The organism is Alkalibacterium sp. s-m-28, assembly GCF_054658175.1.
On the sequence record NZ_BAAGIQ010000005.1, the window covers coordinates 1 to 53,578 of the forward strand.

At 42.8% G+C, this 53,578-nt stretch carries 47 protein-coding genes and 1 pseudogene; 42 read left to right on the forward strand and 6 right to left on the reverse strand.

Features of this window, described 5'->3' with window-relative positions; translation table 11 throughout:
- Both ACYQ4S_RS01655 and ACYQ4S_RS01660 read left to right on the forward strand, forming a co-directional pair.
- Positions 1–101, forward strand: a pseudogene (locus tag ACYQ4S_RS01655) (IS200/IS605 family transposase); the annotation flags it as partial.
- 336 nt (positions 102–437) lie between these two features.
- Positions 438–2,591 (forward strand): peptidoglycan D,D-transpeptidase FtsI family protein, encoded by a 2,154-nt coding sequence (locus ACYQ4S_RS01660; protein ID WP_459768921.1) that lies wholly within the window; start codon positions 438–440, stop codon positions 2,589–2,591.
- A gap of 562 nt (positions 2,592–3,153) precedes the next feature.
- Here the strand turns inward: ACYQ4S_RS01660 and rpmG are convergent.
- Complete coding sequence (gene rpmG / locus ACYQ4S_RS01665; RefSeq protein WP_091263938.1) at positions 3,154–3,303, reverse strand: 50S ribosomal protein L33; 150 nt, start codon at positions 3,301–3,303, stop codon at positions 3,154–3,156.
- Positions 3,304–4,072: 769 nt separating this feature from the next.
- Between rpmG and ACYQ4S_RS01670 the strand changes: the two genes are divergently transcribed.
- The 8 genes from ACYQ4S_RS01670 (at position 4,073) to ACYQ4S_RS01705 (ending at position 10,506) form a co-directional block, all read left to right on the forward strand.
- Entirely contained in the window at positions 4,073–4,432 is a 360-nt protein-coding gene (locus tag ACYQ4S_RS01670; RefSeq protein WP_346024444.1) for a helix-turn-helix domain-containing protein, read from the forward strand.
- 18 nt (positions 4,433–4,450) lie between these two features.
- Entirely contained in the window at positions 4,451–5,017 is a 567-nt protein-coding gene (locus tag ACYQ4S_RS01675; protein ID WP_346024443.1) for a hypothetical protein, read from the forward strand.
- A gap of 61 nt (positions 5,018–5,078) precedes the next feature.
- On the forward strand, positions 5,079–5,390 hold the full coding sequence (locus tag ACYQ4S_RS01680) for a hypothetical protein (protein ID WP_459768923.1): 312 nt from the start codon (positions 5,079–5,081) through the stop codon (positions 5,388–5,390).
- A gap of 132 nt (positions 5,391–5,522) precedes the next feature.
- Positions 5,523–6,233 carry a rhomboid family intramembrane serine protease gene (locus ACYQ4S_RS01685; RefSeq protein WP_459768925.1) on the forward strand — a complete coding sequence of 237 codons (711 nt, stop codon included), beginning with the start codon at positions 5,523–5,525 and terminating at the stop codon, positions 6,231–6,233.
- A gap of 18 nt (positions 6,234–6,251) precedes the next feature.
- Positions 6,252–7,238: an ROK family glucokinase gene (locus ACYQ4S_RS01690; RefSeq protein WP_459768927.1), complete on the forward strand. Its 987-nt coding sequence runs from the start codon at positions 6,252–6,254 to the stop codon at positions 7,236–7,238.
- Between the two features lie 57 nt (positions 7,239–7,295).
- The gene (locus tag ACYQ4S_RS01695) at positions 7,296–8,402 is read left to right on the forward strand and encodes a YqgU-like beta propeller domain-containing protein (protein WP_459768928.1); all 1,107 of its coding nucleotides are present in this window, start codon (positions 7,296–7,298) and stop codon (positions 8,400–8,402) included.
- A 73-nt stretch (positions 8,403–8,475) separates the two neighbouring features.
- Complete coding sequence (locus tag ACYQ4S_RS01700) at positions 8,476–8,880, forward strand: rhodanese-like domain-containing protein (RefSeq protein ID WP_346024438.1); 405 nt, start codon at positions 8,476–8,478, stop codon at positions 8,878–8,880.
- 141 nt (positions 8,881–9,021) lie between these two features.
- Entirely contained in the window at positions 9,022–10,506 is a 1,485-nt protein-coding gene (locus ACYQ4S_RS01705; RefSeq protein WP_459768930.1) for an MDR family MFS transporter, read from the forward strand.
- 64 nt (positions 10,507–10,570) lie between these two features.
- On the opposite strand, the gene ACYQ4S_RS01710 is transcribed toward ACYQ4S_RS01705, so the two are convergent.
- Positions 10,571–11,380, reverse strand: coding sequence for a pyruvate, water dikinase regulatory protein (locus ACYQ4S_RS01710; protein WP_459768932.1), 810 nt, complete (start codon positions 11,378–11,380; stop codon positions 10,571–10,573).
- A gap of 136 nt (positions 11,381–11,516) precedes the next feature.
- On the opposite strand from ACYQ4S_RS01710, the gene ACYQ4S_RS01715 reads away from it, so the two are divergent.
- From ACYQ4S_RS01715 to addA, 23 genes are all read left to right on the forward strand, one after another.
- The gene (locus ACYQ4S_RS01715; RefSeq protein WP_346024436.1) at positions 11,517–11,939 is read left to right on the forward strand and encodes a Fur family transcriptional regulator; all 423 of its coding nucleotides are present in this window, start codon (positions 11,517–11,519) and stop codon (positions 11,937–11,939) included.
- 227 nt (positions 11,940–12,166) lie between these two features.
- Positions 12,167–12,340 (forward strand): 30S ribosomal protein S21, encoded by a 174-nt coding sequence (gene rpsU / locus ACYQ4S_RS01720; RefSeq protein ID WP_091263960.1) that lies wholly within the window; start codon positions 12,167–12,169, stop codon positions 12,338–12,340.
- Positions 12,341–12,389: 49 nt separating this feature from the next.
- The gene (locus tag ACYQ4S_RS01725; protein WP_346024435.1) at positions 12,390–12,836 is read left to right on the forward strand and encodes a GatB/YqeY domain-containing protein; all 447 of its coding nucleotides are present in this window, start codon (positions 12,390–12,392) and stop codon (positions 12,834–12,836) included.
- Positions 12,837–13,502: 666 nt separating this feature from the next.
- Positions 13,503–14,495: a PhoH family protein gene (locus ACYQ4S_RS01730; RefSeq protein ID WP_346024434.1), complete on the forward strand. Its 993-nt coding sequence runs from the start codon at positions 13,503–13,505 to the stop codon at positions 14,493–14,495.
- Positions 14,473–14,946, forward strand: coding sequence for an rRNA maturation RNase YbeY (gene ybeY, locus ACYQ4S_RS01735; protein ID WP_346024433.1), 474 nt, complete (start codon positions 14,473–14,475; stop codon positions 14,944–14,946). The genes ACYQ4S_RS01730 and ybeY overlap by 23 nt, the downstream gene beginning before the upstream one ends.
- Complete coding sequence (locus ACYQ4S_RS01740) at positions 14,930–15,328, forward strand: diacylglycerol kinase family protein (RefSeq protein ID WP_346024432.1); 399 nt, start codon at positions 14,930–14,932, stop codon at positions 15,326–15,328. Before ybeY ends, ACYQ4S_RS01740 begins: the two co-directional genes overlap by 17 nt.
- A gap of 13 nt (positions 15,329–15,341) precedes the next feature.
- Complete coding sequence (locus ACYQ4S_RS01745) at positions 15,342–15,746, forward strand: cytidine deaminase (RefSeq protein WP_459768936.1); 405 nt, start codon at positions 15,342–15,344, stop codon at positions 15,744–15,746.
- A complete protein-coding gene (gene era / locus ACYQ4S_RS01750; protein ID WP_459768938.1) occupies positions 15,743–16,657 on the forward strand; it encodes a GTPase Era in 915 nt (304 codons plus the stop codon). The genes ACYQ4S_RS01745 and era overlap by 4 nt, the downstream gene beginning before the upstream one ends.
- 25 nt (positions 16,658–16,682) lie before the next feature.
- A complete protein-coding gene (gene recO, locus ACYQ4S_RS01755) occupies positions 16,683–17,459 on the forward strand; it encodes a DNA repair protein RecO (protein ID WP_346024429.1) in 777 nt (258 codons plus the stop codon).
- On the forward strand, positions 17,460–17,615 hold the full coding sequence (locus ACYQ4S_RS01760; RefSeq protein ID WP_459768940.1) for a hypothetical protein: 156 nt from the start codon (positions 17,460–17,462) through the stop codon (positions 17,613–17,615). It begins immediately after the preceding gene.
- A 649-nt stretch (positions 17,616–18,264) separates the two neighbouring features.
- Positions 18,265–19,194, forward strand: coding sequence for a glycine--tRNA ligase subunit alpha (gene glyQ, locus ACYQ4S_RS01765; RefSeq protein WP_459768942.1), 930 nt, complete (start codon positions 18,265–18,267; stop codon positions 19,192–19,194).
- Entirely contained in the window at positions 19,195–21,279 is a 2,085-nt protein-coding gene (gene glyS / locus ACYQ4S_RS01770) for a glycine--tRNA ligase subunit beta (protein ID WP_459768944.1), read from the forward strand.
- Between the two features lie 81 nt (positions 21,280–21,360).
- Entirely contained in the window at positions 21,361–23,073 is a 1,713-nt protein-coding gene (locus tag ACYQ4S_RS01775; protein WP_459768946.1) for an ABC transporter ATP-binding protein, read from the forward strand.
- Positions 23,074–23,099: 26 nt separating this feature from the next.
- On the forward strand, positions 23,100–23,612 hold the full coding sequence (locus tag ACYQ4S_RS01780) for a 3H domain-containing protein (RefSeq protein WP_459768948.1): 513 nt from the start codon (positions 23,100–23,102) through the stop codon (positions 23,610–23,612).
- A gap of 75 nt (positions 23,613–23,687) precedes the next feature.
- Entirely contained in the window at positions 23,688–24,257 is a 570-nt protein-coding gene (locus tag ACYQ4S_RS01785; RefSeq protein WP_459768950.1) for a hypothetical protein, read from the forward strand.
- 527 nt (positions 24,258–24,784) lie between these two features.
- Entirely contained in the window at positions 24,785–26,650 is a 1,866-nt protein-coding gene (gene dnaG, locus ACYQ4S_RS01790) for a DNA primase (protein WP_459768952.1), read from the forward strand.
- 26 nt (positions 26,651–26,676) lie between these two features.
- Positions 26,677–27,810 carry an RNA polymerase sigma factor RpoD gene (gene rpoD, locus ACYQ4S_RS01795; RefSeq protein WP_346024421.1) on the forward strand — a complete coding sequence of 378 codons (1,134 nt, stop codon included), beginning with the start codon at positions 26,677–26,679 and terminating at the stop codon, positions 27,808–27,810.
- A gap of 170 nt (positions 27,811–27,980) precedes the next feature.
- Positions 27,981–28,601 carry a 50S ribosomal protein L25 gene (locus tag ACYQ4S_RS01800; protein WP_459768954.1) on the forward strand — a complete coding sequence of 207 codons (621 nt, stop codon included), beginning with the start codon at positions 27,981–27,983 and terminating at the stop codon, positions 28,599–28,601.
- A 566-nt stretch (positions 28,602–29,167) separates the two neighbouring features.
- Positions 29,168–29,869 (forward strand): tRNA (adenine(22)-N(1))-methyltransferase, encoded by a 702-nt coding sequence (locus ACYQ4S_RS01805; RefSeq protein WP_459768956.1) that lies wholly within the window; start codon positions 29,168–29,170, stop codon positions 29,867–29,869.
- The gene (locus ACYQ4S_RS01810; RefSeq protein WP_459768958.1) at positions 29,866–30,996 is read left to right on the forward strand and encodes a Nif3-like dinuclear metal center hexameric protein; all 1,131 of its coding nucleotides are present in this window, start codon (positions 29,866–29,868) and stop codon (positions 30,994–30,996) included. The genes ACYQ4S_RS01805 and ACYQ4S_RS01810 overlap by 4 nt, the downstream gene beginning before the upstream one ends.
- Positions 30,997–31,011: 15 nt before the next feature.
- Positions 31,012–32,241, forward strand: a complete 1,230-nt coding sequence (gene pepT, locus ACYQ4S_RS01815) for a peptidase T (protein WP_459768960.1) — start codon at positions 31,012–31,014, stop codon at positions 32,239–32,241.
- Positions 32,242–32,326: 85 nt separating this feature from the next.
- A complete protein-coding gene (locus ACYQ4S_RS01820) occupies positions 32,327–35,959 on the forward strand; it encodes a PD-(D/E)XK nuclease family protein (protein ID WP_459768962.1) in 3,633 nt (1,210 codons plus the stop codon).
- Entirely contained in the window at positions 35,959–39,741 is a 3,783-nt protein-coding gene (gene addA / locus ACYQ4S_RS01825; RefSeq protein WP_459768964.1) for a helicase-exonuclease AddAB subunit AddA, read from the forward strand. The genes ACYQ4S_RS01820 and addA overlap by 1 nt, the downstream gene beginning before the upstream one ends.
- A gap of 378 nt (positions 39,742–40,119) precedes the next feature.
- Here addA and ACYQ4S_RS01830 read toward each other — a convergent pair whose 3' ends face one another.
- Genes ACYQ4S_RS01830 through ACYQ4S_RS01840 form a run of 3 tightly spaced genes read right to left on the reverse strand, consistent with a single transcriptional unit; the run spans position 40,120 to position 42,915 of the window.
- The gene (locus tag ACYQ4S_RS01830; protein WP_459768966.1) at positions 40,120–41,361 is read right to left on the reverse strand and encodes a putative glycoside hydrolase; all 1,242 of its coding nucleotides are present in this window, start codon (positions 41,359–41,361) and stop codon (positions 40,120–40,122) included.
- The gene (locus ACYQ4S_RS01835) at positions 41,361–42,254 is read right to left on the reverse strand and encodes a polysaccharide deacetylase family protein (protein ID WP_459768968.1); all 894 of its coding nucleotides are present in this window, start codon (positions 42,252–42,254) and stop codon (positions 41,361–41,363) included. Before ACYQ4S_RS01835 ends, ACYQ4S_RS01830 begins: the two co-directional genes overlap by 1 nt.
- A 13-nt stretch (positions 42,255–42,267) precedes the next feature.
- A complete protein-coding gene (locus ACYQ4S_RS01840; protein ID WP_459768970.1) occupies positions 42,268–42,915 on the reverse strand; it encodes a YkyA family protein in 648 nt (215 codons plus the stop codon).
- Between the two features lie 207 nt (positions 42,916–43,122).
- On the opposite strand from ACYQ4S_RS01840, the gene lspA reads away from it, so the two are divergent.
- From lspA to pyrR, 3 genes are read left to right on the forward strand one after another with little or no spacing between them, the layout of a single operon-like run.
- Positions 43,123–43,590, forward strand: a complete 468-nt coding sequence (lspA, locus tag ACYQ4S_RS01845; protein ID WP_459768972.1) for a signal peptidase II — start codon at positions 43,123–43,125, stop codon at positions 43,588–43,590.
- 1 nt (position 43,591) lies between these two features.
- Positions 43,592–44,497 (forward strand): RluA family pseudouridine synthase, encoded by a 906-nt coding sequence (locus ACYQ4S_RS01850; protein ID WP_459768974.1) that lies wholly within the window; start codon positions 43,592–43,594, stop codon positions 44,495–44,497.
- 16 nt (positions 44,498–44,513) lie between these two features.
- Positions 44,514–45,059, forward strand: coding sequence for a bifunctional pyr operon transcriptional regulator/uracil phosphoribosyltransferase PyrR (pyrR, locus tag ACYQ4S_RS01855; RefSeq protein ID WP_346025056.1), 546 nt, complete (start codon positions 44,514–44,516; stop codon positions 45,057–45,059).
- A gap of 66 nt (positions 45,060–45,125) precedes the next feature.
- Here the strand turns inward: pyrR and ACYQ4S_RS01860 are convergent, their stop codons facing one another.
- The gene (locus ACYQ4S_RS01860) at positions 45,126–46,817 is read right to left on the reverse strand and encodes an NFACT RNA binding domain-containing protein (RefSeq protein ID WP_459768976.1); all 1,692 of its coding nucleotides are present in this window, start codon (positions 46,815–46,817) and stop codon (positions 45,126–45,128) included.
- A 158-nt stretch (positions 46,818–46,975) separates the two neighbouring features.
- Here ACYQ4S_RS01860 and ACYQ4S_RS01865 point away from each other — a divergent pair, with 158 nt between their 5' ends.
- The 6 genes from ACYQ4S_RS01865 (at position 46,976) to ACYQ4S_RS01890 (ending at position 53,241) form a co-directional block, all read left to right on the forward strand.
- Positions 46,976–47,407 (forward strand): MarR family winged helix-turn-helix transcriptional regulator, encoded by a 432-nt coding sequence (locus tag ACYQ4S_RS01865; RefSeq protein ID WP_346025058.1) that lies wholly within the window; start codon positions 46,976–46,978, stop codon positions 47,405–47,407.
- A gap of 28 nt (positions 47,408–47,435) precedes the next feature.
- The gene (locus ACYQ4S_RS01870) at positions 47,436–48,038 is read left to right on the forward strand and encodes an ECF transporter S component (RefSeq protein WP_459768978.1); all 603 of its coding nucleotides are present in this window, start codon (positions 47,436–47,438) and stop codon (positions 48,036–48,038) included.
- 153 nt (positions 48,039–48,191) lie between these two features.
- Positions 48,192–49,331 (forward strand): zinc-dependent alcohol dehydrogenase, encoded by a 1,140-nt coding sequence (locus tag ACYQ4S_RS01875; RefSeq protein ID WP_459768980.1) that lies wholly within the window; start codon positions 48,192–48,194, stop codon positions 49,329–49,331.
- 336 nt (positions 49,332–49,667) lie between these two features.
- Positions 49,668–50,810 carry an IS200/IS605 family element RNA-guided endonuclease TnpB gene (gene tnpB, locus ACYQ4S_RS01880; RefSeq protein WP_459768982.1) on the forward strand — a complete coding sequence of 381 codons (1,143 nt, stop codon included), beginning with the start codon at positions 49,668–49,670 and terminating at the stop codon, positions 50,808–50,810.
- Positions 50,811–51,088: 278 nt separating this feature from the next.
- Positions 51,089–51,814, forward strand: a complete 726-nt coding sequence (locus ACYQ4S_RS01885; RefSeq protein ID WP_459768984.1) for a YrrS family protein — start codon at positions 51,089–51,091, stop codon at positions 51,812–51,814.
- 143 nt (positions 51,815–51,957) lie between these two features.
- Positions 51,958–53,241: a YcjF family protein gene (locus ACYQ4S_RS01890; RefSeq protein ID WP_346025062.1), complete on the forward strand. Its 1,284-nt coding sequence runs from the start codon at positions 51,958–51,960 to the stop codon at positions 53,239–53,241.
- Positions 53,242–53,578: the final 337 nt, after the last annotated feature.

Sequence of the window (53,578 nt, forward strand, 5' to 3'; positions counted from 1 at the left end):
AGTATATTAGGAATCAGCTTCGAGAAGACTATATGAGCGATCAACTGACATTATTCGAAGAATATGATCCGTTCACCGGACATAAGAACAAGAAAAAATAAACGATTCTTTTAGAATCAGTGAGTAATTGTGGTGCATAAGGGAAACCACTCAGTGGGCCTTTCAGGCCGAGGCCGGTAAGAGAGGCTTTCAGCGGCAGAGCAAACCACCAGTTCACACTGGTGGTTTTGATTTAGAGAACAAAGTTTGAATGTAAAATGAAAATTTACATTTTCTTCCTTAAATTTCTTCGTGGTATGTGGCTTTTAAATGGCTGTTTTGGTAAACTAGTAAGAGGTTAATAGTCTCTACTACGTGATTTTAAACGTTTATAGAAACAGGTCTATTAAACCAATCCTAAATTCAACAATATAATACACATCACAGGAGGGAATTGAGTGAAGACACCAGCTCAAAAAAGAAGAGATAAGAAAAAGTCCCATATCCCTTTCCGATTGAATTTACTCTTTTTTATTGTATTTTTACTTTTCTCTAGTTTGATACTTAGATTAGGTTACTTGCAGATTATTAGAGCAGATGAATTTCAGGCAGAAGTTGATCGGACAGAGAGAACCACGATCACTGGCAGTGTGCCACGTGGTGAAATATTTGATGCAAACTTGAGACGTCTGGTGGGGAATGAAGCAAGACACACCATTACCTACACGAGAGGGCGTAATGTTCCGGCTAGCCAGATGGCAGAAGTCGCTTATGATCTGGCTGACTATATTTCGATGCCTTCCGTTCCATTTTTTGCTGTCGATTCCGGCGCGGACTTAAGCAGACGTGATCTCCAGGATTACTTTATCGCAAGTAATCAGGACGTTATTCGTGAAAGAATGTCAGATGAAGAAATGACGATGGGTGGATCGGATGCCTATCAGGTTATGCTGAATTATGTAGATGACGCTGAACTGGAAGAACTGACGGAACGTGAGCTTGAAGCGGCTGCGATATTCAAGAAAATGAATGCCGCCTATGCATTGAGTACCGTCAATGTAAAAAACGAAGATGTCACGCATGAAGAAATTGCTCGTATCAGTGAAAATCTAGATAACTTGCCGGGTGTGGGAACCGGAACTGACTGGGTCAGAATGTATCCTGAAGGAGATATGCTGAGCAGTATATTAGGTACAGTATCGAGTGAAGATCAAGGAGTACCTGAGGATCGTTTGAGAACATATCTGGCTCAAGGGTACTCTAGAAATGATCGTGTCGGTTTAAGTCAAATCGAACGGCAATACGAATCCGTTCTTAGAGGATCAAAATCCCGTCTGGATACGGAAACGAACAGCCGTGGTGAGATTATAAATCAGATCGAACAGTATTCAGGTGAGAAGGGCGACAATCTGATTCTGACCATCGACATCGGTTTCCAGGAACAGGTCGAACAGATTGCGATCGACTCTTTAGCTCAACGACAAGGTCTTAACAACAGCATTTATATCGTGGCGATGGATCCAAGAAATGGTGATGTTCTGGCTCTAACAGGTAAAGAAATTCGTGACGGTGAAGTAAGAGACAATGCATTGGGAACCATCAACCAAAACTTTACTATGGGATCTTCAGTTAAAGGAGCAACCATACTAGCTAGCTATATGGAAGGCGTTCTTAACAGCAGCAACAATACGATCGTTGATACACCAATTCGTATAAGAGGCAGTAACCCTATCCGATCAGTCTTCAACCGGGGTAGCGGACGGATTCCAATGAATGACATTACTGCACTCGAGCGTTCTTCCAACGTCTATATGGCGAGACTGGCCATGCGTATGGGTGGAGTTTATGACTATACACCAGGTGGAGGGCTGCCGATTAACGGTGGAGAAGTCCTTGCCACCCAGCGTAAGTACTTTAACCAGTTCGGACTAGGCGTGCCAACAGGAATTGACCTACCATCGGAGTCAACAGGCTATCAAGGTCCGGGAACAGACGCAGCGGAAGCATTATTCTTTTCATTTGGTCAGTATGACACATACACTACAATGCAGTTGGCTCAGTACGTTTCAACCATTGCCAATGGCGGAACGCGTCTTGCTCCTCGACTAGTTTCAGAAATAAGAGAAACTGATTCCTCAAATGGACAAGTAGGTGCGTTGAAGACTGAAATAGAACCGAAAATATTAAACCATGTTGATGCAAGTGAAGAAGCAATGAGCAGGGTCCAGCAGGGGTTCTATCAGGCCGTAAACGGCAGCCAGGGAACAGCCCGAACGATCTTCTCGGGTACACCTTATGTGGTTGCTGGTAAAACGGGTACAGCCGAGACTTTCTACTGGGACGATGACCTAGGAAGAAACACTGTCTCTGTGACAAATCTGACTTTTGTCGGCTATGCACCGTACGACAATCCGGAAATAGCTGTAGCAGTCGTTGTACCGAATTTACCGAACGAGAATCGGACGAATCAGGAAAACCAGCGTGCGGCAAGAAGAGTATTTGATGCTTACTTCGGTGTAGGTGAATTTGAAGGCTCAGCTTCATATAATGAGGCAGAAGATATCAGCGATCTGGAAGAGAGTGCAGAAGAGATACAAGGTGAAGAGGAGTAAATTCTTTGCAGATGATCTTCCACCGAGATTATACAAATAAATTGAATACGCCAGCTTCTTTTCTTAAGAATTCGTAAAGGAAAGCAGCTGGCGTATATTTTATTATATCATTTCAAGGGGTTCAGTTACCTCTTGGAAGCAGACTAGAAATATGTGAAGCGTGATGGTGCAAAAAAAAGAAAGCCTGATTAATCAGACTTCCTTGTGAACTACCCACCACTTAAATCCTCCGGATTTTGAAGTGGGGGCTTCCTACGAACTCCATTCTTGTCTGCACAGGTTTCATGCAGACAGAGGAATCGGATATGGGTAGGCTCAAAAGGCAGTCCCTGCCTCATAGGTTTTCTTTTACTTGGCTAACGCCAAGGAATACTCAGTAGGCTTGGTTGTCGCCTATATAGACTTGGTTATCGTCTATATATAAAGTATACCAAATGAGAATGACATTAACCACTTCAAGCTATCGCTTGACCGAAATTCATCTCCCACTTTCACTGGTGCTTCGCACCCATACGCTTAGAAGTGGGAGACTTCTTTCGGAATTACGTTAAAAAGTTAAAACTTATTTAGTTTCGCGGTGCAAAGTAACTTTGCGTTCGCGTGGGCAATATTTTTTAACTTCCAAACGTTCTGTGTTATTACGTTTATTTTTAGATGTTAGGTAGTTGCGTTCTTTGCAGTCTGTACATTCTAATGTAACGTTTACTCGCATGATTGTCCCTCCCAATATTACTGTTTTGAAGGCTATCAAACATGATAGGTGTCTAGCCATTCGCCTTGACTAGAATACCATGATTCAGAAAAAAATGCCACTCTTTTTTGTTATATTCCCTTTTCAGACCCTAAAATACGTCAATTCTTTAAAGAAACAGCAGAGTGACTCAATGTGCTGATTTAAAGTTCAGTTTGTCTAGGAAGGCTTACATGGTTAATCAATTAGAATCATTTGAGATAAGATGAAAGATTTTCTTTGACATGGTAGTATAAATGACATAATGAAATCATTCATAGTAGAAAATAATATTGGCTTTTGAAACAGAGGTGAACTAATAAGAGGTGGGTCACAGGTATCTGGTGATAAAAAACAAAGTGGCAATTGACAATATAGACGAGTGTTCCTGATCGAACGTGCGGTTAATCAGAAGCTGCAGAAAGTGACAGATGACAATATCATTACTGAAGTCATTCAGTCTAGGGTTCATGATGAGGCACTAGTTGACGCGGTCACTGAAAAACTGGTTGACGAAAGAAACAGAAGAGATGACTAGCCAAAAATCATAGAGGAACTATCTGAAGAAGCTGATAATGAAATAGATCAATAAATCAGGAATAATAAAAGGCAGGTGTCAGTTTAACTGATATCTGTCTTTTTCGCTCCTCTCATTTCTTTGTTAAGAAAATGAAAATTTTATTGTCTTTCTTATAATGCATAAATATGATACTATTTTATAGGTCAACACAAATACAAGGGAGGGAAAACCATGGAAATGTGGATGATAGCCGGCTTGCTCCTGATTCTTTCTATCGCATTATTCATCTATTCACTTATAAAAAAAGAAGAGAAAGATGCAGCGTATAGAGAGCTTGAGAGTTTCTCACTGGCAGTCACTAAAACCGTTTACGACTTGAATCAAAGGATACATACTTTAGAAGCTCAGTTGAATGTGGATATAGAAGATGAGGAAAAGTCTGCACAAATGACTCGTCTAATGAAAGACAATACCATTACATTATTTACTAAAGGGGTAGCGACTCGAGAAATAGCCAGACAGCTTGATCTGTCTCAAAGTTCAGTTCAGGAAGTCATCAACGATTACATTACGGAAGGCATAAATGCCTGATGTAACAGGAGGGACACCATGTCAAAGAAGAATATTAGAATGCTCGCGACAGGTTTTCTCTTTTCTGCTGTATTGCTGCTCGTGCTTCAGTTTGCCGGACAAGGACAATCGGTCAGCAGCAGCAGTGAAGATGTCGAAGAACTTCAGGATGAAATACGGTATCTTGAAGAAGTAGCGACCGCGCTGGAACTTGAAAATGAACAGCTTGCAGCTGAGCTTGAAGAGATGAACAGCTCAATGGATGATCAAAATGAAGAATCAACGGATCTTGAAAATGAAGAAGCAGATACTGAAGAATCAGAGGAAGCCGAATCAGATGAGTCTGATCAGGAAAATGAAGCGGACGAAGTGGAAGAAAACGATGAAGAGCCACAAGATGTCACAGAATACACAGTCGTGATTCGCGAAGGAGAACCGAGTAGCGTCATTGCTTCACAGCTTCAAGCCCACGGATTAATCGAAGACGTTCATGCATTCAATAAACATCTGGAGGACAACAACCTGTTCAGACGTATCCGCCCAGGTCAGTACACAGTCCGATCTGATATGAATAGAGACCAGCTGGTGGAAGCAGTCATTCGTTAGATTTTGTATCTTATTATCTTTGAGGTAAAATTAACCTATCAAAGATAAAGGAGAGAATTACATGTCTGACACAGCAGTTATTTATATGTCCAACGGAAAAACGTATACAATAAGCAATTCTCCAGGGACTATAGCCAGTCAACTGGACAATAATGCCTCCGAATCTGATCTGCTCAGAAGTTTTGAACTGGTAAATGGAAAAAAAGTCTTTATCAATCCTGACCACGTGGTCGCTGTGGAAACAAGCGAACTGAGTAATATGGACACCTCCAGTCAGGATGAATTAACTGATGAACAGGATCAGGACCGTAAGGATGCGAACTTGAAAGCAGTTAAAGAGTTCAAAGATGATATCGACGGAAATATGGAATAAATTCATAAGTTAAGAGGAACAGCTGGTGCAGATGTTGCCGGGTGTGACTCTTAACTTTTTTTGTATGATTCAAATTGGTACACACAATGGAATATGCTATACTAAACTTAAAGATTTAAGGGAGCTAAAAATGTGAATTACCAGACTAAAATGAAACTTATGAGATGGAACAGAAAACCATTCATTACTTACGCTCTATTAGGTATAACCGGCTTTATGTATATTGTTCAGGAAGTCATGGGTGGGAGTACCAACCCTAGAGTTCTTGTGTTACTCGGTGCTAAAGTAAATGAACTGATCATACTGGGTGACTGGTACCGTCTCATAACACCAATGTTTCTTCATATTGGGATTACTCATCTCTTGTTTAATGTCCTGATTTTATATTTTCTTGGAATCCAGCTCGAAAGCATATTTGGACACTGGCGGTTCTTTCTCTTGTATTTATTCAGTGCAATCGCAGGAAATGCGGCAAGTTTCGCCTTTAATCAGAATATTTCCGCAGGTGCCAGTACAGCATTGTTCGGTCTCTTCGGCTCAACGCTGGTATTAGGTAAGCTTTTTCCATCAAATCCGCAGATCGGAGCGATGGCTAAGAATTTTTCTCTACTGATCGTTTTGAATCTGGTATTCGGCATTTTAAGCCCCGGGGTAGATATGGCTGGTCATGTCGGTGGGCTCCTGGGTGGATACCTTCTAGCTTATGCGTTGACCGCCCCAAGGGCCTGGGAGATAAATAAACAGAGGCAGTTTGTTTACGCGCTGATTTACGTTGGGGTAGTGGCAGTGCTTATCTTTATAGGCTATTCCCGTTTGGTTCCCATCACACGATTATTCAATTAACACTAAGGAGGAAGCAGTTTGGAAGATAAGAAAATCATAGGGATCGATCTTGGAGGGACTTCAGTTAAATTTGCCGTAGTGTCTACGGAAGGATCACTTCTGAATCAGTGGTCCATTCCTACAGACATCTCAGACCATGGCAGTCACATCACCCCTTCGATCATTGAGTCAGTACTGTCATTCATGAATGATCATGGTTATACTTCAAAAGATTTTATCGGTATCGGTATGGGGTCCCCAGGAACAGTGGATCGTCACGCAGGAACAGTTGTCGGTGCTTATAATCTGAATTGGGATCAAGTACAGCCAGTTAGAGAACAGATCGAGAACGCTACAGGTATTCCATTTTTCATTGATAACGATGCCAATGTCGCAGCTCTTGGCGAGCAGTGGCTCGGAGCAGGACATAATGAACCAAACGTTGTCTTTGTCACTCTAGGAACTGGAGTAGGTGGCGGCGTGATCATGAACAACCAGCTACTCCATGGAGCAAAAGGGGCAGCCGGTGAAATAGGACATATGACTGTTGACCGTAAAGGCTACGCTTGTACGTGCGGGAAGCTTGGCTGTCTTGAAACAGTAGCCAGTGCGACCGGTGTGGTCAGAGTGGCCAGAGACAGAGCGGATACCTATCGAGATTCGTCAAAATTGAAGGATCAGATCAAAGCTGGTGACTTAGTAGATACTAAGCGCATTATGGATGTCGCCAAGGAAGGCGATGCATTCGCAGTTTCTGTAGTAGATGAAATCAGTGATTACTTAGGATTAGCATGCGGAAACATCGCAAATCTATTGAATCCTTCAACCATTGTTATCGGAGGCGGTGTATCTAAGGCAGGCGAATTTCTTGCAGATAAGATCAGAGAACGTTTCAAGCTTTATGCATTCCCGACTATTCGAGAAGACACTCATATCAGAATTGCAGAATTAGGAAACGATGCAGGTGTCATAGGAGCGAGCTCACTGGTCTTAAATGAATCTGTATATAAGCATATAAGTGAATAATGTTCACGTAATGTGGTAAAATGGTTGTAACATAAACCACACAATGAGGTGAGCAGCATGTCAGATATAAAGGTATATTTAATAACCTTATGGGTCTTTTTAACATGCTGTTCACTTTTTTTATTTGCCTGCGGGTCTTCTTCAGATGGAAGTGTCAACGGCAGCAGCGAAACAGAAGAAATTGCTCATCCCATGGACCTTGACCCGGAACAGTTCCAGAAGAACATAGGCTGGCTGGATGACGAAACGCTTCTTATCCACAAAGGCTCCAATGCAAGCCACCAGTTCATGTCCTATAATATCTTTACTGGAGACTTTGAAGAGATATATGAAGAACATGCATATATTCTAAGTGTAGAAATAAGTCACACAAGAGACCAAATCCTATTTCAGGAAGTGACCGACGAAGCCATTTCTCTGAATGTCATGGATCTTTCCGGTAATATTCTTCATTCGACTCCGCTCCATTACAGCGGCTATGTGACTCTTAACTGGAATGCTGTTGATCCGGATCTAGTCTTCATTTCACACTATGATTATGATAGTAAAGAAGAAATGGAAACCATACTGGTTCAAGTGTGGAATACAGAAGAAGAGACGCTTACTCCAAAACCGATCGCTTCACTATATCCTAGATGGTACTCCTCCAATGTCTATGTCTATGTGGATGAACTGGAAGGTAGGGACCTCTACATTGGAGATATGAGAGAGGAAAACGGAGACATGGTAATCAGTCGAGATGCCCGTGACTTTTTCCTGCATCAGGATACCTTCATAGGTATCGTTCCTTCCGACATTAACGACCATCAAGTCTATCTTTTTCATGAATACCCATTTCTTATAGGAGGTAATGTTATTACAGCACCTAAAGTCTTGTTGAATGATCAGCCCGTCAAACCACATTTGACGCAGTCTAATCGGAACGGAAAAGTTCTGGCTGTTTTAGCTGATGAGCCAGTGATTCTAGAAGAAGAATTAGGCACGTACACGCTCTCTCAGCTGGATTTTGAAAACGAAACTGTTGAGGAGATCATTCCGTTACCGTATGATGCACCGATTTGTCTTTCACCAGATGAGAATTACGTGTTGTACGGCTGGCGGTACGAATACCTTATCGAACTGGACACAGGGGATATGCATTCACTGGTGGACATTTCTTCCTGAAAATACAGACTGGAATTTTGCTTGATATTACGGTAAAATAGAAGGTGATAAGCGTACAGAGAGGGAGTTATTTTTGGATAATTGGACAATCGTAACAATCATATTATGGATCGGAATCATTGCCTGGGGAATCTGGGAACTGGTTCAGTATTTCAGAAGAAAGAATGCAGCGACAGCGCTGGAGAATGATGAATTCAAGCAGGACATGCGTAAAGCCCAGATTGTTGACGTTCGTGGTAAAGACGACTTTGATGCTGGCCATATTCTTGGCGCACGCAACATTCCGTATATGCAGATGAAGCAGCGTGCTGGTGAACTGCGTAAGGATCAACCGATCTATCTTTATGATGACAAAAAGACAATGAGCTACCGAGCTGCTTTGCTGCTTAAGAAAAATGGGTACGATAACCTATTTGTTCTGAAAGACGGCTACGAGAAATGGGACGGTAAAATCAAACGCAAAAAGCCTATCAAGTGACAAATAAGGAAATCGGACTTGAACTCACTTGGGCAAAGTGATACATTTTAATATGACAAATCAAGGAAATCGCTCAGGATTTCCTTTTTTTTATAAGCAAAATCACAGATGACACTGTGTCATAACACAAAGGAGCAGACCGTGTATATTAGACGAACAAAATGGGGGAGAAAAGCTGTCTTTCTCATTACAAAACAGTTGGACAGGCGCGATAATAATGAAGTGCCTTACTGGATGGTGTATACAGCACTATTTGCCGGATCTCTGATGGTCATAATGAACCAGACGGCAATAAAGACTGCTCTTCCGACTATGATAAATGATTTGAATGTGTCTCCTTCGATTGGTCAATGGACCGTTTCCGGTTACACACTGGTCAAAGGAATCATGGTGCCGATCACAGCGTTTGCCATGAACAAGTTCAGATCGAGGAACCTTTTCGTATTAATGATGATCATCTTCGGCGCTGGGTCATTTATAGCCGGAATTGGCATCAACTTTGCAGTTGTGCTTTTTGGTACGATCCTGCAGGGAGTCGGTGCTGGAATGGTCATTCCTCTTATGCAGACAATCATTCTAACTGTATCACCGCCTGAAAAACGGGGGAGCGCCCTGGGACTGATGGGAGTAGTTTTAGGACTGGGTCCTACACTAGGTCCTGCTTTAGGTGGATGGATTGTTGATACTTTGTCATGGCACTTTATCTTTTACGGTCTTTCTATTGGCTCGGCAGCAGTCATCCCTATATCTATCTTGACCCTGACAGATGTTCTACCTATGAGTGACCCGAGGATAGACTGGGTATCAATTAGACATTCTCTGATCGGATTCGGAATCCTTCTCTTTGGACTGTCGTTCATGGGTTCACAAGGATTCGATTCGATCGTAGCCTGGGTGTCGGTGGTTATCGGAAGTCTCTTTATTTATCTGTTTATCAGACGCAATCTTCACAGCCCCGAACCGATGCTGAATGTTTCCTTGTTTAAAAACAGGACCTTCAGCCTTGCAGTAATCATCACTATGCTGGGACTCATGGTTATTACAGGCATATCAAACGTCATGCCGATGTACATCCAGACTGTACTTGGTCGTTCGGCTACTCTGTCAGGCCTTATTCTCCTTCCTGGAGGAATGTTCAAAGCATTCATCTCGCCAGTAACCGGACGTATTTACGACAAGTACGGGGTAGCTAAGATTGCGCCTCTAGGGGGACTGGCCTTATTTGCTGGAACAGCTCTTTTAGTATTTGTCAAACAAGATACATCGATCTGGTATATTGTGGCTGTATATTTGCTGCTGTCCATAGGCTTTGGCGTTTTCAATATTCCGGTTACAACGGCTGGGATGAACGCTCTGCCCGATGATCAGATGGGGCACGGGACTTCTGCCCGGCAGACAGTGAGACAGATCGGCTCGAGTTTTGCCATTACACTCGTCTTTGCTTCAATGTCCATCGTCTCAGCCTTTGCAAATACACCAACTCTCGAAGCAGCTGAAGCAGGAGGAGCTAAGCCAAACTTGACAATTGAAGGAATTAGAGGCGGATTTGGTATGGTTACCGTCCTGGCTCTGGCTGCCTTTGTTCTTACTTTCTTCCTGAGAGAAAAAACAGTCAGACGAAAATAAAAAAGAACGTAAACACATGTGACTATCCGGAAGAGATAACCAATATGTGTTGACGTTCTTTGTTTTATTTCTGAAGTGAATTGACAATAATAGCAGCAGTTTCTTCAATTGACTTGGTGGCCACATTGATGACCTGGCAATTAAGCTTCTTATATAATTCATCAGCATATTTAATTTCTTTTCGAATACGATTTTTATCTGAATACGGCGTGTCCGGCTGCATGCCATATGAAATCATGCGCTCTCTTCGAATATTGGACAGCATCTCTTCATCATTAGTCAGGCCGACGATTTTATTTGAATCGACCTGCCATATTTCTTTAGGTAATGTAGATTCAGGAAGTAAGGGTAAGTTGGCCACTTTATAATTCTGATTTGCCAGAAAAATGCTGAGCGGAGTTTTTGATGTTCTAGAAATACCTAAAATGACAATATCAGCCTCAAGAAAACCTTTGGGATCTTTCCCGTCATCATACTTGACTGCAAATTCCAGTGCACCGATCCGGTAAAAATATTTGTCATCAAGTTTATGCTTGGCGCCTGGCTTATGCGTTGGCAGAGCATTAGACCGCAAAGTCAATTCATTGATCAGAGGATTGATCACGTCGAAACAGGTCAGACCATTTTCAAGACAAAAGTCTTCTATAATATCGACCAGTTCGGGGTTAACCAAGGTATGCAGAACGATAGCATCAATTTCTTTTGCACTTTCCAGGATAGTTTTCAGCTGATCTTCCTGTCTGATAAAAGGGAAGTTCTTCAGATCGAATGCTACTTCAGGAAACTGGGCTCTTGCCGCATAATATATATTGCTTGCTGTACCTCCTACAGAATCCGACAAAACAAAAACTGTTGCAGCGGGTTTTCCATTCATAATGATCAGTCCTTCCGAGAAGTTTATATATTCAGTATAATGCATTCGATCATAAAATTGTACAAAAAATGTTCCTTGAAAAATTAGACATTTCCGATATACTGAAAGATAGAAATTAGAAAAGGAAGCGATTCTGTTGACAGCTTTTGAACAAGCCGTTAGAACACTGAAACGGAATGGTTACAAGACGACAGGGAAAAGACAGCGAATACTGGAAATTCTATATAACAAAAAAAAGTATATGTCTGCTAAAGAAGTCCAGGATCACTTGAAAGAAATGTTCCCGGGCATAAGTCCTGACACTATTTACCGCAATCTTCACACATTTGTAGAATTGTCCGTTGTTGAAGAGACAGAACTGAACGGGGAAAAACTATTTCGTTCCAGCTGTGATGTACACGGACATCACCATCATTTTATCTGTACCGAATGCGGGCAGACGCGTGAACTTGAGATGTGCCCGATGGATATGTTCCAGGGGCAGCTACCAGGTTGTGAAGTCACATCTCATCGATTTGAATTGTTTGGAAAATGTGCAGACTGCTGTGTCGCCGTCTGATCATCAGAGTATAGTGAGTGAGAGTGTTTACATTTTGTCCATATTTAATTTTGGGCATGGTGTTGACGCTCTCTCTTTATTTGTATATAATGATTAATGAATTGTTATTATGTGCAAGTGCATAATCAACAGTTACATCATTTATTGATAGGGAAGACCAATTGTGACTAATATGATTTTACAAAGCAATAGGAACGCCCTGAACGTACGAGGGGAGGGGAACAACGTTGACTAAAACAGATATCAAAAAAGGTGAAAGTCTTGATGATGCTCTTCGTCGTTTCAAACGTTCCGTATCTAAAACGGGTACATTGAAAGAAGCCCGTAAACGTGAGTACTATGAAAAGCCTAGTGTTAAACGTAAAAAGAAATCTGAGGAAGCACGCAAGCGTAAATTCTAATAGAGCACCTATATTATTAAAGTTTATATCTCATATAGAAGGTGATTAGATGGCTCGTCTTGATGAATTGAATCAAGAGATGAAAATCGCGATGAAAGCAAAAGATAAAGAAAAGTTATCTACTATTCGTATGTTGAAATCTGCCTTACAGACCGAACAGATCAATAAGGGAGAAGAACTGACAGAAGAAGACGAATTGACCGTTCTTTCTCGTGAGAAAAAACAGCGTGTCGAATCTTTAAATGAGTTCAAAGCGGCCGGTCGTGATGACCTGGTTCTTAAACTCGAAAGAGAAATTGAAATCGTCGATGACTATTTGCCGGCTCAGTTAAGCGAAGAAGAAGTTCGTGAAATCGTGCAGGACACGGTCAAACAGACTGGCGCATCCTCAATGAAGGATATGGGAAAAGTCATGGGTGCTTTGATGCCTAAAGTAAAAGGTAAAGCTGACGGCAATCTGGTCAGCTCCATCGTCAAAGAAGAACTGAATAAATAATAGAAAGTACCGCAGCTGTGGGGACATCTCGTCTCCAGTCATCTGCGGTCTTTTTATAGCTGAAATATATACACATAGTTGTGGTCACACCTTATCTTGATGATATAAGTGTACTTATATGATTTTATCAGTGAAATTTTTTGCGCAAAATCGTTAGCTTTTCAACTCCAGCTGGACTCCTGTCCGAGTTCCGGTGCAATCGCCATAGCGCCTTAACTCAAATGGAAATCCTATCCGAGTTCCGGTGCAATCGCCATAGCGCCTTAACTCAATTGGAAACCCTGTCCGAGTTCCGGTGCAATCGCCATAGCGCCTTAACTCAAATGGAAATCCTGTCCGAGTTCCGGTGCAATCGCCATAGCCCCTTAACTCAAATGGAAATTCTGTCCGAGTTCCGGTGCAATCGCCATAGCGCCTTAACTCAAATGGAAATTCTGTCCGAGTTCCGATGCAATCGCGATAGCGCCTTAACTCAAATGGAAATCTTGTCCGAGTTCCGGTGCAATCCAAGTAGTGGCTCAGCACATAACTTCCAAAAAAACAGACCAACCATGTCATCAAAATCCCCCTCATATTGCAACACTTTTCACCAACTTTATAGAGATTTTAATGTTTTTATGCTATGATTTAATGGAATACCGTTAATAAGAAGGAGATGTCACCTGGTTGACTGAATCAATCGAAAAAAGACGTATAGAACTTGAAGATTCTGAGAGATTATTTACACTTTTTGGTCCTCAGAATAGTCATTTGAATTTAATAGAAGAAGAACTGGACGTATCGATCAATAGTCGAGGCACTCAAATGGACGTTCAAGGCACCCCTGAAGCAATCAGTCAGGTAGAAGCGCTGTTTGAACAGCTGCTGACTCTTGATGACAAAGGGATCAAAGTAAAAAAAGCAGATATTATTTCCGCTATCAGGATGGTTAAACAGGGAAAACTGTCTCAGTTTGTCAGAATGTACGAAGAAGAGATCACTAGAGATAAAGATGGTAAAGCGATTCGAGTGAAAAACGTCGGCCAGCGCGATTATGTCGAGTCGATCAAGAAGAACGATATCGTCTTCGGCATCGGTCCGGCCGGAACAGGAAAAACGTTCATTGCTGTTGCAATGGCAGTGGCCGCCATGAGAAAAGGGGATGTGAAACGTATTATCATTACCCGCCCGGCGGTTGAAGCTGGAGAGAATCTTGGATTTCTACCTGGAGATCTTAAGGAAAAAGTCGATCCGTATCTGAGACCACTGTATGATGCCTTGTATACCGTCTTTGGCACCGAACATACGAATCGTCTGATCGAAAGAGAAACGATCGAGGTCGCACCTCTGGCATACATGAGAGGCCGTACGCTGGATGATGCCTTCATTATTCTTGATGAGGCTCAGAATACGACTGTGCAGCAGATGAAAATGTTCCTGACTCGTCTGGGGTTCAATTCCAAGATGGTCATCAATGGAGACATCACCCAAGTCGATCTGCCGAGACGGACGACAAGCGGTCTGATCCATGCTGAACGTGTACTGACTGGAGTTAAAGGAATTGGTCATATCAAATTTGAAGCTGAAGATGTTATCAGACATCCACTGGTCGCAAAAGTGATCAGAGCTTACGACAATGAAACGGATAGGGAAGATTATGGAAACGATAATTTACGATGAAACAGATAAAATCACTGAAGATATGGCAGACTGTATCGAGGATCTGCTGAACGTTGCTGCAAAGAAATTATCTGTAGAGAAGAATGCAGAAGTGTCGATTACAGTGGTATCTAATGAAAAGATCAGAGAGATCAACAGAGAATACCGGGATAAAGATAAAGTGACTGATGTCATCAGTTTTGCAATTGAAGATGATGAAGATGATCTACTGAAAGAGTTCGATATGGAAGGCATCACCATTCCTAGAGATCTGGGAGATATATTCATATCATATGAGAAAGCGGTAGAACAGGCTGAAGAATACGGTCATTCTGTAGAAAGAGAGCTTGGTTTCCTGATGGTCCATGGTTTTCTTCACCTTAACGGGTACGATCATATGACAGACGAAGATGAAAAGAGAATGTTTGCACTACAAGAGGAGATATTGAAGGAATATGGTCTTAAAAGATAAGGAAGAACAAATCCCACAGAAAAACAGGGCCTATCGTGATTCGTTCAAGTTTGCTTTCATGGGTATCCGGACAGCCTTTCACGAGGAACGAAACATGCGTGTGCATGTTCTGACCGGTGTAGCCGTGCTGATGATTGGTCTTGTGCTGCCCATGACCAGAGCTGAATGGCTGTGGCTTATTCTAGTGTCTTACCTTGTTTTTGTAATGGAACTTATCAATACAGTAGTTGAAAATGTTGTAGACCTGGTTACAGAAGAGTACCATCCTATAGCAAAAAAAGTTAAGGACATGGCAGCAGCCGTCGTACTGGTGACTGCCTCCTTTGCAGCACTGGTCGGTGCAATCATACTGCTGCCAAAAATCTTACAAATACTGATGTGAAGAGGCGAATAATATGGATGAACAAAGAAGACAGACTTTAATTAAAGAAGCAACGGATATGCTCGATAAAGCATATGTCCCATATTCAAAATTTCCGGTAGGAGCCGCATTGTCTACTAAGGACGGACAAATTTTTACTGGCTGCAATATTGAAAATGCGTCTTACCCTCTTACGAACTGTGCAGAGCGCACGGCCATGTTTAAAGCAGTATCTGAGGGACAGAGGTCATTTGACTACTTAGTCGTAACAGGAAACACTGAAGGACCTATCTCACCATGCGGCGCATGCAGACAGGTGCTCGTTGAATTCTGTGAGCCGGATATGCCGGTTCTGCTGACGAATAAAAAAGGAAAAGTGAAGGAGACAACAGTGTCGGAACTGCTGCCCGGAGCTTTTCAATCGGGGGATATGGTGTGACTAATACAAACGAAGAACAGTTTAAATCTGGTTTTGTCTCTCTGGTGGGACGACCAAATGTAGGAAAATCAACGCTCTTGAATCGGATGATCGGACAGAAAATTGCCATTATGAGTGACAAAGCTCAGACTACACGAAACAAGGTGCAGGGTATCGTGACAACAAAATCTGATCAGATCGTATTTATTGACACGCCGGGTATTCACAAGCCGAAGCACCGTCTGGGTGACTTTATGGTAAAAACTGCCATGAGTACCTTCAATGAAGTGGATGTGGTTATGTTTTTAGTGAATGTAACCGAAAAAAGAGGACCGGGAGACGATTTTATCATCGACAAGCTGAAAACTGTCGAAAGCCCAGTATTTCTTGTGCTGAATAAAATTGATCAGATCCATCCGGATGAACTGCTGCCGATCATTGAAGACTATAACAGTCAGATGACTTTTGCGGAAATCGTACCCATATCAGCTACTGAAGGAAACAATGTTGATCGCCTGATGGAGACAGTAAGAAGCTATTTACCTGAAGGGCCACAGTTCTATCCTGAAGACCAGGTCAGTGATCACCCGGAATACTTTATTGTATCCGAACTGATTCGTGAAAAAGTTCTCGAAAGAACAAGAGAAGAAATTCCCCATTCGATTGCTGTTGTCGTTGACAGTATGCAGCGTGAAGATAATGAAAAAGTTGTCGTGAACGCTACGATCATTGTAGAAAGAAAATCCCAGAAAGGGATCATCATCGGCAAGCAGGGGAAAATGCTTAAAGATATTGGAATGAATGCCCGAAAAGACATCGAACGTCTGTTGGGGGATAAGATTTATCTTGATCTGTGGGTCAAAGTTCAGAATGACTGGCGTGACAAGCAGCAGCATCTGAACGATTACGGTTATAATAGAGACCAGTACTAATTAAGTTGATTAAGAAGGTGACCGAGTGTCTCAGTTAGAAGAAGTTGAAGGCCTAGTCCTGTCTGTCAGGAAGCACAGAGAACGGGATTACCTGGTCAAGCTGTTTACTGACCGATACGGAAAGCTCATGTTTTTTGTACGAGGGACAAAGAATCCTAACTTTAAACTGCGGTCTGCCATTCAGCCTTTTGCAAGAGCAAGTTTTATTGCAGATATCAGAAGCGAAGGGCTGAGCTTTATTCGGGATGCAAAAAATGTGCAGTCTTACACCTCTGTTCAGACAGATATTTTCAAGACGGCTTATGCGACCTATATCGCTCAACTCGCAGATGCAGCGCTTGAAGACCGTAAGGCAGACCCTCTTTTGTTTGAACAGCTTCTGACTGGAATGGATAAATTCGAAGAAGATTTTGATCCGGAAATCATCATGAATATTTTTGAAGTCCGTTTCCTAAGGTACTTTGGGGTCATGTCTGAGCTGAGAGGCTGTATCTTCTGCGGATTGACGGATGGACCGTTTGACTACTCAAGCAGACACCATGGGCTGCTGTGTCCAAAGCATTTTCATGAAGATGAACGGCGGCTGCATGCGTCTCCCAAGGCGATTCATTTCATTCGCCTGTTTTCTGTTGTATCGTTTGACAAGATTAATACTATATCTTTAAAGCAGGAGACTAAAACTGAGATTCAGAGAGTGATCGACATTCTCTATGACGAACTGGTCGGATTGAATCTTAAAAGCAAACGATTTATCAAAAAAATGCATCAGTGGGAGAATCTGCTTAAACGTGAGGAAGATTAAATGAATGAATGGATCGGACGGACAGCTATTATTTTTCTAGCCTGGGTCGGGATTCTTTATCAGCTGGTCCAGATTAGACGCATTACTTTACCCCATCGACTGGCCAATCTGCTTGCGGAACATAAACCGAAAGTTAATGTAGTAAAAGAGAATTAGCATGCATTATCGAACAAGATTTGGTTTGACAATTTTAACGTAATTCCGAAAGAAGTCTCCCACTTCTAAGCGTATGGGTGCGAAGCACCAGTGAAAGTGGGAGATGAATTTCGGTCAAGCGATAGCTTGAAGTGGTAAATGTCGTTCTCATTTGGTATGCTTTGTGTATAGATGATAACCAAGTCTATATCTAGGCGACAACCAAGCCTACTGAGTATTCCTTGGCGTTAGCCAAGTAAAAGAAAACCTATGAGGCAGGGACTGCCTTTTGAGCCTACCCATATCCGATTCCTCTGTCTGCATGAAATCTGTGCAGACAAGAATGGAGTTCGTAGGAAGCCCCCACTTCAAAATCCGGAGGATTTAAGTGGTGGGTAGTTCACAAGTTATTGTAAGATAGAATAATAAGTGAAGCACGTTGATAGAAGGAGTAACGAGTCTAGTCTTTATTAGCGACCATGGGACGGTGTAAGCCATGGAAGACGGTCTGGTGAAGGGCATCTGGAGTGCGATAATATAAAGTGCTGACTCGTTTTTTTGGGTCAGAAATAGGGTGGAACCGCGAGAAGACTCGTCCCTATACTGATGGCTGTCTGTCAGTATAGAGCCGAGTTTTTTTATATGCATCATTAAAAAGGAGAGTCATATTATGGAAAAAGCAAGAACCTTTCAGGATATTATCCTGACCCTGCAGCAGTTCTGGTCAGATGAGGGCTGTATGCTCATGCAGTCATACGATACTGAAAAAGGAGCAGGAACAATGAGTCCTTATACCTTTCTCAGAGCAATTGGGCCAGAGCCTTGGAATGCGGCTTATGTTGAACCTTCACGTCGCCCGGCGGATGGGCGTTACGGTGAGAATCCAAATCGTCTGTATCAGCATCATCAGTTTCAGGTGGTCATGAAGCCTTCGCCTGAAAACATTCAGGAGCTGTATTTGGACAGTCTCAGAGCCCTAGGGATCGATCCACTGAAACATGACATCCGTTTCGTTGAAGACAACTGGGAAAACCCGTCTCTAGGCTGTGCAGGTCTGGGATGGGAAGTCTGGCTGGATGGCATGGAAGTGACACAGTTTACCTACTTCCAACAAGTCGGCGGCCTTGAAGTCGATGCTGTTACAAGTGAGTTGACATACGGGCTTGAACGACTGGCCTCATATATTCAGGATGTTGAAAATGTCTATGATATCGAATGGGCACCCGGAGTGAAATACGGGGAAATCTTCAAGCAACCGGAATACGAGCATTCTGCCTATTCCTTCGATCACAGTGATACGGCCTTTCTCTTCTCTCAGTTCCAAGCTTTCGAGAAGGAAGCACTGAAGCAAATTGAAAATAACCTGGCTCATCCGGCTTATGATTATGTATTAAAATGCAGTCACGCATTTAACTTGCTGGATGCCAGAGGGGCTGTCTCTGCAACTGACCGCCCGGATTATTTAAAAAGAATCCGCCATATGGCTAGACTCATTGCGAAGTCTTTCTTGCAGGAACGGGCAAAACTGTCATTCCCTCTAATTGGAGAAGCAGAGGCTGGAAAATGGATCGAAAAATATGGCGAAAAGGAGGACAAGTAAATGACTCATTCATTATTACTTGAAATCGGACTGGAAGATATGCCGGCGAAAGTAATTGTTCCGGCTGCTGAACAGCTTAAAGACAAAGTCAGTGTGCATTTTAAAGACCATGACATGTCATTTGATTCCATACAAGTATTCAATACACCTAGACGTCTGGCAGTTAAAATTGAAGGTCTGGCTGAAGGACAGAAAGATAAGACAGAATCTGTTAAAGGCCCGGCTAAACGCATCGCTCTGGGTGACGAAGGCAACTGGACTAAAGCCGCGATTGGTTTCACTCGTGGCCAGCAGGCATCAATTGATGACATTACTTTTCAGACGATCAAAGGTGAAGAGTACGTCTTCGTAGAAAAACACATAAAAGGCTTATCTGCAGAAGAAGTCATACAGAAACTCGAAGGAGTGCTCCCGTCACTGTCGTTCCCAGTATCCATGAAGTGGGGCACGCACAGTTACCGTTACATCCGTCCAGTCCACTGGCTGACAGTTCTATTAGATGAGAAAGTTGTCGATATGACCTTGTTTGATGTCCCTTCAGGTAGAGAGACTAGAGGTCACCGCTTCCTGGGACAGGCTGTTACCTTGAATCATGCGAATGACTACCAAGATAGCTTGAAGGAAGAGCATGTGCTCGTCGACCGTAATGAGCGTCAGGCACTGATCATCAGTCAGATTCAGGCTTTATGTACCCTCAACAACTGGAAAGATCCTCTGGATAACAAGGAACTGCTTGAAGAGGTAACAGACCTTGTCGAATATCCAACAGCGTTTTACGGCTCTTTCAGTGACGAGTATCTTGCTGTACCTGAAAATGTTCTGGAAACGGCAATGGCTGATCATCAGCGTTATTTCCCGGTCAGACAGGCTGACGGTCAGGCCAAGTTTCTCCCTTATTTCATTGCGGTTAGAAACGGAAATGCTGAGTATATCGAGCAGGTCAGAAAAGGAAATGAAAAAGTGCTGAGTGCACGTCTGGCAGACGCTGCTTTCTTTTACGATGAAGACAGGAAGCTGTCTATTGATGACTTTGTCAATAAACTGTCGACTGTATCTTTCCATGAAAAGCTCGGATCGCTGTACGACAAGCAGGAACGTCTGACAGCTATTGCTCATCTGCTGGCTCCTTACTTCGACATGACTGATGAACAGATCGGTCTAATAGAACGTACCGGTATGATAGCCAAGTTTGACCTGGTCACGCAGACGGTCAACGAATTCACTTCTCTTCAGGGAGACATTGCAGGTATATTTGCTGCTGAAAGAGGGGAAGACAGGCAAATTGCTGATGCGCTTTCCGAGCAGTATCTGCCTAAAAGTACAGACGGTAGACTGCCTGAAACGAAACTTGGCGCGCTCCTTTCCGCAGCTGACAAACTGGACTCTCTGCTGTCATTCTTTTCTGTCGATATGATTCCGTCCGGTTCTAATGACCCGTTTGCTTTAAGAAGACAGGCCATGGGAATTGTGAGAATCTTCAAGGCGTTCAACGTGTCTGTTCAGCTGGACGAGCTGATCAATGCAATTGCAGAAACGGTTATCTCTGTAGAAACGAAGGCTGCATACATGCAGAATACACCTGTTGTGATTGACTTCATCAAAGACCGCGTGGACCAGTTGTTGTCAGGTGAAGAAGGGCTGAGCGAGGATTATGATATCCGTCAAGCGGTACTGGAATCTAATCAGACAGATATCCTAGCTCTCATTGATCATGCTGGCGTACTGGCTTATCAGAAAAAACAGCCTGGATTTAAAGCAGTGGTCGAATCTTTGACACGTGTATCCAACCTGGCTGAAAAAGCTGCTGGTGAATGTTCCATATCAACTGACCTCTTTGAAACACAGAGTGAGAAGAACTTATACGAAGCATTGCTGAAGGCTGAAGTGCTTATGTCAGAAGATTTAAATGCGGACCAGCAGTGGCAGGTTTTTGCTGAACTCCATCCAGTGATCGATGACTTCTTTGATCATACGATGGTGATGGCAGAAGATACATCTGTCCGAGACAATCGCCTGGCTCTGTTGAAAAGAATCGATGATCTTTTAAGTGGCTTTGCCCGTTTTGACAGACTGGTTATTAAATAATTCAGATTTCAAAGAAGGCAGTAAGTGATGACGCTGCCTTCTTTGTGTTTATCAGTTTCAACATAGAAGGAGATTAACTTTATGATTAAACGATTTTTTTCTTACTACGCACCTTATAAAGCATTATTCACGCTGGACTTTTCTGCAGCTATCATCGTAGCGATGCTTGAGCTGGCTTTTCCCATTATGGTGCAGCAAGTCGTAGATTCCATTCTGCCAACCGGAAACTGGTCTTTGATCATCATCGTTTCTATTGGCCTGCTTGGTGTCTATGCGATTAATACAATTCTACATTACGTGGTGACCTATTATGGACATAAGCTGGGTACGAATATTGAAACGGACATGCGTAGAGATCTATACAACCACCTTCAGAAGCAGTCATTTTCTTATTTTGATAATCGTGAAACAGGTAAGCTGATCACACGTCTGACATCGGACTTGTTTGAAATAGCGGAAGTTGCCCACCATGGGCCGGAAGACATTTTCATTACTCTCTTCACATTGACCGGGGCCTTTATACTGATGATGACTGTCCATGTGCCTCTTGCAGTGATGACGTTCATTTTAGTACCCTTCATTGCATTGGCTGTTGCTTACTTCAACAAGCGGATGACACAAGTCAATACACGCATCTATGATGATCTGGCTGGTTTTAGTGCCGGAATCGAAGCTTCCGTCGGCGGGATCCGGGTCGTACAGGCCTTTTCAAATGAAGATTATGAACTAGGACGGTTCCAGGAGCTGAACCAGGCTTACCGAAAATCGAAATATTTATTCTATAAAATGATGGCAGTTAGCCACTCCTACAATTATTTTCTCATGCGTCTGATTAGTCTGTTTGCCCTTTTCTTCGGCGCTTACTTTACGATTCAAGGTGAAATCAGTTATGGCGATCTAGTGGCATTTATTTTATTTGCTAATGTCTTTGTCAGACCAATTGAAAAGGTCAACACGATGATCGAAAGCTATCCGAAAGGCTTTGCCGGCTTCAAACGTCTGCTTGAGGAAATGGGGATCAGACCGGAAGTTCAGAATTCTCCAGATGCAGTGGAAGTGGAGTCTCTAAAAGGAGATATTGTCTATTCAGACGTCTCGTTCAGCTACGAAGAGAATCAGTCAATTCTGAATGATATCAATCTGACAATAAAAGCGGGGGAAACCATTGCATTTGTTGGTCCGAGTGGTGCAGGTAAAACCACTATCTGTAATCTGCTTCCACGTTTTTATGACATTGACAGTGGAACGATAACTATCGACGGTTATTCGATAAAGGATATTACTTTGAATTCACTGAGAGAACAGATCGGCGTCGTTCAGCAGGATGTCTTCCTTTTCCCTGGAACAATCAAGGAGAACATTCTATATGGTAAACTGGATGCTACAGATGAAGAGGTGTATAATGCCGTCAGAATGGCGAATCTGGTTGATGTAGTGGAACAGCTTCCTAGAGGACTGGAGACAGTCATCGGGGAGAGAGGAGTTAAACTTTCTGGTGGACAGAAGCAGCGGCTTTCTATTGCCCGTATGTTTCTGAAGAACCCTCCTATTCTGATCCTGGACGAAGCAACGTCTGCACTGGATACTGAAACGGAACAGGCTATTCAGGAAGCTTTGGATTCCTTATCAAAAGGTCGAACGACTCTGATCATCGCCCACCGTTTGGCTACCATCAAGAATGCTGATAGAATAGTAGTAGTTACATCAAAAGGCATTGAAGAACAAGGAAGCCACGATGAGCTGATTGCTCAGGAAGGGGCATACAAAGCCTTATATGATGCACAATTTTCTTAAAAAAACCATGATTGGGAGTGAATGTTATGGAAGCCGATGAAAGAAGACGAGTAATCAGAGACTATCTGGAAGAGGCTGAGGAAGCTGTCGTAGCCCGCACACTCGCCTCGAAATTTAATGTCAGTCGTCAGGTCATAGTTGGTGATATTGCTCTTCTTAGAGCTGCCGGTGCTGGAATCGTTTCTACCCCTAAAGGTTATAGTATGCGCAGTCAGATCGACGAGGGGGTCAGTGAGGCAGTGGTATGCCAGCATTCTCCTGACAATACGAAAGAGGAACTCTATGCTATAGTCGATCTTGGCGGAGAAGTAATCGATGTGACTGTGGAACATCCGATATACGGCTTGCTGAAGGGGGATCTGAATATTTCCAGCAGACTCGAGGCAGATGAATTCATATCAAAAGTCCAGGACAATCCATCAGCATTGCTGAGCAGTCTGACAGAAGGCCTCCATATACACACGATTAAAGCTAAAAACGAGGACCGATTACAAAAAATAAAGAAAGTTTTAGAAAATAAAGGCTTTCTTTACCAGTAAGTGTATTGACAATATCTCTTGAATTGGTATACTTAACAGGTGTCATGACACCTGTATACATACTAATATTAGGAGATGTTTATCATTAGAAAGACAAATACATTAAGACTGACCGTAACTGCTTTACTGACCGCGATAGCTATTGCCATTCCGATGGTCATGCCTATTAGAGTTCTAATCGAACCGGCGTCCTTTACCTTAGCCAGTCACGTTCCGATTTTCTTTGCCATGTTCTTGTCACCAGCAATTGCAGTAGCCGTGTCATTAGGTTCGGCTGTCGGCTTTTTACTGGCAGGTTTCCCAATAGTTATTACGATGCGTGCCATGAGTCATGTTGTATTCGCACTGGTCGGAGCGCTGTATCTTCGCGGGAAAAGAGAAGAGCTTTTAAGTTCTCCGGTCAAAAGCGTGTTCTTCTCTTTCTGGATCGCTCTAGTACATGCTCTGGCTGAAGTCCTTGTTGTTTCCGTGTTCTTCTTTGGTCTTGCACCGGGCGGAACCTACCAGGAGGGCTTTTTCTATGCAGTATTTATGCTTGTCGGTGTAGGTACCGTCATTCATAGTATGGTGGATTTCTTTATCGCCCAAGTTGTATGGAAGAGTTTAGGCAAACGAATGAATCAGATTGCTGTAAAAGTCAGCTGATATAGATGATTATATAACAGTTAATGATCGTTGGAGGATCTGTTTACAGATTTTATTCGATGATCATTTTTTGTCTCTAATATTACAGATCTTCTGATACTGAAATAAGGTGGTTAGGCGATAGTTTATGGAATAAAGTACAATGATCGAGTAAATCCCGAACTTTATTTTAATTAAGGTAAAATCCATTTTAGTGCAGAAGATCTGATTTGAACTATACTCTACTGGAAATGGGTGCAGTCCACACACTGTAATCGTATGTAAATTGCATTATCAGGCCTTAGGATGTACTTTAGTGCCATATATGAACGTAACCTTCAATGCTGGAGATACTATCTTGTTTGTGACAATAGAAATTTTTATTTTGTATCTCTACTTGACGTTTTAGAATTGGAAACGATTAGTTTTTCCTTTTACAACGTGCTTACATTTACAATTTCACTTTGTTTTGGTATACTTATGTTTGATTATTATAGGGGTAGTGTGTCTATCCATTAAAAGACTTTTTTGTCGAAGGGGGATGGCTAGTGAGCAGGATTCCAGAAGAAACCATTCAGTCGATCCGGGAGAAGACTGATATTGTTCAGATTATTTCCCAGTATCTGCAGTTAAGGAAGTCAGGTCAGAACTATTTTGCATCCTGTCCGTTCCACGATGACAAGACGCCTTCATTTTCTGTCAGTGAGAAGAAGCAGATCTATCATTGCTTCAGCTGTGGAAGAGGCGGGAATGTCTTCAGCTTCCTCCAGGAAATGGAAGGCTTGTCTTTTGTTGAAGCGGTAGGGAAAACTGCTGAGCTGGCTGATGTGCCGATCGATTTCACTCTGATTGACCGAGCAAGGGAGTCAGCTCCAGATCCGGATTCGATGCAGGCAAAGTTACTGGCTGTCTACGAAAAAGCGGAGTATTTTTATCATCACCTGCTCGTTAATACGCAGACGGGTGAAGAAGCTTACCGTTACCTTCTTGATAGAGGAATGACTAAGGAGAGCATCGAGACCTTTAAAATCGGGTTTTCTCCTCCTAAAAGAGAAGCACTGAAACTATATCTCGATAATGAAGGATTGAACGATCCGGAGCTGTTGAAAAAATCCGGTCTGTTTTCTGACCGGGAGGATGATGTTTTTCTTGACCGCTTTTCCAACCGGATTCTGTTCCCAATAAATAATGCAAAAGGGCAGACGGTCGCATTTTCTGGTCGTGCCTTTATGGAGCAGTCCGGCAATTACCGGACTGCCAAATATATGAACAGCCCGGAAACAGATCTGTTCAATAAACGACGGGTGCTGTTCAATTACGATAAAGCCCGTGCATCGATCCGCCGCGAAAATGAAGTCATTCTTTTTGAAGGGTTTATGGATGTCATATCAGCCTGGCAGGCTGGAGTCAAAAACGGGATCGCGTCGATGGGAACAAGTCTGACAGAAGAACAGATCTCCCAACTTGATAAAGTGACCGATCATGTGGTCATTGCTTATGATGGGGATGATGCCGGACTTGAAGCAACTAAGCGGGCGACAGATTTCATCAGCAAGGATACACATTTTACCATGGAGATAGCGACCTTTCCTGAGAAACTTGATCCGGATGATTATATTCAGACCAAAGGAATAGAAGCTTTTCAGGATTTTCTGAAACATGGCCGAGACACTCTGGTGAGTTTCCTTATGGCTTACCACCGCAAAGGTCTCAATTTGAAAAATGAAAGTGAACGTCTGAAATATATTGAAATTGTGCTGAAAGAACTGGCTCGAGTGACCTCTGCAATTGAACGGGAACTCTATCTTAAACAGCTTCAGGACGAATTCGATCTGTCTCTTGAGACATTGAAGGAACAGATGCATACCTTTGTGATCGAACAGCAGAACGAGCGTCGGGCTGAAAAGCGTAAAGAAGCAAGACAGGACACTTCACCGGAGCCGGTCCAGTCTATCGTGTTTCACCGGAACCATCCGAAAGAAACAGCACTGACCCGGGCCGAAAAAAATCTTCTCCATCGTCTGTTTACTCTGGATGAAACTTGGACGATCCTGAATAGTCAGGATAAAGAGCTGTCATTTTCAGATCAGGATCATCAGGTGCTCTATCTGTTGTATGATGAGTTTCATCATACTCATGAAGACACGTCTCTGCAGTCGTTTCTTGACTTCCTTCCAGATGAACGTCTGAAAAGCAAGGCATCAGAAATTGCCTGGATATCTCTGAGTGAAGAAATAGCTCGTGGTGAAATTGAGGACTACTTGTCTGTGATCTGTGACAGGCAGCCGCTTGAAACCAGACTTCAGTCAAAAAAAGAAGAACTGAAACTGGCTGAAAGAAACGGAGATAAACAGAAGCAGCAAGCACTAAGTTTTGAAATCATAAATATAATTAAACAAATGAAAAGTAATTAACGATTAATCAGGAGGCATGTCAGTATATGGCAAAATCTAATAAAAAATCTACCCAACAGCCTGAAGAAAAGTATGAACTTGCGGTTGTCCAGTTTATCAAGGAAATCAAGAAGAAAAAGGAGCAGACAGTGTCTTACGTCGAATTGACGGACAAGCTTGCGGAACCTTTTGAACTTGAAAAAGAACAGATGGAAGATCTGATCCAGAAGTTTGAAGATGAAGGAATCGGCGTCGTCGATGAAGATGGGAACCCACTGGCTAAGCAGCTGAATAAAGAAGAAGATGCGGCTGAAGAAGCTAAAAAAGAAGAAATGATTGCCCCTCCTGGAGTTAAAATAAATGACCCTGTCCGCATGTACCTGAAAGAAATCGGGCGCGTAGACCTGCTTAGTGCCAAAGAAGAGATTGCACTGGCCAAACGTATCGAAGAAGGTGACACGATCGCCAAGCAGGAACTGGCTGAGGCCAACTTGAGACTGGTTGTATCTATTGCTAAACGTTATGTTGGTAGAGGCATGAGTTTCCTTGACCTGATTCAGGAAGGGAACATGGGACTTATGAAGGCTGTAGAGAAGTTTGACTATGAAAAAGGATTCAAATTCTCTACGTACGCGACATGGTGGATTCGTCAGGCTATCACTCGTGCAATTGCCGACCAGGCTCGTACGATCCGTATTCCGGTTCATATGGTCGAAACCATCAATAAGCTAGTTCGTATCCAGCGTCAGCTGCTGCAGGACCTTGGAAGAGAACCGACACCAGAAGAAATCGGTGCTGAAATGGACTTGCCTACTGAAAAAGTACGCGACATTCTAAAAATTTCACAGGAGCCAGTCTCTCTGGAAACGCCGATCGGTGAGGAAGATGATTCACATCTGGGCGATTTCATTGAAGATAATGATGCAACCAGTCCGGCTGACAATGCAGCTTATGAACTCTTGAAGAGTGAGCTGGAAGATGTGCTCGACACACTGACTGACCGTGAAGAAAACGTGCTGCGTCTGCGTTTCGGTCTAGACGACGGACGTCAGCGTACTTTGGAAGATGTTGGTAAAGTCTTTGGCGTAACGAGAGAACGTATCCGTCAGATCGAAGCTAAAGCTTTGAGAAAACTGCGCCACCCGAGTCGTTCAAAACAACTGAAAGACTTTTTGGAGTAGAAACGATGTGATATGCTACTAGCAGAGAGAAGCGAATTATGACTGTAAAGGTAAAGTTCTTGTCGCTTTTCTTTGCATTCCTGTCACATTTTTGTTATACTAATTTCTGGCTTGTTCAGTAATGACGTATGCTAGTTACTTAAAATATAATCCTGGAAGGTGAAAATCAGATGAAATTATCAGCAGTTAAACGTACAGAAACAGGAACATCCGCTTCAAGAAAAGCGAGAAACGAAGGTAAGATCCCTGCAGCAATCTACGGAAAAGAAGTTGAGACAATCTCAGTACTGATCAACCGTAAAGAATTCGAAAACACGATCCGCGAAGTAGGATACAACGGTGTATTCGATATCGATGTTGAAGGTGACACATACCAGGTGTTCGTAAAAGATCAGGACAATGCTGCTCTTAAACCAGAAGTATACCACGTTGATCTTCTAGCATTCACAAAAGGACAGAAAGTTACTATGTCTATTCCGGTTCACATTTCCGGCGCAGAAGAAATCAAAGAAGGTATCGTATCTCAGTCAATTTCTGAACTGGAAATCAACATTGCTCCAGCAGAAGCTCCTTCAGAATACGTTGTAGACGTATCTGAACTGAAAATCGGCGATACAGTTCACGTATCTGACATCAAAGTTGGAGACGAAGCTGAACTGCTTACTGACGACAGCCTGACAGTTGTATCTGTATCAGCTCCAGAAGCAGTTGAGGAAGAAACGACTGAAACAACTGAAGATATGCCTGAACCAGAAGTTATCGGTGAATCAAAAGACGAAGACGCAGAATAAGTATAGACTGAGTTAATAAGTTGTAAAGTTGTTTAATCTGTGGCAGTCCATTTCCACTCTTTAAGGGTGGTATGGGCTGTTTTTTGATGTCATTTGTCTAGTTAAATTTTTATAAATCCTAAAGTGACATAAGGTCTATTATTGGTCAATTCATCCGATTATTCCTATAATAATATTTGATGGTTAATCTAAGCTAGAAATTTTATAGGAGAGATAGCATGCATAAAAATAATCATTCAATAATCGGCACCTATGACAACCGGATGATGCGTTGAAAGTCGTCAGTCAGCTGAAGAACGAAGGGTATCAGAAACAGGATACTATTCTTTACTCAAATAATGCGACTGGCGTAGGAGACCATGATGCGAAAGAAATGTATTGATTAAGAAACCGTAAATAAAGATCACCCTAATGCATGATCAACTACTTTTATGAGAACCCCCGGAAACCCACTATAAGTGATCCGGGGGTTTTCTCTGTATTAATTCCTGTTAAATTTATTCAAAACTTTTCAATCTTTGCTGAAAACTGGTAAAATAGACTTGAAGACTTTAAAGAGGTGACCTATGATTTCAGTTCAATTATCAAAACGGCTCAAGCAGGTAGCCGACTACGTAGAAAAAGGGGCAAGAGTGGCTGATATCGGGTCTGACCATGCTTATCTGCCGTGTTATCTAGCAGACCAGGGGAAAATCACTTTTGCTGTGGCAGGAGAGGTGGTCCAGGGGCCATTTAACAACGCAGTGAAGGAAGTCAGGCGGACCGGACTGGAAAAAATAGTTGAAGTCCGACTGGGTGACGGATTAATGGTTTTAAAACCCGAAGATCGAATCGACACGGTTACTATAGCTGGAATGGGTGGTGCACTGATCCGATCGATCCTTGAAAAAGGACAAGAAAATGATAGACTGACTGGTCAGGAAACATTGATACTACAGCCGAATGTGTTTGAAGAAACTGTAAGAGAATACCTGATGGAACAGCAGTACCGTATTACAGATGAAACGATTCTTGAGGAAAATGAAAAGATTTATGAAATCATCAAAGCCGTACCGTCTGACACTCCAGTAACTTATTCCAAAAAAGATTTACTGTTCGGTCCATATCTCAGTAAGGAACAATCTGAGACGTTCAAGAAAAAGTGGACCCAGCAGATGAATACGGACGAGTTCATCGTTGGTCAGATGGAACGGTCAAGCCAGCCTAATGAAGAAAAGCTATCGGCACTCAAAGAAGAAATTAAACTGATTAAGGAGATGATCGAATGACAGACGTGACAGTGAACGATCTGACAACTGCACTTGACCAGCTCGCACCCCCTTCACTTGCTGAAGGATGGGATCCAGTCGGTTTATCCTTTGGTTCTAAAAACAAAGCGGTCAAGACTGTTCTGATAGCTCTCGATGTTGACAAGCAGACGATCCAGGAAGCAAAAGATAAGCAGGCGGATCTGATCATCACTCATCACCCTGCGATCTTCAAACCTTTAAAAAACTTGACTGATGAGGACTCCAGAACGCGGGAGTTTCTTGACCTGGTCAGATCAGATATTGCAGTATACTCTGCCCATACCAATCTTGATGCGGCAGAAGGCGGGATGAATGACTGGCTGGCTGACAGTATAGGTATCAGTCAGGAGGAGCGACAGATTGTCTCAGTGAGTACCAAAGAAGGCTATAAGAAACTTGCCGTGTATGTCCCCGATTATGCTGCGGACATGGTTAGAAAGGCTCTGCATTCAGCAGGAGCTGGAGAAGTGGGCGACTATAAAGACGTGTCCTATACTCTGGAAGGGCATGGCCGTTTTACGCCTCAGGAAGGTGCAGATCCCGCTGAAGGTGAAATCGGCAAAGAAGAAGTGATCCATGAACAGCGCATCGAAATGCTATTGAAGAATTCTTCTGTCTATCCTGTCATTGAGGCACTGAGAGCTAACCATCCTTATGAAGAACCGGTCTTTGACCTATTTACCCTAGACAATCAGACCGATGCATTCGGATTCGGTCGGGCCGGTAAGCTGGAGAAACCTGAAACTACCGAGGAACTCGCTGCGAGGATTAAAACACTCTTTTCAGTAGATGGTGTGCGTTTCGGCTCAAACGATCGTGAACGTAAACATGAGAAAGTAGCTATATTCGGCGGATCCGGAGAAAAGTACTATAAAGAGGCTCTGTCCAGTGGAGCGACTCTCTTCATTACTGGTGACATTTCCTACCACGGAGCACAGGATATGCTGAGAGACGGGCTGGATTTCATTGATGCCGGTCATTATATGGAAGCAATCTGTGTGCCGAAGCTGGCCAGATATTTCGAGCAGCTGAAACTGACTAATAACTGGGACCTGACTATTTTACAGACAGCGACACAAACTGACGTCTTTACTTACTCTATTTAAAAGGATGGAATGACTATGTATAAAAATTTAATGGACCGTTTTCTAACTTATGTAAAAATCGATACACGTTCAGATGCTGATTCCACTTCAGTGCCTTCTACTCAGAAACAAGTAGATTTTGCTCGTTTACTGATGACTGACCTTAAAGAAATCGGGATGAGCGATGTGGAATACAATGAGTCAAATGGATTCGTAACGGCTACATTGCCTGCGAATGCTGAAGATACAGGACCGGTCATCGGCTTCATAGCTCATATGGACACGGCTGACTTCAATTCAGAAAATATCAGTCCGCAGATCATTGAAAAATATGATGGTGAAACGATCGTACTTAATGAAGAGCAGGGTATTCGATTATCTCCGGACGATTTTCCTAATCTGAAAAATTATATTGGTCAAACACTGATTACAACCGACGGGACGACATTACTTGGGTCAGATGATAAATCAGGTATTGTTGAAATCATGAGTATGGTCGAGTTCTTTATTGCCAATCCGACAGTCAGGCATGGAAAAATCCGTGTGGCTTTCGGACCTGATGAAGAAATCGGTGTGGGAGCAGACCGATTCGATGTCGACCACTTTGGAGCGGATTTTGCGTATACAGTTGACGGAGGCCCTGTCGGGGAACTTGAGTATGAAAGTTTCAACGCAGCAGGGGCAAAAATAAGAATCAAAGGGAAAAACGTCCACCCGGGGACTGCTAAAGATAAGATGATCAACGCGCTTAAACTAGCCGTATCTTTTGATCAGGCATTACCTGAAAATGAAGTCCCTGAACGAACTGACGGTAGAGAAGGGTTCTTCCATCTTCTTGAAATCACGGGGACCGTGGATGAAGCCATGATGCAGTATATTATAAGAGATCATGATCGGGAAGCCTTTGAATCAAAGAAAGAACAGATGATAACTGTTGCTTCTAAGCTGAACGAAACATTTGATGAAGAGCGCGTTTCTGTTGAAATGAAAGATCAGTACTATAACATGCGCGAAGTCATTGAAAAAGACATGAGACCGGTTAAACTTGCTGATAAAGCAATGAATAATTTGGGAATCAGTCCTATCGTCAAACCTATTCGTGGGGGAACAGACGGATCAAAGATTTCATTCATGGGTCTACCAACTCCAAATATTTTTGCTGGAGGAGAAAATTTCCATGGACGTTATGAATTCGTAGCTGTAGAGAGCATGATTAAAGCTACTGATGTATTGATTGAAATCGCAAAGCTTGCTGTAGCTGAATAATAAGAAAAGGGAAGAAGGCTTAACCGGCCTTTCTTTCCTTTCTTCTTAACATTAAATCAATAGCTTAAGAGAGAGGAGCACATGAATGGGTCTTCAATTTATTCTGAGCAGACTGCAGACGGATAAGAAGAAAATACTTTTCGACCAGATGATGAATTGGATGGAGGATGAAGAGGCACAAGTTTTCTATCTAGTCCCGGATCATATGAAATTTGAATCGGAAATGGCTATTCTGGATCGTATAAAAGACAGTCAGCCAGATAATGATCGTCATCTGGCAGGAATGATCAATCTGCAGGTGTTCAGTTTCAGTCGTCTGGCATGGTACTTTCTTCAGGACACGGCCTTATACAGTCATTCCCAGCTTACTGAAACAGGACTGACCATGCTGATGCGTCGACTTTTAAGAGAAAATGAGGAAGCCCTGACCATATTCAGAGGAGAAAGTCAGCAGCAGGGCTTTGTAGAAAAAACGACTGAACTGTTTATGGAATTGAGAAAGGCTCGCGTAATGCCAGAAGATCTGACTAATATCAGTGGTCAGATCTTTGAAGGTGAGCCAGGCACTAGAGACCTCTTACTTAAACTCAAAGATATTACCCTGCTGTATGATTCTTTTCTCTCTCATCTTGAAGGAAAGTATATTGAAAAAGAGGATGTACTTGAAGCGCTGATTGAAGAAGTTAAAATAAGGGATCTTAGCCGTACCCACATCATCATTGATAACTTTCACCGCTTTTCGGCACAGGAGCAGGAGCTGGTCCTGCAGATGGTCGAACATGCAAAGGATGTAAAAGTTTCTTTGGTTCTAGATAAAAAATATGCGGTGGAACCTCCAGAGATGACTAACTTTTTTTATCAGACTGGAATGACTTATTTCAGGCTTTACCAGGAAGCCAGAAATCGTCGTCTACAAGTATTGAACGATACTGTTGTAAAAGACAACAGTCGTGAGCGATGTGATGCACTGCAAAACTTTGAAGACTACTGGGTCAGCAGTTTCGATCTGACACCTAAACAACGGTCGCACCCGTCAGCTGATTACAGCAGCTGTATAGAAATAAGAGAAGCAGAATCAAGACAAGCCGAAGTGTTGCACACAGCAACTACCATAAAACAGTTAGTTGTTGAAGGCAATTACCGCTACAAGGACATTCTTGTAAGTGCTAGAACCCTTGAAGATTACAAAATGCTAATGGAGTCTACCTTTGCGGAAAATGACATCCCTCTGTTTATTGACGAAGCAGATAAGATGTCCCATCATGCATTGGTAGAATGTATACAAAGTCTAGTAAATATCTATAAACGACATTACCGTTATGAAGATGTCATGCGCTTTCTTAAAACTGAACTGTTCATTCCTGTGGAAGATGAACGGACAGTTCCTAAAGAAAAGAGAGACCGCCTATCTTTCTGGAGTTCTAAATCGGAAAGCTGGCGAAAATCCGTAGATACTCTTGAGAACGTCATGCTTGCTTATGGGTACGAAGGCAATGACTGGGTAAGAGATGAAGACTGGATCTATGCACGCTTTCATCTAGAAGAAATGGATGACCAGTTGGATGCAGACAAACGGATGCAGGAACAGGCAAATCAGGCGCGTTCAATCGTTCGCTCAGCGTTTCTTCCGTTTTTCAAACAGCTGGATAGAGTTAAAACGAACCGAGAAGCTGTGCGTCTTATCTATCAGTTTCTTGAGCGGCACGGAATTGATCGTCAACTCCTATACTGGCGTGATCAGGCACTTGAGGATGGGGAGCTTGAAGATGCGAGAAAACACGAACAAGTCTGGCAGACCTTCATCCAGCTACTGGACGAGTTCGTCGATGTGCTTGGTGATGAAGCCTGGGAAGTCGATACCTTTCTGTCAGTTCTAGAAACTGGATTTGAACAGGCAACATACGCCATTGTCCCTCCGAGTATCGATCAGGTCATGTTCACTCAGTTTGACAAATCACGGCTTAACTGCAAGAAATTAGTAGTCATCATGGGAATGACAGATACACAGCTGCCCTTGAATTCAGAAAATGACTCTATACTGACAGACGAAGACAGGGAACAACTTGGCGTGTTTCTCCCGGACGATAAATTTCTCATGCCATCCACAGCGGGAAGACTGGCTAACGAGCCCTTCACTGCCTATCTTGCCTTTCTTATTGCGTCGGATAAACTGATCCTCAGTTATCCGATGAAGAATGACGGCTCTGGTGACAACCGACTGAGCCCTTACATCGAACGTCTTAACCGTCAGCTCGCTATACCGATTGACCGTAAATACACTGATGCTGGGGCCGTGACTGATGAGTCAACTGATTTATCTCTTTCTTTTGTCGGATCCAGACGTCAGACGATCGGTCAGCTTGTGACTATTTTAAGAGACCGGCTGGATCATAAGACTAATCCGCCAATTTTCTGGACTATCTTATTTCAGAACCTTCAGAAACAGTCCTCGGAGGTTGAAAAGAAAATACTAAAGAGTCTTGAATATAGAAATATTCCTCGACGCCTGTCACCAGAACTGGCTGAAGAACTCTACGGGAAAGATCTGTATCTTTCAGTGTCACAGCTGGAAAGTTTCTATCTGGATCCGTACAGTCATTTCCTCCAGTACGGATTAAAACTGCGGGAACGGGCTGTCCAGGAGCTGACTCCGGCAGAAACAGGAACCTTTTTCCACGATGCTCTGGATAGTATTTTCAGATCAATTATTACCAATAATTTGTCCTTTGATCAGCTGAACGAAGATGAACTTGAATCTGTAACAGAAGAGGTTCTTCAGGAACTGTATCAGAACAACAAGTTCAAACTGCTGTCCATGTCAAATCGGATGAAATTCATACGAAAACAACTGAGCCGTACCATTCAGCAGATGGTCAAGGCCCTGTCGAACCAGACGAGACGGACACAGATGAGACCACGCAAGTCAGAGGTCCTTTTTGGACGACTGGGGAGTCGAGAAGGGGTACCGGGGCTTAATTTCCCCCTTAATACTGGAGGAAATCTCTATGTACGCGGAAAAATCGATCGGCTGGATGCTTTGGAACTGGAAAATGAGTTGTATTTAAGTATTGTAGATTACAAATCCAGCAGAAAATCACTGAAGTTCGATGAAATATATCACGGACTGATGATGCAGATGTTGACTTATCTTGATACAGCTGTTCATTACTCGGAAGATATTTTTGGTAAAAAGGCCAAGCCCGCAGGTGCATTTTATGCCCATGTCAATAACCCAATGCTTAAAGCCAGCGATCTGCTTAAAAAGGACTGGCTGGATGTCTGGCTGAAGTCATTTAAAATGGACGGGATCATCCTGAATGAGGACGAGCTGGTTGAAAAACTGGACCTGACTCTGCCTGAAAACAAATATTCTCTGGTCTATCCTCTTGAGTATGTCAAAACAAGAGACCAGATCAAAGGAAAGCTGATCACAATGGAGGATCTAGATCTGCTCTTCAGACATAACAGGGAGAAAATCAGAGAAGCAGGTAACCGGATCTTGGCAGGTGAAAATACCTTGTCGCCTATTTACGACAAGAAAGAATTTACACCATCTGTTCGAGGCATCTATCAGCCGATTTCCCAGTTTGATGTTCTTCTACCGAACGGACAGAATCAGTACCGGCAACTTGAACCCATCAGTGATCAGTCCGATCTGATCGATAAATTAAAATCTAAATACCTGGACTTAAGCGAGAGAGGAGCAGATGACAACTAATGGCAACTATTCCATCAAAGCCGGCTGATGCCCAATTTACGGATCATCAGTGGCAGGCAATTTATGATGAAGGCAAGAATATCTTGGTCTCTGCTTCTGCAGGGTCCGGAAAAACGACCGTCCTTGTGCAGCGAGTGATTGAAAAGATCAAAAACTTTACGGACATCAATGAACTGCTTGTCGTGACGTATACCAATGCCGCAGCAAGAGAAATGAAAGAACGGATCCAGAGAGCCATTCAGAAGGAACTCAACGCTGAAACGGATCCTAAGAAAAAGCAGCATCTAATTCGTCAGATTCCTCTTTTAGGTCATGCAGACATTTCGACCTTGCATTCATTCTGTCTGAAAGTGATCAAACGCTACTATTATCTAATCGACTTCGATCCCGTCTTTCGACTGCTGACGGACGATACAGAGATTGCTCTCATGAAAGAAGATGTCTGGGAGGAACTGAGAGAGGAATTATACGGCGAAGAAGATTCTTTATTTGAAGCACTGGCTCAAGCGTACTCAAATGACCGCAGTGATGACGGGCTGACTGATCTTATCTTCAAACTTTATGATTTTTCACGGTCCAAGACTGATTCAAAAGGGTGGCTCTCAGACTTGTCCAGCCGATATGAAACGGAAGGGGGAGACTTGGCCAGCAGTACCATTTTCCAGGAACTGGCCAAGCCTGCAATTCTGGATACGTTGGACACTGCTAAGGAACTTCTAAGCGATGCTCATCAGATGAGTAATGGCGATCCGTCACTTGATAAGACGGTTGAGCTGCTAGTGAATGACCTAGAGCTGGTCGAACGGGCTGAGCAGGCTATCCATGAAGATCGTCTCAATGATGTATACAGTTTACTGAATGGCCCAATATTCCCAAGATGGAAAAATCCAGGCAAACATTCACCTGATGAAGTCAAGGAAGCCGCTAAGGAAATGAAAAGCTTCCGAGATAAAGCCAAAGCCTTTGTCGTTTCCTTAAGAGACAGCTATTTCCTTTTATCACCCGATGAACAAGCGGAAACGATGAGTGCAGTAAAAGGACTCGTTGAAGAACTGTCTCGTGTGGCAGTACTGTTTTACGAACGCTACCAGCAGCATAAAGCAGACAGAAAAGTGCTGGACTTCAACGATCTGGAGCACCTGACCCTGGCTATTCTGATAGACACTGCTGACGGACAGTCAGTACCTTCTGAAGCCTCCAGGCATTACCGCAGACAGTTTGCTGAAGTGATGGTCGATGAGTATCAGGATATCAACCTGATTCAGGAAACGATTTTGAAATGGCTGACTCGTTCATCTGACGATATCGGGAATCAGTTCATGGTGGGGGACGTCAAGCAGTCCATTTACTCTTTCAGGCTAGCTGATCCTAGTCTTTTCATTGAGAAATACGAACGATACGAAAAAAGTCAGGATGGGGACCGGATCATTTTAGCTGAAAATTTCCGCTCGCGTCCGGATGTGCTTCAGTTTACCAATTTCATTTTCGAACAGCTGATGGACAAGAAAGTGGGCGAACTGGTCTATGATGAATCGGCTAAACTGATAAACGGGTTTACCGCCTTTCCGGAATCTGACCGTTTCTCTGCCGATGTTCTGATATATGAAACAGAAGAAGATGATGCTGAAGAAGACAATGAATCTCTGGATACCGACAGTGTTTCGTTTCAGATGAACACGAAGACTAAAGGTGAAATATACATGGTTGCCGATAAAATTCTAGAAATGGTCGCTACTGGATATGAGGTTTATGATAAAGAGATGAAAGCCAACAGACCTGTGCAGTTCAAGGATATTGTGCTTCTCACACCAACAAAGAAAAATAATATTGATATTCAGGATATCTTTAAACAGCTTCAGATCCCAACAGCCGTGAATGATACTCAAAACTATTTCCAGACCACTGAGATAGCAATTATGATGTCACTGCTTAAAGTCATAGATAATCCGAAACAGGATATTCCGCTTGCTGCAGTTCTTCGCTCACCCATGGTCGGACTGAACGAAGTCGACATGGCTCGCATCCGCATCGAAGATAAGCAGGGCACGTATTTTGAAGCGCTGCAGGCTTTTGTCAGTCGGACAAACTGGCAAGATGAAGGAAATATCAAATTGCAGGAGAAACTGATTCAGTTTTATCAGCAGCTTGAACACTGGCGGACTCAGTCTAAGCGAAAATCGCTGGTCGAACTGATCTGGATGATATACGAAGACACTGGTTTCCTGCATTATGTCGGAGGCATGAGTTCCGGCAGACAGAGAAAAGCCAATCTACATGCCCTATACGAACGTGCGGCTTCATATGAAAAAACGTCATTTAAGGGCTTGTTCCAGTTTATCCGATTTATCGAAAAGATGCAGAAAAAAGACAAAGATCTCGCTGAACCATCAGCCGTAACCGATGGGGAGGATGCGGTCAGAGTAATGACGATACATGCCAGTAAAGGGCTTGAATTTCCGATCGTATTTGTCATGGATATGTCCAAGCGATTCAACTTGATGGATATCAGGGGCTCTACCGTGCTTGATGAAGAATACGGGGTCGGATCAGAATATATCGACGTCACGAACCGGATCAAAACGCCGACTTTGCCGGAAACCGTTTTGAAAATGCAGAAGAAGAACCGGATTTTATCTGAACAGATGCGGGTCTTATATGTAGCTTTGACACGGGCTGAACAGAAACTGTTCCTGATTGGATCCTACAAAAATAAAGAAACGGCTATCAGCAAATGGAACAAGGTGAGTGGGCATGCTCAAACTGTTCTCCCACCAGCATTAAGGCTTGATTCTCAGCATTTCATGGACTGGATTGGTCAATGCCTGATCAGGCACCAGAACATGGAAGCAGAAAGCGAAATCAAGTCCCAGAATAGATGGGTCCACACTTATGACACGTCGTTTACTGTCTCATTTTACCAGTCGACTGAACTCGAAGAACATCTGATCAGCTATCAGAATGAAGAAAGCAGTAACTGGTTTGAGGACCTGAAACAAGGGAAAATGAGGGAGTCAGATAACGAGACAGTGAAAGCAGCTGTATCGCAGGCCCTTAGTCTAATGGCTTTTGAGTACCCATATGAGCTGGCTACTCAGACCACCAGTTACCAGTCCGTGTCCGAGATTAAACGCATGTTTGAAGAACCGGATGACGGACAGATGGTGAAAATTGATGTAACGAATCCTAGACAGTCCAACAGGTACGTTGAAGATGAACTGGAGCGGCCCAAGTTTCTACAGGAGGTATTGAAACCAAGCGGAGCAGAAATCGGTAAAGCCACCCACCTGATGCTGCAAGCTATTGACTTGAATGAATCGCTAACTGCTGAGGATATTAAAGCTGAGGTAAATAAACTTGCTTCTGAAAAAGTCATCACTGAAGATATTGCTGAGCTAATACCTGTAGAAAAAATCGACCGATTTTTCCAGACAACATTTGGGCGCTATATATTAGGCCATGTTTCGTCAATGAAGAGGGAAGTGCCGTTCTCACTTCTCCTTGAAGCTAGAGATATTTTTCAGGATATGCAGGCAGTGGATGACAACGTACTGATTCACGGGATTATCGACGGCTATATTGAAGGGGAAGAAGGCCTCATTCTCTTTGACTATAAGACAGACAATGTTGAACGCTTCCAGGATAGAGCTGAAGAAGAAATGCTTAAAAAATATAAAGGTCAGCTCATACTGTACAAGCAGGCACTGGAATCGATACTGAGAAAACCAGTACTCGAGACATACTTGGTTCTGCTGGATAATGGCCAGACGATTCAGGTGGACTAGTGAAGGGTTATGATTAAAGGGAAAGCAGCTGATTCAGCTGCTTTTTCTTATGAAATTTCTTTATGCGGCATGTTGATCTATAGCGCGTAGACGATAGGGGCAGGTTAAAGTGATTGCTTCGTAACTAGAGGTAAAAATTCGTATGAGTACCTGTGCTTGGACGATTGGACCGGAACTCAGAGTAATAAACCGTGTGAGTGCCTGTGCTTGGACGATTGGACCGGAACTCAGTGTAATAAACCTTTTGAGTACCTGTGCTTGGACGATTGGACCGGAACTCAGAACAGAAATCCATCTTAGTGACGTATTTCACACAAAAAACCTCTCGAAGTCATTCATTAGCGAACAACAACGAGAGATTTTTAATTTTTACGCCTATTAATCAAAACTGTAGGTAGCACCTTCAGAATAACGGTTTCCTGCATTCCATAAGAGGAATTCATCCACTCCATATTCATTCAAGGCGCGAATTTGCTCACTGACTTCTTCAGCGCCATAATTCATGTACCATCCTGAACCAAGATAAGATGCTGTGAAGTCCTGGATCCACGGGCGGGAAATAGGGGCACGGTCGCCCAGGTTATCAAGGATTTCGTTTTCGAGTTCCATGTAGTTTGCGATGACATTATACGGCTCAAGATCTGGGCGCTCAATATCTAATGATCCTGCACCCCAGTGACTAGGGTAAATCATCGAAGAAATCACGTCGACATTCTCAGAAATTCTTGAAAAGTTCTGACCGATACCAGGAGTTTCTTCTCGCGTTGCAGCATAACCGAAGATATCTACAGATACATCGACATCGTAAGGCTGAAGTTCACGGCGAGCATAAGCTACGAATTCAGTTACAGCATCGACACGCTGCTTGACATTATCTAGATCGCTCTCTTCGTAATCGCCTCGAGAATAGTTCAGGTCTTCATCACGGTATTCAAATCCTTCAGGGAAGCGAACATAGTCGAACTGGATATCCTTAAAGCCAAGCTTAGCTGCCTGGCGGGCCACTTCAACATTATACTCCCATACTTCACGTTCATATGGATTGACGAAGCTTTCTCCGCGGCGGTTAGCCCATACGGATCCGTCATCTTCAGTAAATGACAGATCAGGGCGTTCATTAGCCAGTCTGGAATCTTTAAATACGACAATACGTGCAATTGGGTAAATATCGTTTTCCTCTAGATGTTCCATCAAAGGTTCAGCTTCAACAATGTTATTAGTGAACTGATTGACGTATTCATGATCGGATTCTATCGGCATGACAATATCGCCGTAATCATCTTTAACATCGATAACCATGCTGTTCAGTTCAGTCGTATTGAGCAGTTCGGTCAATGTTTCCAGTCTGGATCCACCTGCAGAATGGGCAGTGACGAAAATACCTTTCACGCCGTCTTCTGGATAGTCGATGTTTACTCCGCTGTCAAATTTAAACTGACGGGGGAAACTTTCCGGTACAGAAAGAAGGGGGTCTTGAGTATAGTTCAGGTAAGTTGTCTCGATATCTTCAGGCTGATCAACAGTATCATTTTCATCGGCTGAAACGACTGATGGGGAAAGAGAAGCAACTGCTAGTAAGGCTGCAGAGTAAAATACATGTTTCTTTAAATTAAGTTTCATTAATCTGTTTCCTCGCTTTCTGATTGTTCTGGAGTGGCGGAGCGAATCAAGTCGGGATCCACCAGTTCATAATCGTTTTCTCTTAAGCCTTCAATAATTTGAGGCGTGGCTTCAAGAGTCCAGCGACGGTCATGCATCAGCAAATTGGCTCCTGGTCTTAGCAGTTCGGTATTGACCATAATATCAGCAAGTGGCTCAGCTTCCATATAGCCGGATTCCCAGTCATAGCCATAGGTCCAGTTCATAAGGACCATCCCGTCTTCTCTAACAAGTTCCTTGACATGATCAGTGTTCTGACCGAATGGTGCTCTGAAGAAGCGAGGACGCTCTCCGATGATTTCCTCAATAAGGTCACTAGTCTTCATGATTTCCTCAGTCTGTTCATCTTCACTCAAAGAAGGGAGGCTCTGATGGGTGTGTGTATGGTTCCCGATGGCAAATCCCATCTCGTGAATTTCTCTAAGCATCTCCTGGCCTTCTTCACTCTCAATAAACATTCCGTTAACGAAGAAAATCGCAGGAGCGTCATGTTCGACAAGCGCTTCAGCAATGTCCACGGCGTAATTATCTGGTGCATCATCATAAGTAAGAAGGGCGACACGTTCGTTTGCTTCTTCGCCTTCAATCACTTGAATTGTAGCTATGTCATTTTCGTTGACTTCGTAAAGATATGAAGATTCTTCAGGTTCATCTATTGCCACGTCTTCTTCATCATCTGAGACTTCATTAGAGTGATCATCGTCATTCATATCAGCTTGACCTTCACTGGTTTCTTCAGAACTGTCTTCAACAGGTTCAGACTGCTCATCCGAATCGTATTCTGCATCTGAGGTATCACAGGCAGTCAATATAAGAGATGAGGCTAAAAATAGAGTAGCTAATGTTCGTTTCATAGTCTTCTTCTCCTTATTCATCCTCAGTCAATTGGTTATCAATAGATGTCTGCAGCTGGTCTAAACTTTCACCAAAGTCTACCAGTGTCTCGTCAAGTACGAGCAGGTATTCTCTAAGTTCGTCACGTTCGTCATTAATTGATTGAATGCCGTCGACGAAGTCTTCATAAGTCGCGCCATTTTCAGATAAACTGACGAAATAGCTGTCTTGTGAAGAGAGGGCAGCCTGGTAATTTTCTCTATACTGGATGAGCTGATCAGTAAAAGTATCGACGTCAGACATAACTGCATCGATTTCTGATTGATCCAGCAGTTCGCCTTCATAAGTATCGAGCGTTGACTGGTGTTTGCTCATTTCTTCTTCATGTGCTGCTATGTTTTCCAACACAGCTTCTCTGGATTCAATATTTTCGAATACCGGGGAAGAGCCATCACCTAAAGTAGTCAACTCATCATCCGATTCAAGTGTTTCACTGAAACTATTCTGCAGATCAGTTTCCAGATCATATAAATGATTCAGTTCATCCGCAGTCTCTGTTCTTAATCGGTCCAGTTCCTGTGTGGCCTCCTGCATATCTTCTAAGTTCTCTCCATCATCGCACCCAGCTAAAAGTAAGGCCGTTGAGCTGACTGCTAAGTATGTCCATCGCTTTCGAATCATTTAGTGATCTCCTTTATTGTTTTAAATATATACGATTACTTTTCGAGTATATCAGACTTCTTTATCTAATTAAACTGTAATGGGTGTAATCGAGTTATATTGTTTCTTTGATGAAGTAAGGGATTGAGAGAATCTTTCAGTAAAGGTAGGTTTCATCGCAAAAATATTGTACAATATGAGAAAGTCTACTAAAGAAAAGAGGATTTTATGATACTTTATTACACTTTGGCAGTTCTGATCATCGGACTGGACCAACTGACCAAGTATTTGACTGTTTCAACTATTCCATTTAGAGAAACAGTAGAATGGATACCAAATGTCCTGTCGTTTACTCATCATCGCAATACGGGAGCAGCCTGGGGTATACTTGAGGGCCAGATGCTGTTCTTTTACATCGTTACGGTTGTCGTTGTAGGTGTCGTCATTTATTATCTGCATACGTTAGGCAAGCAAGATATACTTATCGGCTTATCGCTAAGTATGATACTTGGAGGCGCAATTGGAAACTTCATCGACCGACTGATTCAACAGTATGTTGTTGATATGATAAAACTTGACTTCATCAATTTTCCGATCTTTAATATAGCAGATATTGCTTTATCGGTAGGAGTTGGACTGATGATCGTTTACCTTGTTATAGACGAGATTAGAAATCAGAAGAAAGTTGGACAATAGAATGACAGAAAGCTACACCTTTACTATTAAAAATGAATCAGGACGACTGGATAAGTTTCTGGCTGATCAGCTGCCGGATCATTCAAGATCTCAAATCCAAGGATGGATTAAGGATGAACAGGTTACCGTGAACAGTGAACCGTCAAAAGCAAATTATAAATTGCAGCAGGACGATGTTATTGCACTATCCATTCCTGAACCTGTAGAGATCGATGCACAGCCAGAAGACATAGCGATCGATATCGTGTATGAGGATAAAGATGTCGTTGTTATCAACAAACCTCAGGGAATGGTGGTTCATCCATCTCTGGGGCATGAAGGTGGTACTCTGGTCAATGCATTGCTTTATCATATTAAAGACTTATCAGGAATCAACGGGAAGATCAGACCCGGTATTGTCCACCGAATCGACAAAGACACATCGGGTCTTCTGATGGTCGCTAAAAATGACGTGGCTCACGAAAAACTGGCTGGACAGCTTCAAGATAAGACTGCCGGACGTGAATACATCGGGCTCGTCCATGGGGTCATTCAAAATGACCGTGGAACGATCGATGCTCCGATCGGACGCGACCCTAAAAATCGTAAAAAATATAAAGTTGTCGAAAATGGAAAACCATCTGTAACTCATTTCGAAGTGATTGAACGGTTCAACGACTTTACTCTTTTAAAACTGAACCTGGAAACTGGTCGTACGCACCAGATTCGCGTACATCTGGAATATATCGGCTATCGCATGGCTGGCGATCCACTTTACGGACCAAGAAAAACGCTTGAAGGACCAGGACAGTTCCTGCACGCCGCCTCTTTGCAGTTTGTCCATCCGACTACAGGAGAAAGACTATCGTTTTCAGCTCCACTGCCAGAATCATTTGAAGAAACACTAGATCACATCAGAAGACTGTAGGGAAAGGAGACTATTCATGTCAAAAGTCGTATCAATTTTAGATGAAGTGGCCTTGAACAGGGCACTTACACGAATTTCCTACGAGATCATCGAGCGAAACAAAGGGATAGACAATGTTATTCTAGCAGGTATAAAAACAAGAGGAGTATATATTGCAAATAGAATCGCCTCTAAAATCTCCGAGATTGAAGGACAGGATATTCCAGTTGGCGAACTGGATATCACCCTTTACCGTGATGATCGACATTTTCCAGAAGAAGTGGAAGATCCTGAAGTAAAAGGACAGATTTTTCCCGTTTCTGTTAAAGGAAAAGTAGTGATCCTGGTCGACGATGTCATTTATACCGGTCGAACGATTCGAGCGGCAATGGATGCTGTGATCGACCTTGGCCGTCCCGAAAAAATTATGGTCGCTTCTCTGACGGACAGAGGACACAGAGAAATTCCGATCAAAGCTGATTATATCGGAAAGAATATTCCTACATCAAAATCCGAGCAGGTTAAAGTATCAATGAAAGAGATCGACGGCAAAGATGCCGTAGAAATTATCAAACCTAATTAAAAAAAGAGGGTTGTACAATAAACGTTAAAGACCGAGTGATTACATCAAGTAGTCACTCGGTCTTTCCTATGCTTTTAGTGAGCGTACAGCTTCTGCACTTGGTGTGACAAAATACGTACTCTGACCCTCATAAATGACGTAACCTGGTTTAGCACCATTCGGTTTTTTTATCTGGCGAACCTGAACGACATCTACTGGAACAGAAGAAGACAGACGATACTTACTGTAATACGCGGCCAACATACAAGCTTCTTCAATGGTCTTTTCACTAGGTTCACTGTCTTCAATAATGACATGAGAACCTGGGATGTCTTTAGCATGAGCCCACCAATAAGATTTTTTCGCTTTTTTCAGTGTCAGTTCATCATTCTGTGTATTATTCTTTCCAACAAGAATTGATGTCCCGTCGGAAGACGTGAAAGCTTCAGGTTTTGACTTCTTCGGTTTCATCTTTTTACTGCTGCGTTTCTTCAAATACCCACCATCACGCAGTTCCTGTCTGATGTCATCCAAGTCAGAAATAGAAGCAATAGACAGCTGGGTGAGCAGTGTATCAAAATAAGCCATTTCTGCTTTCGTGGCAGCAATCTGTTGAGCCAGGTGAACCTTGGCATTCTTTAACTTCTGATATTTAGAGAAAAATTTCTGTGCGTTTTCTGCTGGTGTCTTCTGAGGGTCCAGGTGAATTGATATCATCTGGTTTTCTTCATAAAAATTAGGCAAGTCGACCTTTTCCTGCCCCTTATTCACCTCATGAAGATAGGCAGTCAGCACTTCTCCTTTAACACGTAGTTGATCAGCTTTTTCAGTGTCCTTTAGCTCTTTTTCAAGCTTTGCCAGTTTTTTCTCGTTCTTCTGATAAAAGGTACTGACCAGTTGAGTCAGGTCATTAGCCTGCTGATTGACCCTGTCCCGCTCACTCTTATCCTGGAAATAACGGTCCATCAAGCTACTCAGGGAATCATAACTAATACGCTCTCCTTCAATTGAATGGTAGTCAAAAGGGGTGAAGGTCTCCTTATTGCCATTCTTAATCAATGTCGGTTGAATACGTTCAGGACTGAACATCTGCATGAACTGCTGATAAACTGCTTCAGGAGAATCTTCTGTTTGAGTTTCTATACGGTGGACAAGTTCTACTGCCGAATCTTTACCGAATCCTTGCAAGGTTGACTGGACCCATTTGATCTTATCTTTAGTATTCAATTCTGATACAGGGAAGGGACCATCATAATTAAAGGGGTTATTCTTATGCTGATCGGGTGCCGGCCGATATTCAGCGCCAGGCAGCAAAGTCCGGTAAGTATTCTGGCTGGCCGGTACATGTCTGATTGCGTCAATCAGCTTGTTATCCGGCGTATTGACCAGCAGGATGTTACTGTGACGCCCCATTATTTCAACAATAAGAGAAAGGTGCTCCATATCCCCAAGTTCATTTCTGCTCTTGAATGAGAAGACTAGCTGACGATCATTTTCTTTCTGAGTAATTGATTCGATGACTGCACCATCTAGGTACTTCCTTAAAATCATGCAATAGTGAGGAGGACTGTCAGGATTCTCGAAAGGAATCGTTGTCAGCTGAACACGGGCATACTGTGGATGGGCAGACAATAGAAGAGACACGTTTTTTCGGTTTGCTCTAATTTTTAGAATAACTTCATTTTCATATGGCTGCTGTATTTTAGAAATACGGCCGCCCTCACATGTTTGTTTCAATTCATCTGTAAGCGCATGGACAAATAACCCGTCAAAAGACATTAAAAAAACTCCTTTCATTGTACAAAGTCTTCTATAGTATAGCACTTTTCCGATACATCAACAATTCTATTAAAAAGATTGCTGAATAGAATAAGGCGTGGTATAGTTGACGTGTACAATTGTTCACAGCTTTTTCATTTAAAGAGAGGGGTAATTGAATGGAATCACCAGGCAATACAGATGCGCTGCTAGAAAAGGTCACAGAGCTGAATCAGCTTTACAAGCAGGTAGCTGAACTGATGCTTCATGAACATGGTCTGTCAAGCTCGGCAATAAATCTGATCAAACTGATCGGCAACGATGAGTACACGCTAAAAGACATTACTCAGAAAAGCCGGCTGGATAAATCAACAGTCAGTCGACAGATGAATGCACTTGTCAAAAAGGAATTTGTGACTAAAACCACTGGAGAAGACAAACGATATGCTTACTTCACACTAACTGATAAAGCCCTGGATGTATTCTCCAATTATCATAAACATCTTGAAGAGAAGTTTGAGTCCATTCTTTCCGGCTGGACTGAAGAAGAGGTCCATATGCTGACAGTTCTAATCGGGAGACTGAACCGGAGCATGACCAACCGCATATAATAGAACAGGTAAGAGAAGAGGAAAACGAATGCTAACTAACAAGAAAATGTCTAAACCCCATCGTATCGCCTTACTGGGGATTCTTACTGCAATCATACTGATTCAGAACTTTGTGCCGTTTCTGGGGAATATTCCAATTCCACCGCTCAATCCGACGATCATACATATCACAGTCATTGTTGCAACGTTGACTATGAGTACAACAGACGGAATCATTATCGGTGCAGTCTGGGGAATCACTCGAATGATACGTGCCTATACTATGCCGGCAACGCCCCTGGATCTTTTGCTCTGGACACATCCAATGATCGCTCTTGTTCCTAGAATGCTGATCGGACTCTTTACTGGACTGTCTTATCGTCTGTCACACAGACTGTTTCCAAAGAAAGATAAGGTGGCACTCGCCAGTGCGTCGGTCGTAGGATCTTTTACAAATACAATTTTTGTCCTGTTTTTCATCTATCTCTTTTTCGGAGAAGCTTACGCTCAGGCAATTGATGTAGACATCAGCAATCTGGCTGGAGCTTTGGCAATCATAGTAGGAACGAATGGGGTAGCAGAAGCTATTGCAGCAGCTATCATTGCACCTCTAGTAACAATACCATTAAGAAAAATCACGATGAAAAAATAATTACTGATAAATGACTCTTCATCTGACGCTTCTCCTTTTACCACTAAGGAAAAGCAGGCTGATGAAGAGTTTTTTATTTAAATATTAAGTGTTATTGTTTTCAATGTAAATGAATTGGTGGTACTGTAAAATACAATAAAAAGGAGTTTTACAATGAGAGCAGTAACGTTTCAAGGTAAAGAAAAGATAGCAGTCACTACTGTTCCTGATCCGAAGATACAGGAACCGACAGATGCCATCATTCGTGTAACCTCAACTGCGATATGTGGATCCGATCTGCACTTGTATCACCATGGAAATCTGGTGCTGGATGATGATTACGTTATCGGACATGAGTCGATGGGTGTCGTCGAAGAGGTCGGTCCAGAGGTCAAGAACCTAAAAGTTGGAGATAGAATTGTTGTCCCTTTCAATGTAAGTTGCGGACATTGTCATTTCTGTGAACATGATATGGAAAGCCAATGTGACAACTCAAATAAAAATCCGGAAACTGATTATGGTGGATTGTTTGGATTTGGAAAACTGAATGGTGACTACCCAGGCGGGCAGGCAGAGTTTCTACGTGTGCCTTATGCAGATCAGAATTCCTTCAAAATACCTGACCAGTCAGTGCCGGACGAAAAAGTACTCTTCTTATCGGATATTGTTCCTACAGCTTACTGGAGTGTAGAACATTCTGGAGTGAAAGAAGGAGACACGGTCATTGTGCTTGGATCTGGACCTGTCGGCCTGCTGGCTCAAAAATTCGCCAAGCTGAAAGGTGCAGCACGAGTTATAGCTGTCGATTGTGTGCCTAATCGTCTGGAATATTCAGCCAAGAAAATCGGAGTAGAAACATTGAACTTTGAAGAAGTCGATCTACCGAGCCTGGCATTGAAAGACATGACCAACGGTGGAGCTGACGTTGTTATTGACTGTGTAGTTATGGACGGAAAAGAGCGTAAAATCGAGAAGGTTACCAATTTAATTTCAGCACAGAGGGGAACAACTAGTCCTCTGGAAATGGCTAGTATTGCCGTGAAGAAATTTGGAACGATCATGGTGACAGGTGTATACTTGACTCCAGGATCAAATTTCCCGATCAATAATATTTTCGCCAGAAACATCACACTGAAGACTGGACAGACGCCTGTGCCTCATCTCATGCCGAAACTCTACGACATGATCATGAAAGGCGACATTGATCCAAGTGACATTATTACGCATGTCATGCCAATGGAACAAGCCTCTACTGCCTATGATCTGTTCGACAAAAAAGAAGACAACAACATTAAATTTGTCCTGAAACCATAATCCGGTCAGGCTCAGCCCGCTCTGCGAGGGAACTCACCTCTCAGAACGGGTTTTTATTCTAGTTATGCTTAATTAACTAAATTATAGTATAGATAAAGGTGTTGAAGTCTACAGGCTTATTCCCTCTCATTATTACATAATTCGCTATTTTTTATCGTGTTGCGACAGAAGACATCCGCTTCTATAAGCGGGTGATGAATGACGCTTGAGCATGCTCAACTGTTTTTTTGTAAAAAACAGACCTCTTCCTGCAGTTACTTGTCACATAAAGAGATGTGTTCCCCTTGATTTAAAGCTCTCTTTAAGGTAATCTTAACTTAAAGAGGAGGGGAATGTATGTTCAGGTATAAAGCCTATAAATATCGTCTCTACCCCAATGAAAAACAGAAAGCACACATACACAAAACAATCGGATCCGCTCGCTCTGTCTACAATCATTTTTTAAATGAATGGACGACGGCATACAAAGAAACCGGGAAGGGCTTATCGTACACTAAATGTTCCGCTGCTTTGACTCAACTAAAAAAACAGTCAAACACGCTGTGGCTTAAAGAACCGGATAGTATCGCCCTCCAGGCCGCTCTGGAACACTTGTCAGATGCCTTTGACAGGTTTTTCCAGAAGAAAAAAGGCTACCCTGCATTTAAACGGAAGACCCACGGCCGTCAATCGTATACAACAAAATGGACGAATGACAATATTGTGGTGTTAGGGAATAAAATCAAACTCCCTAAGTTAGGCTGGGTGCGCTTTGCCAAAAGTAAAGACGTCAAGGGCACCATTCAGCGTGCGATTATAAGCAAAACCCCGACGGGAAAGTACTTTGTTTCGGTTGTTTGTCAAGTTGAAATGATAGCGGAAACAAAATCGGGTGCGGCTATCGGCATTGATCTAGGGATCACTGATTTTGCGGTTCTGTCTACTGGAGTTAAAGAAGACAATCATCGCTTTACATCTAAAATGGAAGCCACTCTTAAAAGAGAACAGCGCAAACTCTCCCGTCGCTATGACCAGGCAAAGAAAGACGGCAAAGAGTTGACGGCTGCCAAGAATTATCAAAAGCAACGCCTTAAAGTCGCTGGACTTTACGAAAAAGTAGCGAATCAACGACAAGATTTCTTGAACAAGCTTAGTACAACGCTCATCAAAAACCACGATGTGATCTGTATTGAAGCCCTTGATATTCAAGGAATGAAAAAGAACCGGAAGTTAGCTAAGCAGATTTCAGACGTCTCTTGGTCTGCCTTTGTCGACAAGCTCACTTACAAAGCTGAATGGCATAACCGCTCTCTGATCAAAGTCAGTCAATGGTTTCCTTCCAGTCAGCTGTGTTCAGCATGCGGGCATATCGATGGAAAAAAACCTCTCATCATCAGAGAATGGCTGTGCCCGGCATGCGGCGTGCATCATGACCGAGATATCAATGCGAGCATCAACATTCTAAACGAAGGGCTTAAAACACTGATACAGCCTGTTTAACGTAACTAACCGTAGGGACTACGGGGTTAGCCTGGTAAATAAAAGCAACCGCTGATACTCTAGAAAAGGCGTATCAAGTCTACTTTGTTCCCAGGAATCGCCCACTTCTAAGCGTGAGCGAAAGTGGGTGTAGTTCAATAAACTAAGTCATTTGATACGCTTTTGTCGGTTTTGTATCTGATTTGTCATTGCCTGATTCTATTCGTTGTGCTACACTTTTTAACAGTGGTATAATTTACTTAATATCATCAACTACTTGTTATGGAGGCAACTGAAATATGAAACAGACACGGACAAATAGAAAGAATAATACACCAAATACACCAAATACACCAAATACACCAAATACACCAAATACACCAAATACACCAAAAGGGCCTAAGAATAATACACCTGAAAAAATCTATTACGGAATCATAGCTGTATTGCTGGTCGTGCTGATTGGGATCATGGCATTTATATTCATGAATAGGGAATCTGCGGTCGATTTTGATGCTGATAACGGCACACCTGAATCTGAAGTCCTTACTGATACTGAAGACGAGGATGAAGACGACTGGGAAGAAGAACCTGCCGAAGAAGATCAGAATAATAATGGTGAAGAAGAAGCCAGTGATGCTGATGAAGAACTCGTCGATGATTCTGACGATGAGACTGCTGAAGATACAGAAGTCGACTCAGAGGAAGAAGAAGAGAATACATCGGATGAAACCAGCTATGAAGTTATTGAAAATGCACCGCTGGATGAAAGTCACAATACGAACTACAGTGAAGGGTCAAGCGACCGTGTAGCAATCGCCAATGCTGTATCATCTGTGACTGGGCTGAACCAGAGTGATATGATCACCTGGCGTGTAGGGAACAACGGTCCTGGACAAGTCTTTGCAGTCATGTCCGACAGCGGACGCAATGATGTGTATCGTGTGCTCCTTCAGTTCGGAGACGGACAGTGGCATGTAACTAGTGTTGAGGAACTTGCGGAAGTCCCTGCAGAATTCAGATAAGTTCTACCGGTTAATTTAATCGATTACGACCTGCCTGATGAACGGGCAGGTTTTTTTGCTCATAAATATAAGGGAACAGACGCATCTTTTTCGTTTTCATCCGCCTAACATGTTAAAATGATATAAAAGAATAGGAGGCGCCTATGAAATTTTCAGACAATAAATACAATATGATTCAAGACATCCTTGAGAAAACCGAAGCTGAAATTGAAAAAATGAACCCTGTCAATATTCTGATTGCCGGAAAAACAGGAGTTGGAAAGAGTACCTTGATCAACAGTGTGTTCAGGGAAAACCTTGCAGATACCGGAATAGGGAAGCCTGTTACTAAACATTTAAGGCGTATATCTAAAAAAGGTATCCCAATTACTCTGTATGATACCAGAGGGCTCGAATTGAACCCGAAAGTTCAAAAAGATATAAAGAACGAAATTTTCGATCTAGTTGAACAGAACAAGCAGACCAGAGATGCTGTTCATGCCGTCTACTACTGCATTCAGGCTAATTCATCACGAATAGAGGAGACGGAAATCGACTTGATCAAAGAAATTTCCTCTGTTCTTCCAGTCATACTGGTTCTGACCCAATCGATCGGTAAGCCTGCTGAAGAGTTCAACGCGTACCTGGAGAATCTCAATCTTCCAGTAGCAGCTGTTCAGAACATTATGGCTGAACCTTATGAAATTACAGAAGATTATGTTATTCCAGCATTTGGTCTAAAAGAACTGATCGACAAGACGCTTCAACTGATACCGAAAGAGGCACATGATGCTTTTATGAACGCCCAGCACGCTGATATCGAGCGCAAAGCTAAAGCGGCCAGACGTTGGGCTTCCCGTTATGTGGCGACTACATTCGGAGTCGGTTTCGCGCCGATTCCGTTTTCAGATGCCTCTGTACTGATTCCCATGCAAGTCACTTTACTCGCTCACATTACAGCTATATTCGGGATTTCAATGGATAAGTCGACCATAGTCAGTCTGATTGCTGCTGTAGGAGGCACCGGTTCAGCTACTATGATCGGGAAAACCATTGTCGCGAATGCATTTAAGTTCGTTCCAGGAGCGGGTACCCTTATAGGTGGACTGATCAGCGGGACGACCGCTTCGATCGTGACAAGTGCTCTCGGACTCAGCTACATCGAAGTATTGAGTATTATAGCTGCGAAAGAGCGGGAAGGCGAAAGCATAGACCTGGGACTGGTCGAACGTCTTATGCGCAGTCAATTTAAGAAGAATATAAAATTGAACCGCAAGGAACTCAAGACAAAAGATCTCGAGTTTGAAGGGGATGATACGTTGAATGAGGCCTACACGACCTACCAGGAGATGGAAGAAGACACTCAAAGTCCAAGCAGAGCTCAGAAAGCAAGCCGTGCCCTTTCAAAATTTGTCAGCCGGCACAATCCTTTTAACAAAAATAAATAGGTTAATACGTTGTCCTGATAGGTTTAGTTTCCCCTATCAGGCTTTTTTGTGAAAAATCGACTTTATAATAATTTACTTTTAAACAATCTTGCGTTCTACAATCAGGCCTATTCTGTAGAATAATTAGATTAATTGCTATAGACAATTTATTAGGTGCAACTATGCTTGTTAGAAAAAATTGGAATAAGAATATAAAGATTAACAACCGGTTTTAACGTAATTCCGAAAGAAGTCTCCCACTTCTAAACGTATGGGTACGAAGCACCAGTGAAAGTGGGAGATGAATTTAGGTCAAGCGATAGCTTGAAGTTATTTCTCAAGACCTTTTCTTATTAGT

What these genes read in the sequence shown, in the direction of transcription:
- ACYQ4S_RS01870 (WP_459768978.1), top strand. Translation starts at nt 47,436, where the DNA reads ATGCTAACTAACAAGAAAATGTCTAAACCCCATCGTATCGCCTTACTG.
- ACYQ4S_RS01835 (WP_459768968.1), bottom strand. Translation starts at nt 42,254, where the DNA reads ATGAAACGAACATTAGCTACTCTATTTTTAGCCTCATCTCTTATATTG.
- glyS (WP_459768944.1), top strand. Translation starts at nt 19,195, where the DNA reads ATGACTCATTCATTATTACTTGAAATCGGACTGGAAGATATGCCGGCG.
- ybeY (WP_346024433.1), top strand. Translation starts at nt 14,473, where the DNA reads ATGGAAACGATAATTTACGATGAAACAGATAAAATCACTGAAGATATG.
- ACYQ4S_RS01820 (WP_459768962.1), top strand. Translation starts at nt 32,327, where the DNA reads ATGGGTCTTCAATTTATTCTGAGCAGACTGCAGACGGATAAGAAGAAA.
- ACYQ4S_RS01775 (WP_459768946.1), top strand. Translation starts at nt 21,361, where the DNA reads ATGATTAAACGATTTTTTTCTTACTACGCACCTTATAAAGCATTATTC.
- ACYQ4S_RS01860 (WP_459768976.1), bottom strand. Translation starts at nt 46,817, where the DNA reads ATGTCTTTTGACGGGTTATTTGTCCATGCGCTTACAGATGAATTGAAA.
- ACYQ4S_RS01785 (WP_459768950.1), top strand. Translation starts at nt 23,688, where the DNA reads ATGTTTATCATTAGAAAGACAAATACATTAAGACTGACCGTAACTGCT.
- ACYQ4S_RS01670 (WP_346024444.1), top strand. Translation starts at nt 4,073, where the DNA reads ATGGAAATGTGGATGATAGCCGGCTTGCTCCTGATTCTTTCTATCGCA.
- ACYQ4S_RS01780 (WP_459768948.1), top strand. Translation starts at nt 23,100, where the DNA reads ATGGAAGCCGATGAAAGAAGACGAGTAATCAGAGACTATCTGGAAGAG.
- ACYQ4S_RS01805 (WP_459768956.1), top strand. Translation starts at nt 29,168, where the DNA reads ATGATTTCAGTTCAATTATCAAAACGGCTCAAGCAGGTAGCCGACTAC.
- ACYQ4S_RS01830 (WP_459768966.1), bottom strand. Translation starts at nt 41,361, where the DNA reads ATGAAACTTAATTTAAAGAAACATGTATTTTACTCTGCAGCCTTACTA.
- ACYQ4S_RS01760 (WP_459768940.1), top strand. Translation starts at nt 17,460, where the DNA reads ATGAATGAATGGATCGGACGGACAGCTATTATTTTTCTAGCCTGGGTC.
- ACYQ4S_RS01890 (WP_346025062.1), top strand. Translation starts at nt 51,958, where the DNA reads ATGAAATTTTCAGACAATAAATACAATATGATTCAAGACATCCTTGAG.
- ACYQ4S_RS01885 (WP_459768984.1), top strand. Translation starts at nt 51,089, where the DNA reads ATGAAACAGACACGGACAAATAGAAAGAATAATACACCAAATACACCA.
- ACYQ4S_RS01740 (WP_346024432.1), top strand. Translation starts at nt 14,930, where the DNA reads ATGGTCTTAAAAGATAAGGAAGAACAAATCCCACAGAAAAACAGGGCC.
- pyrR (WP_346025056.1), top strand. Translation starts at nt 44,514, where the DNA reads ATGTCAAAAGTCGTATCAATTTTAGATGAAGTGGCCTTGAACAGGGCA.
- ACYQ4S_RS01865 (WP_346025058.1), top strand. Translation starts at nt 46,976, where the DNA reads ATGGAATCACCAGGCAATACAGATGCGCTGCTAGAAAAGGTCACAGAG.
- ACYQ4S_RS01850 (WP_459768974.1), top strand. Translation starts at nt 43,592, where the DNA reads ATGACAGAAAGCTACACCTTTACTATTAAAAATGAATCAGGACGACTG.
- tnpB (WP_459768982.1), top strand. Translation starts at nt 49,668, where the DNA reads ATGTTCAGGTATAAAGCCTATAAATATCGTCTCTACCCCAATGAAAAA.
- ACYQ4S_RS01745 (WP_459768936.1), top strand. Translation starts at nt 15,342, where the DNA reads ATGGATGAACAAAGAAGACAGACTTTAATTAAAGAAGCAACGGATATG.
- rpmG (WP_091263938.1), bottom strand. Translation starts at nt 3,303, where the DNA reads ATGCGAGTAAACGTTACATTAGAATGTACAGACTGCAAAGAACGCAAC.
- rpoD (WP_346024421.1), top strand. Translation starts at nt 26,677, where the DNA reads ATGGCAAAATCTAATAAAAAATCTACCCAACAGCCTGAAGAAAAGTAT.
- ACYQ4S_RS01840 (WP_459768970.1), bottom strand. Translation starts at nt 42,915, where the DNA reads ATGATTCGAAAGCGATGGACATACTTAGCAGTCAGCTCAACGGCCTTA.
- ACYQ4S_RS01695 (WP_459768928.1), top strand. Translation starts at nt 7,296, where the DNA reads ATGTCAGATATAAAGGTATATTTAATAACCTTATGGGTCTTTTTAACA.
- glyQ (WP_459768942.1), top strand. Translation starts at nt 18,265, where the DNA reads ATGGAAAAAGCAAGAACCTTTCAGGATATTATCCTGACCCTGCAGCAG.
- ACYQ4S_RS01810 (WP_459768958.1), top strand. Translation starts at nt 29,866, where the DNA reads ATGACAGACGTGACAGTGAACGATCTGACAACTGCACTTGACCAGCTC.
- ACYQ4S_RS01710 (WP_459768932.1), bottom strand. Translation starts at nt 11,380, where the DNA reads ATGAATGGAAAACCCGCTGCAACAGTTTTTGTTTTGTCGGATTCTGTA.
- pepT (WP_459768960.1), top strand. Translation starts at nt 31,012, where the DNA reads ATGTATAAAAATTTAATGGACCGTTTTCTAACTTATGTAAAAATCGAT.
- ACYQ4S_RS01875 (WP_459768980.1), top strand. Translation starts at nt 48,192, where the DNA reads ATGAGAGCAGTAACGTTTCAAGGTAAAGAAAAGATAGCAGTCACTACT.
- ACYQ4S_RS01675 (WP_346024443.1), top strand. Translation starts at nt 4,451, where the DNA reads ATGTCAAAGAAGAATATTAGAATGCTCGCGACAGGTTTTCTCTTTTCT.
- ACYQ4S_RS01680 (WP_459768923.1), top strand. Translation starts at nt 5,079, where the DNA reads ATGTCTGACACAGCAGTTATTTATATGTCCAACGGAAAAACGTATACA.
- addA (WP_459768964.1), top strand. Translation starts at nt 35,959, where the DNA reads ATGGCAACTATTCCATCAAAGCCGGCTGATGCCCAATTTACGGATCAT.
- ACYQ4S_RS01800 (WP_459768954.1), top strand. Translation starts at nt 27,981, where the DNA reads ATGAAATTATCAGCAGTTAAACGTACAGAAACAGGAACATCCGCTTCA.
- ACYQ4S_RS01725 (WP_346024435.1), top strand. Translation starts at nt 12,390, where the DNA reads ATGGCTCGTCTTGATGAATTGAATCAAGAGATGAAAATCGCGATGAAA.
- lspA (WP_459768972.1), top strand. Translation starts at nt 43,123, where the DNA reads ATGATACTTTATTACACTTTGGCAGTTCTGATCATCGGACTGGACCAA.